Annotated in this window: 57 protein-coding genes (2 of these 57 only partly in view); 32 read left to right on the forward strand and 25 right to left on the reverse strand. The window is 69.7% G+C overall.

The genetic code is table 11. The features are described 5' to 3' along the window. From OIE47_RS33760 to OIE47_RS33775, 4 genes are all read left to right on the forward strand, one after another. On the forward strand, positions 1-302 hold the 3' end of the coding sequence (locus OIE47_RS33760; protein WP_326558589.1) for an ABC transporter ATP-binding protein. The gene continues 475 nt to the left of window position 1, outside the view; only the last 302 of its 777 coding nucleotides appear in the window; the start codon falls outside the window, past its left edge; the stop codon is at positions 300-302. Beyond that, entirely contained in the window at positions 302-2,860 is a 2,559-nt protein-coding gene (locus OIE47_RS33765) for an ABC transporter permease (RefSeq protein ID WP_326558590.1), read from the forward strand. Before OIE47_RS33760 ends, OIE47_RS33765 begins: the two co-directional genes overlap by 1 nt. 341 nt (positions 2,861-3,201) lie before the next feature. Continuing rightward, on the forward strand, positions 3,202-3,969 hold the full coding sequence (locus OIE47_RS33770) for an ABC transporter ATP-binding protein (RefSeq protein ID WP_326563316.1): 768 nt from the start codon (positions 3,202-3,204) through the stop codon (positions 3,967-3,969). Beyond that, complete coding sequence (locus OIE47_RS33775) at positions 3,969-6,521, forward strand: ABC transporter permease (RefSeq protein ID WP_326558591.1); 2,553 nt, start codon at positions 3,969-3,971, stop codon at positions 6,519-6,521. Before OIE47_RS33770 ends, OIE47_RS33775 begins: the two co-directional genes overlap by 1 nt. Positions 6,522-6,583: 62 nt before the next feature. Here the strand turns inward: OIE47_RS33775 and OIE47_RS33780 are convergent, their stop codons facing one another. From OIE47_RS33780 to OIE47_RS33790, 3 genes are all read right to left on the reverse strand, one after another. After that, the gene (locus OIE47_RS33780) at positions 6,584-7,243 is read right to left on the reverse strand and encodes an HAD family hydrolase (protein WP_326558592.1); all 660 of its coding nucleotides are present in this window, start codon (positions 7,241-7,243) and stop codon (positions 6,584-6,586) included. 132 nt (positions 7,244-7,375) lie between these two features. Beyond that, positions 7,376-8,107, reverse strand: coding sequence for a neutral zinc metallopeptidase (locus OIE47_RS33785; protein WP_326558593.1), 732 nt, complete (start codon positions 8,105-8,107; stop codon positions 7,376-7,378). A gap of 211 nt (positions 8,108-8,318) precedes the next feature. Continuing rightward, positions 8,319-9,773, reverse strand: a complete 1,455-nt coding sequence (locus OIE47_RS33790) for an MFS transporter (protein WP_326558594.1) — start codon at positions 9,771-9,773, stop codon at positions 8,319-8,321. Positions 9,774-10,000: 227 nt separating this feature from the next. Between OIE47_RS33790 and OIE47_RS33795 the strand changes: the two genes are divergently transcribed. Next, positions 10,001-10,582: a TetR/AcrR family transcriptional regulator gene (locus OIE47_RS33795; RefSeq protein WP_326558595.1), complete on the forward strand. Its 582-nt coding sequence runs from the start codon at positions 10,001-10,003 to the stop codon at positions 10,580-10,582. A gap of 1 nt (position 10,583) precedes the next feature. Here OIE47_RS33795 and OIE47_RS33800 read toward each other — a convergent pair whose 3' ends face one another. Further along, a complete protein-coding gene (locus OIE47_RS33800; protein ID WP_326558596.1) occupies positions 10,584-11,306 on the reverse strand; it encodes a histidine phosphatase family protein in 723 nt (240 codons plus the stop codon). A 208-nt stretch (positions 11,307-11,514) separates the two neighbouring features. Further along, positions 11,515-12,306, reverse strand: coding sequence for a hypothetical protein (locus OIE47_RS33805; protein WP_326558597.1), 792 nt, complete (start codon positions 12,304-12,306; stop codon positions 11,515-11,517). A 154-nt stretch (positions 12,307-12,460) separates the two neighbouring features. Between OIE47_RS33805 and OIE47_RS33810 the strand changes: the two genes are divergently transcribed. From OIE47_RS33810 to OIE47_RS33820, 3 genes are read left to right on the forward strand one after another with little or no spacing between them, the layout of a single operon-like run. Continuing rightward, positions 12,461-12,913, forward strand: a complete 453-nt coding sequence (locus OIE47_RS33810) for an SRPBCC family protein (protein WP_326563317.1) — start codon at positions 12,461-12,463, stop codon at positions 12,911-12,913. Further along, a complete protein-coding gene (locus tag OIE47_RS33815) occupies positions 12,910-13,263 on the forward strand; it encodes an ArsR/SmtB family transcription factor (protein WP_326558598.1) in 354 nt (117 codons plus the stop codon). Before OIE47_RS33810 ends, OIE47_RS33815 begins: the two co-directional genes overlap by 4 nt. 47 nt (positions 13,264-13,310) lie before the next feature. Continuing rightward, complete coding sequence (locus tag OIE47_RS33820) at positions 13,311-13,754, forward strand: SRPBCC family protein (RefSeq protein WP_326558599.1); 444 nt, start codon at positions 13,311-13,313, stop codon at positions 13,752-13,754. A 149-nt stretch (positions 13,755-13,903) separates the two neighbouring features. Here the strand turns inward: OIE47_RS33820 and OIE47_RS33825 are convergent, their stop codons facing one another. The 5 genes from OIE47_RS33825 to OIE47_RS33845 all read right to left on the reverse strand — a co-directional run bounded on the left by OIE47_RS33825 (position 13,904) and on the right by OIE47_RS33845 (position 18,286). Further along, positions 13,904-14,674, reverse strand: coding sequence for an ABC transporter permease subunit (locus tag OIE47_RS33825; protein WP_326558600.1), 771 nt, complete (start codon positions 14,672-14,674; stop codon positions 13,904-13,906). After that, positions 14,671-15,594 (reverse strand): ATP-binding cassette domain-containing protein, encoded by a 924-nt coding sequence (locus OIE47_RS33830; protein ID WP_326558601.1) that lies wholly within the window; start codon positions 15,592-15,594, stop codon positions 14,671-14,673. The genes OIE47_RS33825 and OIE47_RS33830 overlap by 4 nt, the downstream gene beginning before the upstream one ends. Positions 15,595-15,663: 69 nt before the next feature. Next, positions 15,664-16,374 carry a response regulator transcription factor gene (locus OIE47_RS33835; protein WP_326558602.1) on the reverse strand — a complete coding sequence of 237 codons (711 nt, stop codon included), beginning with the start codon at positions 16,372-16,374 and terminating at the stop codon, positions 15,664-15,666. Further along, entirely contained in the window at positions 16,371-17,744 is a 1,374-nt protein-coding gene (locus OIE47_RS33840) for a sensor histidine kinase (protein WP_326558603.1), read from the reverse strand. Before OIE47_RS33840 ends, OIE47_RS33835 begins: the two co-directional genes overlap by 4 nt. A gap of 98 nt (positions 17,745-17,842) precedes the next feature. Beyond that, complete coding sequence (locus OIE47_RS33845) at positions 17,843-18,286, reverse strand: winged helix-turn-helix transcriptional regulator (RefSeq protein ID WP_326558604.1); 444 nt, start codon at positions 18,284-18,286, stop codon at positions 17,843-17,845. Between the two features lie 140 nt (positions 18,287-18,426). Here OIE47_RS33845 and OIE47_RS33850 point away from each other — a divergent pair, with 140 nt between their 5' ends. Next, on the forward strand, positions 18,427-19,293 hold the full coding sequence (locus OIE47_RS33850) for an aldo/keto reductase family oxidoreductase (RefSeq protein WP_326558605.1): 867 nt from the start codon (positions 18,427-18,429) through the stop codon (positions 19,291-19,293). 122 nt (positions 19,294-19,415) lie between these two features. Here the strand turns inward: OIE47_RS33850 and OIE47_RS33855 are convergent, their stop codons facing one another. Further along, entirely contained in the window at positions 19,416-20,162 is a 747-nt protein-coding gene (locus tag OIE47_RS33855) for an IclR family transcriptional regulator (protein WP_326558606.1), read from the reverse strand. 112 nt (positions 20,163-20,274) lie between these two features. Here OIE47_RS33855 and OIE47_RS33860 point away from each other — a divergent pair, with 112 nt between their 5' ends. Together OIE47_RS33860 and OIE47_RS33865 are read left to right on the forward strand one after the other, a co-directional pair. Continuing rightward, positions 20,275-21,147, forward strand: a complete 873-nt coding sequence (locus tag OIE47_RS33860) for a shikimate dehydrogenase (RefSeq protein ID WP_326558607.1) — start codon at positions 20,275-20,277, stop codon at positions 21,145-21,147. A gap of 165 nt (positions 21,148-21,312) precedes the next feature. Next, positions 21,313-22,737 carry an Nramp family divalent metal transporter gene (locus OIE47_RS33865; protein ID WP_326558608.1) on the forward strand — a complete coding sequence of 475 codons (1,425 nt, stop codon included), beginning with the start codon at positions 21,313-21,315 and terminating at the stop codon, positions 22,735-22,737. Between the two features lie 62 nt (positions 22,738-22,799). On the opposite strand, the gene OIE47_RS33870 is transcribed toward OIE47_RS33865, so the two are convergent. Together OIE47_RS33870 and OIE47_RS33875 are read right to left on the reverse strand one after the other, a co-directional pair. Continuing rightward, positions 22,800-24,680, reverse strand: a complete 1,881-nt coding sequence (locus OIE47_RS33870; protein WP_326558609.1) for a bifunctional sugar phosphate isomerase/epimerase/4-hydroxyphenylpyruvate dioxygenase family protein — start codon at positions 24,678-24,680, stop codon at positions 22,800-22,802. A gap of 25 nt (positions 24,681-24,705) precedes the next feature. Further along, on the reverse strand, positions 24,706-25,359 hold the full coding sequence (locus OIE47_RS33875) for a TetR/AcrR family transcriptional regulator (RefSeq protein WP_326558610.1): 654 nt from the start codon (positions 25,357-25,359) through the stop codon (positions 24,706-24,708). Positions 25,360-25,591: 232 nt separating this feature from the next. Here OIE47_RS33875 and OIE47_RS33880 point away from each other — a divergent pair, with 232 nt between their 5' ends. Beyond that, entirely contained in the window at positions 25,592-25,909 is a 318-nt protein-coding gene (locus OIE47_RS33880; RefSeq protein ID WP_326558611.1) for a YciI family protein, read from the forward strand. A 76-nt stretch (positions 25,910-25,985) separates the two neighbouring features. On the opposite strand, the gene OIE47_RS33885 is transcribed toward OIE47_RS33880, so the two are convergent. Beyond that, the gene (locus OIE47_RS33885; RefSeq protein ID WP_326558612.1) at positions 25,986-26,348 is read right to left on the reverse strand and encodes a hypothetical protein; all 363 of its coding nucleotides are present in this window, start codon (positions 26,346-26,348) and stop codon (positions 25,986-25,988) included. An 849-nt stretch (positions 26,349-27,197) separates the two neighbouring features. Here OIE47_RS33885 and OIE47_RS33890 point away from each other — a divergent pair. The 6 genes from OIE47_RS33890 (at position 27,198) to OIE47_RS33915 (ending at position 31,981) form a co-directional block, all read left to right on the forward strand. Beyond that, positions 27,198-27,893: a DUF3592 domain-containing protein gene (locus OIE47_RS33890; RefSeq protein ID WP_326558613.1), complete on the forward strand. Its 696-nt coding sequence runs from the start codon at positions 27,198-27,200 to the stop codon at positions 27,891-27,893. 109 nt (positions 27,894-28,002) lie between these two features. Further along, complete coding sequence (locus tag OIE47_RS33895; protein ID WP_326558614.1) at positions 28,003-28,617, forward strand: dihydrofolate reductase family protein; 615 nt, start codon at positions 28,003-28,005, stop codon at positions 28,615-28,617. A gap of 98 nt (positions 28,618-28,715) precedes the next feature. Then, on the forward strand, positions 28,716-29,618 hold the full coding sequence (locus OIE47_RS33900) for a PHP domain-containing protein (protein ID WP_326558615.1): 903 nt from the start codon (positions 28,716-28,718) through the stop codon (positions 29,616-29,618). 79 nt (positions 29,619-29,697) lie between these two features. After that, complete coding sequence (locus tag OIE47_RS33905; RefSeq protein WP_326558616.1) at positions 29,698-30,081, forward strand: VOC family protein; 384 nt, start codon at positions 29,698-29,700, stop codon at positions 30,079-30,081. A 213-nt stretch (positions 30,082-30,294) separates the two neighbouring features. Next, positions 30,295-30,594, forward strand: coding sequence for a hypothetical protein (locus tag OIE47_RS33910; RefSeq protein ID WP_326558617.1), 300 nt, complete (start codon positions 30,295-30,297; stop codon positions 30,592-30,594). Positions 30,595-30,769: 175 nt separating this feature from the next. Further along, entirely contained in the window at positions 30,770-31,981 is a 1,212-nt protein-coding gene (locus tag OIE47_RS33915; protein ID WP_326558618.1) for a helix-turn-helix domain-containing protein, read from the forward strand. A gap of 195 nt (positions 31,982-32,176) precedes the next feature. Here OIE47_RS33915 and OIE47_RS33920 read toward each other — a convergent pair whose 3' ends face one another. Continuing rightward, positions 32,177-33,382 (reverse strand): helix-turn-helix domain-containing protein, encoded by a 1,206-nt coding sequence (locus OIE47_RS33920; protein ID WP_326558619.1) that lies wholly within the window; start codon positions 33,380-33,382, stop codon positions 32,177-32,179. An 888-nt stretch (positions 33,383-34,270) separates the two neighbouring features. Between OIE47_RS33920 and OIE47_RS33925 the strand changes: the two genes are divergently transcribed. The 3 genes from OIE47_RS33925 to OIE47_RS33935 all read left to right on the forward strand — a co-directional run bounded on the left by OIE47_RS33925 (position 34,271) and on the right by OIE47_RS33935 (position 35,490). Beyond that, the gene (locus tag OIE47_RS33925; RefSeq protein WP_326558620.1) at positions 34,271-34,471 is read left to right on the forward strand and encodes a hypothetical protein; all 201 of its coding nucleotides are present in this window, start codon (positions 34,271-34,273) and stop codon (positions 34,469-34,471) included. Further along, positions 34,468-34,710 carry a hypothetical protein gene (locus OIE47_RS33930; protein ID WP_326558621.1) on the forward strand — a complete coding sequence of 81 codons (243 nt, stop codon included), beginning with the start codon at positions 34,468-34,470 and terminating at the stop codon, positions 34,708-34,710. Before OIE47_RS33925 ends, OIE47_RS33930 begins: the two co-directional genes overlap by 4 nt. Positions 34,711-34,905: 195 nt before the next feature. After that, positions 34,906-35,490: a hypothetical protein gene (locus OIE47_RS33935; RefSeq protein ID WP_326558622.1), complete on the forward strand. Its 585-nt coding sequence runs from the start codon at positions 34,906-34,908 to the stop codon at positions 35,488-35,490. Positions 35,491-35,576: 86 nt separating this feature from the next. On the opposite strand, the gene OIE47_RS33940 is transcribed toward OIE47_RS33935, so the two are convergent. Further along, on the reverse strand, positions 35,577-36,356 hold the full coding sequence (locus OIE47_RS33940; protein ID WP_326563273.1) for a transposase family protein: 780 nt from the start codon (positions 36,354-36,356) through the stop codon (positions 35,577-35,579). A 177-nt stretch (positions 36,357-36,533) separates the two neighbouring features. On the opposite strand from OIE47_RS33940, the gene OIE47_RS33945 reads away from it, so the two are divergent. Beyond that, positions 36,534-37,028, forward strand: coding sequence for a hypothetical protein (locus tag OIE47_RS33945; RefSeq protein WP_326558623.1), 495 nt, complete (start codon positions 36,534-36,536; stop codon positions 37,026-37,028). A gap of 100 nt (positions 37,029-37,128) precedes the next feature. Here OIE47_RS33945 and metH read toward each other — a convergent pair whose 3' ends face one another. Continuing rightward, entirely contained in the window at positions 37,129-40,659 is a 3,531-nt protein-coding gene (metH, locus tag OIE47_RS33950) for a methionine synthase (protein WP_326558624.1), read from the reverse strand. A gap of 240 nt (positions 40,660-40,899) precedes the next feature. On the opposite strand from metH, the gene OIE47_RS33955 reads away from it, so the two are divergent. From OIE47_RS33955 to OIE47_RS33970, 4 genes are all read left to right on the forward strand, one after another. Then, positions 40,900-41,028, forward strand: coding sequence for a hypothetical protein (locus tag OIE47_RS33955; RefSeq protein ID WP_326558625.1), 129 nt, complete (start codon positions 40,900-40,902; stop codon positions 41,026-41,028). Continuing rightward, positions 41,025-41,894 (forward strand): PAC2 family protein, encoded by an 870-nt coding sequence (locus OIE47_RS33960; RefSeq protein WP_326558626.1) that lies wholly within the window; start codon positions 41,025-41,027, stop codon positions 41,892-41,894. Before OIE47_RS33955 ends, OIE47_RS33960 begins: the two co-directional genes overlap by 4 nt. An 87-nt stretch (positions 41,895-41,981) precedes the next feature. Continuing rightward, entirely contained in the window at positions 41,982-42,998 is a 1,017-nt protein-coding gene (locus OIE47_RS33965) for a methyltransferase (RefSeq protein WP_326558627.1), read from the forward strand. A gap of 150 nt (positions 42,999-43,148) precedes the next feature. Next, positions 43,149-43,940 carry a GntR family transcriptional regulator gene (locus OIE47_RS33970; RefSeq protein ID WP_326558628.1) on the forward strand — a complete coding sequence of 264 codons (792 nt, stop codon included), beginning with the start codon at positions 43,149-43,151 and terminating at the stop codon, positions 43,938-43,940. Between the two features lie 100 nt (positions 43,941-44,040). Here OIE47_RS33970 and mshC read toward each other — a convergent pair whose 3' ends face one another. From mshC to OIE47_RS34000, 6 genes are all read right to left on the reverse strand, one after another. After that, entirely contained in the window at positions 44,041-45,279 is a 1,239-nt protein-coding gene (mshC, locus tag OIE47_RS33975; protein WP_326558629.1) for a cysteine--1-D-myo-inosityl 2-amino-2-deoxy-alpha-D-glucopyranoside ligase, read from the reverse strand. Between the two features lie 123 nt (positions 45,280-45,402). Then, positions 45,403-46,221, reverse strand: a complete 819-nt coding sequence (locus OIE47_RS33980) for an SCO1664 family protein (protein ID WP_326558630.1) — start codon at positions 46,219-46,221, stop codon at positions 45,403-45,405. Between the two features lie 58 nt (positions 46,222-46,279). After that, on the reverse strand, positions 46,280-46,864 hold the full coding sequence (locus OIE47_RS33985; protein ID WP_326558631.1) for a DUF3090 family protein: 585 nt from the start codon (positions 46,862-46,864) through the stop codon (positions 46,280-46,282). 154 nt (positions 46,865-47,018) lie between these two features. Then, positions 47,019-47,744, reverse strand: coding sequence for a histidine phosphatase family protein (locus tag OIE47_RS33990; RefSeq protein WP_326558632.1), 726 nt, complete (start codon positions 47,742-47,744; stop codon positions 47,019-47,021). A gap of 94 nt (positions 47,745-47,838) precedes the next feature. Beyond that, on the reverse strand, positions 47,839-48,672 hold the full coding sequence (locus tag OIE47_RS33995) for an undecaprenyl-diphosphate phosphatase (RefSeq protein ID WP_326558633.1): 834 nt from the start codon (positions 48,670-48,672) through the stop codon (positions 47,839-47,841). A 16-nt stretch (positions 48,673-48,688) separates the two neighbouring features. Continuing rightward, positions 48,689-49,741 carry an LLM class F420-dependent oxidoreductase gene (locus OIE47_RS34000; protein WP_326558634.1) on the reverse strand — a complete coding sequence of 351 codons (1,053 nt, stop codon included), beginning with the start codon at positions 49,739-49,741 and terminating at the stop codon, positions 48,689-48,691. 210 nt (positions 49,742-49,951) lie between these two features. Here OIE47_RS34000 and OIE47_RS34005 point away from each other — a divergent pair, with 210 nt between their 5' ends. Then, positions 49,952-50,923, forward strand: coding sequence for an aldo/keto reductase (locus tag OIE47_RS34005; protein WP_326558635.1), 972 nt, complete (start codon positions 49,952-49,954; stop codon positions 50,921-50,923). Between the two features lie 63 nt (positions 50,924-50,986). Beyond that, positions 50,987-51,178, forward strand: a complete 192-nt coding sequence (locus OIE47_RS34010; RefSeq protein ID WP_326558636.1) for a DUF5703 family protein — start codon at positions 50,987-50,989, stop codon at positions 51,176-51,178. A gap of 18 nt (positions 51,179-51,196) precedes the next feature. On the opposite strand, the gene OIE47_RS34015 is transcribed toward OIE47_RS34010, so the two are convergent. Continuing rightward, a complete protein-coding gene (locus OIE47_RS34015) occupies positions 51,197-51,883 on the reverse strand; it encodes a hypothetical protein (protein WP_326558637.1) in 687 nt (228 codons plus the stop codon). Positions 51,884-51,976: 93 nt separating this feature from the next. Continuing rightward, positions 51,977-53,305 (reverse strand): M20/M25/M40 family metallo-hydrolase, encoded by a 1,329-nt coding sequence (locus tag OIE47_RS34020; protein ID WP_326558638.1) that lies wholly within the window; start codon positions 53,303-53,305, stop codon positions 51,977-51,979. 228 nt (positions 53,306-53,533) lie between these two features. On the opposite strand from OIE47_RS34020, the gene OIE47_RS34025 reads away from it, so the two are divergent. The 4 genes from OIE47_RS34025 to OIE47_RS34040 form a co-directional block, all read left to right on the forward strand. Beyond that, the gene (locus tag OIE47_RS34025; protein ID WP_326558639.1) at positions 53,534-54,181 is read left to right on the forward strand and encodes a hemerythrin domain-containing protein; all 648 of its coding nucleotides are present in this window, start codon (positions 53,534-53,536) and stop codon (positions 54,179-54,181) included. Positions 54,182-54,225: 44 nt separating this feature from the next. Beyond that, a complete protein-coding gene (locus OIE47_RS34030) occupies positions 54,226-54,903 on the forward strand; it encodes a ThuA domain-containing protein (RefSeq protein ID WP_326558640.1) in 678 nt (225 codons plus the stop codon). 100 nt (positions 54,904-55,003) lie between these two features. Continuing rightward, the gene (locus OIE47_RS34035) at positions 55,004-55,975 is read left to right on the forward strand and encodes a LysR family transcriptional regulator (protein ID WP_326558642.1); all 972 of its coding nucleotides are present in this window, start codon (positions 55,004-55,006) and stop codon (positions 55,973-55,975) included. Between the two features lie 357 nt (positions 55,976-56,332). Continuing rightward, positions 56,333-57,149, forward strand: partial view of a S1 family peptidase gene (locus OIE47_RS34040; RefSeq protein ID WP_326558643.1) — the 5' portion only. It continues 668 nt past the right edge of the window; only the first 817 of its 1,485 coding nucleotides appear in the window; the start codon lies at positions 56,333-56,335; the stop codon falls past the right edge of the window.

The raw sequence follows: 57,149 nt of genomic DNA on the forward strand, positions 1-57,149 counted from the left end.
GCGTCGCCTGCGCCCGCGCCCTCGTCGCCAAACCCGACGTCATCTTCGCCGACGAACCCACCGGAAACCTCGACAGCCGAGCCGGCGCAGAAGTCCTCACCTTCCTCCGCGACAGCGTCCGCAACCACCACCAAACCATCGTCATGGTCACCCACGACCCCGTCGCCGCCAGCTACGCCGACCGCGTCATCTTCCTCGCCGACGGCGCCATCGTGGACGAGTTGACCGACCCCACGGCGGAGGCGGTGCTCGACACCCTCAAGCACCTGGACGTGCTGGCCCACCAGGCCGAGGTGGCGTGATGCTGCGTGCCACGCTGAAGAGCCTGCTCTCACGCAAGCTCCGGCTGGTCCTGTCCGGTTTCGCGATCATCCTCGGCGTGATGTTCGTGGCCAGCGCCTTCGTGCTCACCGACAGCCTCGGCGGCCGGTTCGAGCAGCTGTTCCAGACCATCAACAAGGACGTCGCGGTCCAGGTGCAGGCCACCGACGAGGCGCGGGAGGAGGTGACTCCGCCGCTGCTGACCGAGGCCGACCTGGATCGGCTGGCCGCGGTCGACGGGGTCCGCGCGGTCGCCGGGGACGCCAGTTCGGAGGGGATAACCCCGTTCCGCAAGGACAACGGCAAGGCACTGCCTGCCGGCGCCCCGCACCTCGGGATCGGGCTGGCCGACGACGACTTCGTCGCCGACGGTCTGCTGCACGTGGCGGAGGGTCGGGCCGCACAGGCCGACAGCGAGGTCACCCTGACCCGCTACACGGCCGAGCAGACCGGTCACAAGATCGGTGACCGGATCAAGATCTACGTGCCGCGGAGCGCCACCAGCCCGGAGTGGACCGTGGTCGGTCTGCTGGAGTACTCGGGCGGGCGGACGTCGCTCGGCGGCGAGACGATGGTCGGGTTCACCGTGCCGGAGGCGCAGCGCCTCTTCTACGGCACCACCGGGGTGTTCGGCGCCGCCCAGCTCGAGGCCGAGCCGGGGGTGTCGCAGGAGACCCTGAAGCAGCGGGTCGCCACGGCCACCCCGGCCGGGTTCGAGGCGATCACCGGTCAGGAGGCGGCCGACGAGCAGGCGTCCCAGCTCAAGCAACTGCTCACCTTCGTGAACTGGTTCTTCCTCGGCTTCGCGTTGATCGCCCTGCTGGTCGGGATGTTCCTGATCTTCAACACCTTCAACATCATCATTGCCCAGCGGTCGCGGGAACTGGCACTGCTGCGGGCACTCGGGGCGAGCTGGCGGCAGGTCACCGGCAGCGTGCTGGTCGAGGCAGTGGTGGTGGGCGTGATCGCGTCCACTCTGGGCCTGGGCGCGGGCATCGCGGTCGCGGCGGGGCTGCAGGCGCTCACCGGTGCCCTCGGTTTCCCCCTGCCCGAGGGCGGGCTCACCGTCAGCGGCACCGCCATTCTGGCGTCGTACCTGGTCGGCGTCGTGATGACGGTGATCGCGGCGCTGGTCCCGGCGGTCCGGGCCGCAGGAGTGCCGCCGATCGCGGCCATGCGCGACGTGGTCCGGCCGGACAAGTCACTGCGCGGGCTGACCATCACCGGTGGGGTGATCACCGCGATCAGCGTCGCGCTGCTCAGCATCGGGCTGGTCGGCGTGGAAGGGCTGACCGCGGTGGCGCTCGGCGGTGGCGTACTGCTCGCCGTGGTCGGGGTGGCGCTGCTCTCCCCGGCGCTGACCCGCCCGGTCGCCGGGACGATCGGGCTCCTGGTGAGCTGGGGCACCGCGACCGGGATCGGCCGGCGCAACACGCTGCGCAATCCGCGCCGGACCGCGGTGACCGCCGCCGCGCTGATGGTCGGCGTGACCCTGGTCAGTGCGGTCAGCGTGATCGGCGCGTCGCTGAAGGCCAGCGTGACGGACCTGGTGGAGAACGACCTGAGCGCCGCGGTCATCGTGACCACGGGCGTGGTGGCGCCGCCGACCGGCAAGGAGGGATTCGATCCGGCCCGGCTGGACCAGGCGGCCCGGATTCCGGGCGTCACGGCGGTCCTCGCGACCCACCTCGCGGTGCTGCCGGTCGACGGCAACGCGAACTCGTACGTCCAGGCGGCGGATCTGCCGACCGCCCGGTCCCTGATGTCGATGGAGCAGGTGTCCGGCACGTTGACCCCGACCGGGCAGAACGAGGCGATCGTCGACGACGGCACCGCGGAGACCAACGGCTGGAAGCTCGGCAGCACCTTCGTGGTCACCATGCCGGTGGGCGGCGACCGGACGTACACGATCGCCGGGATCTACCAGCGGACGACGGTGGCCAACGGCGTGATCCTGCCCCCGTCGCAGGTGAAGTACTTCGCCGGGCCGCTGGCCTTCCAGGGCCTGGTCCAGGTTTCCGAGGGTACCGACGTGATCGCGGTGACCCGCCAGGTCGAGCAGCTCATGGCCGACTACCCGCTGGTCAGCGTGGTCGACCAGGCGAGCTTCATCAAGCAGCAGACCTCGGCGGTGGACCAACTGCTGGTGATCTTCTACGTGCTGCTGGCGCTGGCCGTACTGGTGGCGTTCCTCGGCATCATCAACACCCTGGTGCTCAGCATCTACGAACGCACCCGGGAGTTGGGTCTGCTGCGGGCGGTGGGCATGGGCCGCCGGCAGATCATGGCGATGGTGGGTGTGGAGTCACTGCTGATGGCCGTCTTCGGCTGCCTGCTCGGGGTCGGACTCGGGGTGGCGCTCGGGGTCACGGTCACCGAGGTGCTGCGCAACCTGGACGCGATCTCGATCGTCGCGCTGCCGTACCTTCAGCTCGTCGGTTTCCTGGTCGCGGCCGCGCTGGCCGGGGTACTGGCCGCCGCGTGGCCGGCCTGGCGGGCGTCGCGGCTCAACGTGCTGCAGGCGATCTCGTACGAGTAAGCAACCGCCGGTACGAGTGCGGGGTGGGCGTTCGCGCCCGCCCCGCACTGCCATTTCTGCCGGTGAAGGCGCTCGGTGACCGGGTCGGGCATGCTCGACGATCCGGTCAAATCACCACACGAAGCGCTCCGTTGCGGAAAGATCCGGTAGGGCGATCGGAATGGGTCGCCAGCAGTCAGGGGCAACCCTGAGTGGGCATCCGGGCCGACCCGCAGCGGAATATCCGCTGTGGCTCCACCCAGGGGTGGACGAGTCGGGCTTCGGCGGCACCGACGATGGAGACTGCCGGCCGGACCAGGGGTGCCCGGACGGATCAGACTTTTCATCGAAGGAGAATTCGAGTGACCGCGACGGTAGGCCAGAACACGCAGGCGGCTGCGCGTGCCAACGAGGTTTGGAAGGTGTACGGCAGCGGTGAAGCGCAGGTCATCGCCCTACGCGGAGTCACCGCCGAATTCGAACAAGCCCGCTACACCGCCATCATGGGACCCAGCGGCTCCGGCAAATCCACCCTCATGCACTGCCTCGCCGGACTCGACTCCGTCACCCGCGGCACCATCCACATCGGCGACACCACCGTCACCGGACTCAACGACAACGGACTCACCAAACTCCGCCGCGACAAAGTCGGCTTCATCTTCCAACAATTCAACCTCCTCCCCACCCTCACCGCCGAAGAAAACATCCTCCTCCCCCTCTCCATCGCCGGCCGCAAACCAAACCCCGACTGGTACAACACCGTCATCAAAACCGTCGGACTAGCCGACCGACTCCACCACCGACCCAACCAACTCTCCGGCGGCCAACAACAACGCGTCGCCTGCGCCCGCGCCCTCGTCGCCAAACCCGACGTCATCTTCGCCGACGAACCCACCGGAAACCTCGACAGCCGAGCCGGCGCAGAAGTCCTCACCTTCCTCCGCGACAGCGTCCGCAACCACCACCAAACCATCGTCATGGTCACCCACGACCCCGTCGCCGCCAGCTACGCCGACCGCGTCATCTTCCTCGCCGACGGCGCCATCGTCTCCGAACTGATCGAACCGACCCCGGAGACCGTGCTCGACACGATGAAGAAGCTCGACGGGCTCGCCGAGGCGGGGATCTGATGCTGCGCGCAACCCTGAAGAGCCTGCTCGCCCGCAAGGTCAGGTTGATCCTGTCCGGGCTGGCCGTGGTGCTGGGCGTCATGTTCGTCTCCGGCTCGTTCGTGCTCACCGACACCCTCGGGCGTTCCTTCGACTCGGTGTTCAGCGACGCGTACGCCAACACCGACGTGAACGTGGCGGCGAAACCGAAGATCGCGATGAACGAGTTCGAGGGCGAGCAGCTCGCGAACCCGCTGCCGGCGGCCACCCTGGACGCCGTACGGAAGGTGCCCGGTGTTGCCGAGGCGACCGGGGTGGTGGCGACCGACGGTGCCCGCCTGATCGGCAGCAACGGCAAGGTCGTCACCTCGTTCGGGCCGCCGCAACTCGGCGAGAACTGGACCGGCGAGGACGACCTGGTGAAGTTGCGCGAGGGCCGCGCCCCGACCGCCGACACCGAGATCGTGATCAACGCCGGGCTGGCCAAGGCGGCCAAGGTCAAGGTCGGCGACCGGGTCGGCGTACTGGTCGACCTGGCGCCGAAACAGGAGTTCACCCTGGTCGGGGTCTTCGGTTACAGCGGTGACCGGGACAGCCTCGGCGGGGTCAACGAGGTGGCGTTCACCGACCCGGTCGCCCAGCGGCTGATGCTCGGGGAGACCAACGTCTTCACCAACATCGCCGTACGCGCCCAGGACGGGGTCGACCAGGCCACGCTGCGCGACCGGGTCGCGGCGGCGGTCGGCGACGGGTACGAGGTGAAGACCGGCAAGCAACTCTCCGCCGACTCCTCGGCCGGGTTGAAGGAGGGACTGGCCTTCTTCAACCAGATCCTGCTCGGCTTCGCCGGGGTGGCGCTGCTGGTCGGCACCTTCCTGATCCTCAACACCTTCTCGATCATCGTGGCGCAGCGCACCCGTGAGCTGGCCCTGATGCGGGCGATCGGGGCCAGCGGCAGGCAGGTGATCCGCTCGGTCCTGGTCGAGGCGGTGGCGATCGGCCTGGTCGCCTCGATCCTGGGCCTGGGCGCCGGGATCGGGGTCGGTGCCCTGCTGGCGTACGCTTTCGGGCAGTTCGGCGGCGGCCTGGAACTGGCCGGCGTGGGTGTGCCACCGATCGCGGTGATCAGCTCGTTCGCGGTCGGGATCCTGATCACGGTGGTCGCCGCGCTGATCCCGGCGATGCGCGCCTCCCGGATCCCGCCGATCGCGGCGATGCAGGACGTGGCCACCCCGGATCGCCCCCTGACCAAGCTCACGGTAGCCGGAGCGGTGGTGTCGGTACTCGGTGCCGGGCTGCTGACCCTGGGTCTGACCGGTACGGCCGGCGACGCGATCCTCGGCACCATCCTGGGTGGTGTGCTGCTCGCGTTCATCGGGGTGGCCCTGCTGACCCCGGTGATCAGCCGGCCGGTGGTGTCCCTGCTCGGCCGGATCTTCTCCTGGTCGGTGCCGGGCAAGCTCGGCCGGCTCAACTCCGGTCGCAACCCGCGTCGGACCGCGATCACCGCCGCCGCCCTGATGATCGGCATCGCGCTGGTCACCGGAGTGACGATCATCCTGGACTCGGCCAAGTCGAGCATCTCGGGGCTGGCCGAGGACACCATCAGCGCCGACCTGGTGATCTCCGGTGCGCAGTCCGGGCCCCGGCCGCCGACCTTCGACCCGGTGGTCCTGGACCGGGCCGCCGCCCTGCCCGGCGTGAAGGCCGTCGCCGGTTTCTGGGGCGACATGGCGCTGGTCAACGGGAAGCGCGAATTTGTCAACGCGACCAACGACGTGCCGGCGATGCGGGACATCTACGGGCTGAAGGCGACCGCCGGCAGCATCGACTCGCTCACCCCGGACCAGGTGCTGGTCGACGCCGACACCGCGCGGGACCTCGGCCTCGCCGTCGGCTCCACCGTGCCGGTGCAACTGTCCCGGGGTGACCCGCACACCTACGCGATCAGCGGCATCTATGCCGATTCGGAGCTGTACAGCGGCTTCCTGCTGCCGCCGGCCGCGACGAAGGACTTCGCCATTCCCCGGCCGTCGCAGGGCTACGTGCAACTGGACCCGGGCACGTCGGTCGGGCAGGTGCTGCCGGCGGTCGAGTCGCTGCTCGCGGACAGTCCCGAGGTGTCGGTGGCCGACCGGGCTGCGTTCATCAAGCAGCAGACCGGGCAGTTCGACACCCTGCTCCGGATGATCCAGATCCTGCTGGCGCTGGCGATCCTGATCGCCGTACTCGGGATCGTGAACACGCTGGCGTTGTCGGTGCTGGAGCGGACCCGCGAGTTGGGGCTGCTCCGGGCGATCGGGCTGAACCGGGCCCGGACCATGTGGATGGTGACCGTGGAGGCCGTGGTGATCTCGGTCTTCGGCGCGCTGCTCGGGATGGCCGTCGGCACCGGTCTCGGTGCGGCTGTGGTCCGCGCGCTACGCGACGACGGCATCACCGATCTGGTCCTGCCGTGGGCGCAGCTCGGCGTACTGATCGGCCTGGCCGCGGTGGTCGGCGTGGTCGCGGCGGTGCTGCCGGCGATCCGTGCCGCCCGGATCAACGTGTTGGGGGCCATCGCGCACGAATAGCCGCTCCGGGGGACGGGGGGTGGTGGGGCGGCGTCCGGGGGGACGCCGCCCCACCGCACGTCTCAGGCCGGCGTGGTGGGCAGGTCCAGCGGGGCCACCAGGCGGGCCAGCAGGTCCAGGTCCGCACCGGTCAGGCTCTCCAACAGGTGTACGCCGTCCACCCGGCCCAGCGGCACCTCGCTGGGCACCGCGAGTACGGCGGCACCGGCGGCAACCGCACTGGCCACCCCGGCCGGCGAGTCCTCGATCGCCACACACCGCTCGATCGGCACCCCGAGCATCCGGGCGGCGGTCAGGTACGGCTCCGGATCCGGTTTCGTCGCCAGCACCTCGTCACCGCAGACCACCACGTCGAACCGGTCCCGTCCGAGGGTTTCGAGGGCGACCTCGACCAGTTGCCGAGCGGTGGAGGTGACCAGCGCGGTCGGGATCCCGGCGGCCCGGACCAGGTCCAGCAGCCCGACAGCGCCGGGACGCCAGGGCAGTCCGGCGACGAAGAGCTCGGCCATCCGCTTCTCCAGCCAGGCCGCGCCGTACGCGGGGTCCCGGTCCTGGGCGAGGTCGGTGTTCAGGATCGCCATCGAGCTGGCCATGCTGGAGCCGATCATCGCCAACCGGGCGGGCTCGGAGAGCCGACCGCCGTAGTGGGCGGCCAGTTCGTGCAGGGCGACGTCCCACAGCTTCTCGCTGTCGACGAGCGTGCCGTCCATGTCGAAGAGCACGGCGGCGGGATGCTGGCCAGTCAGGGGATCCTCCCGGGTACGAGCGCTGATCCCCCGATCATGCCAAGCACGGGTCGGGGCGGTGCGCGTACTCGGGGTGAACTGTGGCCGATCCCTCAGGTGCCGGCGGGGTCAGGTCAGGTCGCAGGCGGCGAAGGAGCGCTCGTAGCCACGGAAGAAGGAGTCGATCCGCTGCTCGGCGGTGCCGTGCGAGCCCTCGGCGAACCACGGCTGGTCCGGGTCGTCGCCGACCGCCACCAGCCCGGCCCGGAACTCGTCCAGGTCACCGTCCTGGAGGTCGAGCTGCCGCTCCTGGACCGAGTCACCGATGTACGCCCCGGCCATGCAGTCGGCCTGTAGCTCCGCCTGGATCGTGAACTGGTGCTGGATGCCGAGTCGCGCCTGGATCGCGTGGGCGTACTCGTGGCCGAGCAGGAAGAACAGGAACGCGTCCCCAATCTGCCGGAAGGCGGCGACCGCCCAGTTCACGTCGTACGCGATGAAGTCCCCGGCCGGGCAGTAGACCGCGTTGTTGCGCGGTACCGCCTGCTCACCGCAGGAGACCTCCCCGTCGCGGGAGTACGCGAACACCCGCCGGACCGGCTGGAACCGCTGCCGGGACTCGGTGAACCGCTCGTCCCAGTACTGCTCGGCGAGCCGGACCGCGCCGGGGATGTCCCGCTCGAACTCCTCGACCGTGCCCGACCCGTCGACCGGTTCGCCGGATGACGGCGCCGGAGCCGGAGCGGGCTCCTCCCCCGGCGTCGTGGGTCCGATCGCGCAGGCGAGCGTGACCACCAGCACCGTAACCAGGCCGAGCAGACCTGCGCCCCGACCGGATCGGTACCCGGTTGCTGTCTGCATGGCGGCCTCCTCGGCGATCGTGGCCGCCCGACGTCCGGCGGTGGTTCCATAATTCCCGCCCGACCGGTTCCTGACCACGATCCACATTGGCACGTGCCGACCGGAGTGCCGAGCCCGGGGCCCCACGGTCGACGAAGGGCCCGGCGGGCCGACCACAAAGCCGGCTGGCCGTACGACACGGCCAGCCGGCTTCTCGTCACCGCCCGGGTGTCTACCGGCTGCCGGCGCCGATCGGTGTCGGCGTTACCAGCGGGGTCGACGTCTGGTCGGCGACCGGACGGGGCGTACGCCGGATGGTGGGTACGAGCAGCGCCGCCGCGACGGCGAGCACGGAGAGCCCGGCCAGCAGGGCGAACCCGTGGGTGTAACCGGCCTCCCGGGGCAGCCCGCTCGTCTGGAGGTTGCTGGTGACGATGCTGCTCATCATGGCCGCGCCGATCGCGCCGCCGATCGTACGGATGTTGGCGTTCATTCCAACCGCGGCGCCGGTGTGGTGGGCGGGCACGCTCTTCACGATCAGGTTCGTCATCGCCGAGTAGGCCAGGCCGATACCGAGGCCGAAGACGGCCGCGGCGGCGCCGAGTTGCCAGCGCTCGTCATGTGCCACGACGAGCGCGGCACAGGCCACCACGCTGAACGCCGACCCGGTGATGAGCTGCGCCTTCGCGCTGAAGACTCCTTCGAGACGTCCGCTGAGCAGGCCGGCGACGAACATGGTGACCAGCATCGGCAGCATCAGCAGGCCGGCCTCGGAGACGCTGGCGCCGAAGCCGTACCCGGCCGACGCGGGGGTCTGGGTGAACTGCGGGAGGAAGCCGTAGAGGGCGAACATCGCGCCACCGAACAGGAGCGCGACCAGGTTGGTCGCCCGGACGGCCGGCAGCCGCATGATCCGCATGTCGATCAGGGGGTTGGTCGAACGGACCTCGGTGGCGGCCCAGGCGGCGAAGACCACGACCGCGACCACCAGCAGCCCGATCACCTTCGTCGACGTCCAGCCCCACTTCGGCGCCTCGCTCACCGCCAGCAGCAGCGCGACGAGCCAGCCGGACATCAGTGCCGCGGAGAGCAGGTTGATCCGGCCCCGGTTCCGTACCGGCGACTCCGGCACCAGCAGGTACGCCGCCAACGCCGTCAGCGCCACGATCATCAGCGGGATCCAGAACAGCCACCGGTACCCGAGCAGGCCGACGATCGGTCCGGCGAGCACGACGCCCAGGCCGCCGCCGACCGCGATGATGGCCGACATCGCTCCGATCGCGGAGGACATCCGGGACGCCGGGAACTCGTCCCGGATGATGCCGAACGACAGCGGGAAGACCGCACCGCCGACGCCCTGGATGAGCCGGGCGATGATCAGCACGGTGATGTTGGGCGCGATCGCGGCCAGCAGGCAGCCGACCGCGAGGCCGACCAGGGTGAGGACCAGGATGCGTTCCTTGCCGACCATGTCGCCGACCCGGCCGAGGATCGGGGTGAAGATCGCGGCGGAGAGCAGGTACGCGGTCAGCACCCAGGTGACCGTGCTCTGTGAGGTGTGCAGGTCGTGCTGGATCGTGGAGAGCACCGGGCTGATCAGCGACTGCATCATCGCGAAGAAGCCGGCCCCGGCCGCGAGTACGGCAAAGGTCAACTGCCGAGGGGTACGTCTGGTGGTCGATGCCACGAGAACTTCCTTATGGAGTAGCTGGAATAGATCCTGCCGATGGCCCGATCGGCGCGCCTGGTCGTCCGGCGGGCGGACATCGAGCGAACGTGCTGCGCCACCCCGTTCCGACGGGGAGGTAGAGTATCTGGAGGGCTCCCTCCGGACATTCCGATACCGGAGGGGTGCCTCCGAAAACATTACCGGAGGGATACCTCCGGTCGCAACAGAAGTAGGGAGACCCGGCTGTGACGAGCGCCGCACAGGTACCCGAGACCCTCTCCCGACGCCCGAAGCGGGCCGACGCGCTGCGCAACTACGAGAACCTGGTCTCCGCCGCGCGCGACGCCTTCGCCGAGCACGGGTCGTCGGCGTCGCTGGAGGACATCGCCCGACGGGCACAGGTCGGCATCGGAACGCTCTACCGGCACTTCCCGACCCGCCGGGACCTCTTCGAGGCCGTCTACGTCGAGGAGGTCGAGGCGCTGTCCCGCTCCGCCAACGACCTGGCCGACGCACCACCGTGGGACGCGCTGGTGGGCTGGTTGCACCGGCTGGTCGGATACATCGCCACGAAGCGGGCGCTGGCCGAGGAACTGCTGCACGACTCCGAGATCTTCCAGCGGTGCCGTACCGAGGTCTACGACGCGGGCCGGCCGCTGCTCGTACGCGCCCAGTCGGCCGGGGTGGTGCGCCCCGACACCAACATCGACGACGTGATGCGGCTGGTCAGCGGCATCACGATGATCAAGGTGAGCGAGCCGGGTCAGCTCGACCGGGTGCTCGACATGGCCCTCGACGGCCTGCGCCCCCAGACACCGAAGGGCTGACTCAGTCCCCAGGCAGGTGCGTCACCGAGTTGTACTCGGCCAGCACCAGCCGCCCGGTATCGCCGGTCCAACGGGTGATCGAGGCGTTCGCCACCATGCCGGCCCGGACGACCGATTCCAGGTCCGGCAGCGACAGCCCTTCGACCAGGTGGCGCAACATCAACACCACCGAGTCGTGCGCCACCAGGAGCACCCGTGCTCCGGCATGCTCCCGGCGTACGTCATCGAGCAGTGTCCGGAGGCGGGCGGCGACGTCCAGCAGCGACTCCCCGCCCGGCGGACGCCAGTGAAACCCGCCGACGGCGGCCCGGCGGGCCGCCTCGGCCGGGTACCGCGCCGCGATCGCCGCGCCGGTCAGCAGCTCCAGCTCACCCATGACCCGGTCCCGCAGCCGGTCGTCGATCCTCGGCGCCGGTAGGTCCGGGCCGCCCGCCGCCCGCGCCGCGTCCGCCGCCAACCGCCAGGTCTGCACGGCCCGGAGGTACGGCGAACAGAGCACCACCTGCGGCCGGTGCTCCATCGCGAGCGCCCCGAACCGGTGCCCGAGCCCCACCGCCTGTGCCTGCCCGAGCGGCGAGAGTGCGATGTCCGCGTCCCGGCCGGTGACCCCGCTCTCGACCCTGCCCGCCGCTTCGGCCAGGGCGAACGCCGCGTTGGCGGTGCTCTGCCCGTGCCGGACCACCGTCAGTTCCGCGATCTCGGCGGGTGGGGATCGACGGTCCACCACATCACCCCGTTTCCTCCGGCAGCTACCAGGGTCAACGGTTGCGGCGGCGACGGGACATCGCCCAGAGGACCCCACCGAGCGTCGCGACGAACAGCGGCAGCAGGCAGACGATCGACAGTACGACCACATGCCACGGCTTGATTGCACCCATTCGCCGTACCCTACGGTGATCTTCCCTCCGTCGGGTCCCCGGATCCGCCCGGCCTCACAGGACGCCGTCGAGCTGGGCGAACAACTCCGCCGGTACGGCGCGGTCGTGCCGCCGGGCCAACTCGATCCAGTACTGCCGCCCGTGTTCCCAGGCCGCGCGCAACCCCGCCCGTACGCCGTCCTCGTCCGCGCGGACCGTGGTGTCCAACAGTGCGGACACGGCCCGCGACGACAGTTCGTCCTCGGCCCGGCGCGACGGGGTCAACCAGTGCGCGGTGCTCTGCTCGGCCAGCCGCGCCATCCACGTCAGGTGCCGGTGCGCGTGGCCCAACGCGTCCCACGCTCGCAGCGTCTCACCCCGACTCGCGACGTGGTGGGCCAGGACCAGCCAGTTCGCGAACCGGCCACAGAGCGTCTCGATCTCCTCGGCGTCGATCGGCACGACCGGCTGCCGGGGCACCGCGTCCAGGACCGGACGCAGTGCCCCGCCCCGATCCAGCACGATCATCCGGTCCGTCGCCGCACCACGGGCCGGCCAACTCCGCACGCTCGGGATGTCGTCGGTGGTGGCGAAGTGGAACTCGCCGCGTACCAGGTCGGGGAAGAACACCACGTCGGTGCCGAACTCGTTGCGTACCACGTGGGTCACCGGGGCGATCCGCTCGCACCAGCCACGCCGGTCGACCGCGTCGCGCAGGTCCGGCCGGAAGAACAACCAGAACTCCACATCGCTGTACGCGTCCGCCTCACCGATCGCGAACGACCCGTACATCAGTGCCGCGTCGAGGCGCTCGTCGGCCAGACAAACCTCACGCGTACGCGCGATCAACCGTTCCTGGACCAGCACCGGACCAACGTACTCCGGCAGCGCGACGCCGATGCCCAAGCAGGGGGCTCGGCGCTCCGATCAGGTCGATAGGCAACCAATGGTTGCGCAAAGGTGGGCGGACGGCTAGCGTGAAGCGCAACCAAACGTTGCACATCGAGGAAGAGTGACGAGCATGGAGTACGGCAGCATCGAACGGGAGATCCACGTCGACGCCCCACCCGAGGTGGTCTTCGAGGTCGTCAGCAGCCCCGAGCACATCTCGCAGTGGTGGACCGACGACGCCGAGTTCGAAGCGACTCCCGGAGCGGTCGGTGAGCTCGTCTGGGGCGATCGGGCAACGGTCGTCCCGATGCGTGTGGTGACCGCCGAGCCGCCTCGACTGTTCTCGTTCCGCTGGTGCTACCCCGAGGGAACGGTCGAAGATTCCGCGAACTCGCTGCTGATCACCTTCGAACTCACCCCGTCGGGCACGGGGACCAGAATTCGGCTCACCGAGACCGGGTTCCGGGAGATGGGCTGGGAGGCCGCAAAGGTGGCGGAGCAGTACCTCGACCACGTCCGCGGCTGGGACACCTTTGTCCCCCAACTCGGGGAGTACCTCGCGCGCCTGGTGTCGACTCCGTGACCGCTGCCGTCGACGACGACCTGTGGTCCGCGGTCGGCGATCCGACCCGTCGGCGGATGCTCGACCTGCTCCTGGCGGACGGCGACGGCACCGCCACCAGCCTCAGCGAGCAACTTCCCGTGACCCGGCAGGCCATCGCGAAACATCTCGGCGTGCTCGACCGTGTCGGCCTGGTGCATGCCACGCCCGCGGGGCGCGAGCGGCGGTACCGGGTGGACGAGGCCCAGCTTGCCCGCGCGGTCGCGCAGTTGTCCTCGGTGGGGGCGGCGTGGGACGCCAGGCTCCGGCGCATCAAGCGGATCGCCGAGGCCATCCAGCGCGGGAGAGAGCAGCGCGGTTTGTCGCAGTGACTTCATGAAGATCGGACGAGAGCCAACACCGGAAAGAGGGATCAAAAATGGTGGACATCCTGCACCGGGTCGGAATCAGGTCGTCGGTGGCCGAGGTCTACGGGGCCTTGACGACCACCGAGGGACTCGCCGGCTGGTGGACGACCAACACCCGGAGCGAAGGCGACAACCTCGACCGCGTACTCCGGTTCCGGTTCAGCGCCGGTGGTTTCGACATGAAGGTCCTCGAGCTCGACCCGGGCAAGCGGGTGCTGTGGGAGGTGGTCGACGGACCCGAGGAGTGGATCGGCACCCAGGTGGACTGGGGCCTCGACCAGGCCGACGACTACGCCGTCGTTCTGTTCAAGCATCAGGGCTGGAAGGAGCCGGTGGAATTCATGCACCACTGCAGCACCAAGTGGGCGCTCTACCTGATGAGCCTCAAGTCCCTGGTCGAAACCGGGAAAGGCGCACCGGATCCCCATGATGTCAAGATCGATAATTGGAACTGACTTCCGCTGCTCCGGAAGGGGATCCAAGGGTGACCTGAGCCAACCGGTGCACTGATCCGGGAAATAGGTTCGGCGCCTCGTGGAGATCATTCGCCACGAGGCGCCGACCCTGCCGCTGCCGTCAGTCGAGCAGCCACCGTGGAGGATGGCTAGGCGTCCCGGCGGCGAATGCTCCAGTAGCCGGCGGTGACGGCGATTACCGTCCAGCCGAGCAGCACCAGCAGTCCCTGGTTCTGGGTGAGTTCGCCGGCCCCGACCGTCGCCTCCATCGCCCGCATACCGGCCTGGTCCGGCAGGAAACGCGCCGCCGACCTGGTCGCGGGAATGATCCAGAGCGCGGGCGAGACGACGAAGAAGAACGGGATGAGGATGCCCAGCGACAGGGCGGTGCTCCGCAGGACGGCGGCCACGGCAGCGGCGAAGACACCGAGCAGGGTCACGTACGCGAGCCCACCGAGCACCGCTCGGACGGCGCCGGGAGCGTTGAGGTCCACCCCGTACGGACCGAGCGCGACCTGAGTCACCAGGAACGACCCGAGCACGGTGGCGCCACCCACGATCAGGCAGACCAGCCCGGCCACCCCGAGTTTGCACAGGTAGAACAGGCCACGTCGGGGCACCGCCGCGAGCGAGGCCCGGATCGTGCCGCTGGTGTACTCGGAGCTGACCACGAGCACGGCGAACACGGTGAAGGCCAGGTTGCCGTAGAGCAGGGCACCGAAGCCGGCGTCGATCGGGTGGAAGTCGGGCCGGAGCGCGTCGCTGCTCCGGTCGATGGCGGCCCGGATCGAGAGGCCGCTGGCCAGCGCGAGCCCGAAGCTGACCACGACGCCGACCGACAGCGTGATCATGGTTGCCAGGGTGGACCTGGCCTTGATCCACTCCGATGCGAGGACCGGGCGTACCGCCGTGCCGTTCATCGGTTCACCTCCACTTCCTGATGGCCCCGGTACTCGACCGCCTGCGCGGTCAACTGCATGAACGCCTCTTCCAGCGAGGCCGAGCAGGGGGTCAGCTCGGTCACGGTGAGATGTTCGGTGTGGACGATCGCGCCGATCTCCTCCATTCGGGCGTCGATCACGTGCAGCGCGCCCTCCGAGCCGTCCTCGACGCTGAGCCCGCCGGCCACGAGGGCGTGCCGCAGGCGCTCCCGCTCCGGCGACCGCACCCGCACGTACGACCCGGCGTGCCGGGCGACGAAGTCGGCCGTGCTCAGGTCGGCGAGGAGCCGACCCTGCCCGATGATGACCAGATGCTCGGCGGTGACCGCCATCTCGTTCATCAGATGGCTGGAGAGGAAGACCGTCCGCCCCTCCCGAGCCAGCCGGGTGAGCAGGTCACGCATCCACTTGACTCCCTCCGGGTCCAGCCCGTTCACCGGCTCGTCCAGGATCAGGACGGGCGGGTCGCCGAGCAGGGCGGCGGCCAACCCGAGGCGCTGGCTCATGCCGAGCGAGAAGCCGCGTACCCGTTTGCGGGCCACGCTCTCCAGCCCGACCAGACCGATCACCTCCCGGACCCGCCGCCGGCCGATCCGGTTGCTGGCGGCCAGGCCGAGCAGGTGGTCGTACGCGGACCGGCCCGGATGGGCCGCCTTCGCGTCCAGCAGCGCACCCACCTGCCGCAACGGCTCCACCAACCGGCCGTACGACCTGCCGTCGATCATGGCGCTACCCGAGGTGGGCCGGTCCAGCTCCAGCAGCAACCGCATGGTGGTCGACTTGCCCGCGCCGTTGGGGCCGAGAAATCCGGTGATGCGGCCGGGATGCACGGTGAACGACAGTTCGTCCACCGCCACCCGCCGGCCGTAATGCTTGGTCAACTGCGCTATCTCGATCACCGGACCAACATCCCAGCCGAGGGCCGGGCGGCGCGTCAGACCGAGGTTTGATCCTGTTTGCTCGACGCGTCAGACCGGAGTCTGACCCGGCACGCCACCGGTCGGGAGCCGGCCGCCGCCCAACGGGACCAACCCGCTTTCGTACGCGACGATGACCAACTGGGCCCGGTCCCGGGCGCCGAGCTTGGCCAGGAGCCGGGTCAGGTGGGTCTTCACCGTGGCCATGCTGATCTGCTCGTGACCGGCGATCTCGGTGTTGGACAACCCGGCGGCCACCAGGGCGAGGATCTCCCGCTCCCGATTGGTCAGCCCGTCCAGCCGGGTTCCGTCGGTCCGGGCCGGCTCGGCCCGCCCGAACTCGGCGACCAGTCGCCGGGTCACCGTCGGAGCGAACAACGCATGCCCGCTCGCCACCACCCGCACCGCGTCGAGCAGGTCGGCCGGTGGGGTGTCCTTGAGCAGGAAGCCGCTTGCCCCGGCCCGCAGTGCGCCGAAGACGTACGGGTCCAGGTCGAACATGGTCAGGATCAGCACCCGTACGTCCGAGGTCGCCGGGTCGGCGCAGATCCGGCGGGTTGCCTCGATCCCGTCCAGGTCGGGCATCCGGATGTCCATCAGCATCACGTCGGGGCGTTCCCGGGCGGCGAGCCCCACCGCGGCGGCGCCGGTCGCCGCCTCCCCCACCACCACGCAGCGCGGGTCGGATTCGAGCAGGAGCCGGAAGCCGCCGCGCAGCAACGCCTGGTCGTCGGCGATCGCGACCCGGATCGGGTCCGTCACGAGGAGGTCCCGGCCGGTCGCCGGTCGCCCCGCTGGAGGCGATCGGGCATCGGGTACGGCAGGCGGGCGCGGAGGTGGAAGCCGCCCTGCTGACGCGGTCCCGCAGTCAGCTCACCGCCGTGCATGGCGACCCGCTCCCGCATCCCGAGCAGGCCGTGCCCGCTGCCGGCGACCGGGGTACGGCCCCCGCCCCGCCGGTGTTCCGGCCCCTCGTCCAGCACCTCGATGACCACGTCTGCCTCGGCGCACCGCACGGTGACCTGGCAGCGGGTCAGCCCGGCATGCTTGATCACGTTCGTCAGCGCCTCCTGGAGAATCCGGTACGCCGAAACCGCCGTCCCCTCCGGCAGCCGATCCGTACCGGTGATGTCGGCCCGCAGGTCGAGGCCGGCCGCCGCGGCCCGTGTCACCAGCAGGTTCAGATCCCCCACCGTCGGGGCCAACTCCGCCTCGACCCCGGTGTCCGCTGGGACCGCTCCCCTGCCATCGCCGCCGCTCGGGTCGACGCCCTGCGTCGGAGCGCTGCCGTCCGGGTCGGCGCCGTGCGTCAGAGCGTCGCCGTCCGGGCCGGCGCCGTGCGTCAGAGCGTCGCCGTTCGGGTCGGTGCCGTCGGCCGGGTCGGTCCGCAGCACGTACAGGACCTGGCGCATGTCGGTGAGGGCCGAGCGACCTACCCGCTCGATCAGTTCGAGGGCGTCGGTCGCCGCGCCCGGCTGGGTGTCTGCGACGTGCCGGGCCACCGCGGCCCGTACGGTGATGATCCCGAGGTTGTGCGTGACGATGTCGTGCACCTCCCGAGCGATGCGCAGCCGCTCGTCGGCGACCGCGCGGGCGGTCTGTTCCGCGTTGCTCCGAGCCTGGTACACCCGGCGTTCGCGGACCGCGACCCCGGCCGTCCACGCCGCCCCGACCAGCGCCAAGCCGGGAAGCAGCACACCGAAGGCCTCCGCACCGGTGGGGGTCGGGCCGGCGGAGACACTGAGCAGCAGCAGGACCAGGGTGAACACGCCCAGCATCCGCCACCGGATCCGGGTGAGTGGCCGGCCGGCGAGCGCGGCCGTGTAACCGGTCAGGGCGGCGGCCAGGAACGGCTCGTACAGCACCCCGGACGCCAGGGCCAGCACCGAGGCTGCCGCGACAACCAGGAACACCGGCACCGGCCAGAGCCGGCGTACCGCCACCGGGAGGGCCATGAGGAGCACGACCAGGCAGAGCGTGAGCGCGGTCGAGCCGATCACGGGGCTCCCCGAGGGGGCACGGGTCATCGGGACGAACGCGTACCACAGGCCGAGGACCAGCGCGAGCAGCCCGTCGAGCGCGATCAGCTCCCGACGGCGCAGCGGGCGGGTAGGAAGCGACGAGGCGGTCACCGCACACCCTTCTCCGACCACGACTTTCCCCGGAGCCTATCCGGCCCCGCTGTTCGCCCTCGTCGGCGCAGCAAGGTCGACGTGACGCCTGCGCCAGTTCAGGCGGCGCGGGTGTCGTACGTCGCGCGGTTGGCGAGCACGTCGTCCATGTGCGTCTCGGCCCAGGTCTTGAGGCCGCGCATCATCTGGTGCAGGGACAGGCCGAGGTCGGTCAACTCGTAGGCGACCGTGACCGGCACGGTCGGCGTCACGGTACGGGTGACCAGACCGTCACGCTCCAGGGAGCGCAGCGTCTGGGTGAGCATCTTCTGGCTGACGCCGGCCAGCAGGCGGGACAACTCGGAGTAGCGCATCGACCGGGGCTCACCGGCACAGTCGGCGCCGAACCGGTGCGAGCCGTCGCTGCCCAGCGCGGCCAGGACCAGCGTCACCCACTTGTCGGAGAGCCGGTCGAGCAGCTTGCGGCTGGGACATCCGGCCAGGAAGGCGTCATATTCCGCCTTGGTCTGTGCCCTCTGCTGGGCCACCGTCATCGTCGCCATCGACCGCTCCTCCCACGATGGGTGCGTTACGCACTCGGAAGTGCCTACTTCCTACCAGGAAGTTACCCCTCGATAGTGAAGCAGGCATCCGTCAGGTAACCAGGACGGCCCGATTCCACCCGAAAGTCAGGGGTATGAGCATGCTCCCCACTTCCCTTCCCGGCGGCACCTGGACACTGGGCGACCTGACCGTCACCCGGTTCGGCTACGGCGCCATGCAGCTCGCCGGACCCTGGGTCATGGGACCTCCCGCCGATCACGACGGCGCACTCGCCGTCCTCAGGGAGGTCGTCGACCTCGGCATCACCCACATCGACACCAGCGACGCATACGGGCCACACGTCACGAACCGGCTGATCCGTGAAGCGCTGCACCCGTACCCCGAATCGCTGCACGTGGTGACCAAGGTCGGCGCGAACCGCGACCAGCAGGGCGGCTGGCCGCCGGCTCGAGAGCCGGAGGACCTGCGTCGGGCAGTTCACGAGAACCTCGAGAACCTCGGCCTCGAGGTGCTCGATCTGGTCAACCTCCGACTCGGCAACGCCGAGGGACCCGTGCCCGGCTCGCTCGCCGAGCCGTTCGAGACTCTCGTCGAACTCCAGCAGCAGGGCCTGATCCGGCACCTCGGGGTGAGCACCGCGACGGCGGACCAGGTCGCCGAGGCACAGGCGATCGCGCCGATCGTGTGCGTGCAGAACCTGTACAACCTCGCGCACCGCCAGGACGACGGACTGATCGACGCGCTCACCGAACAGGGCATCGCCTACGTGCCGTACTTCCCGCTCGGCGGCTTCAGTCCACTGCAGTCCTCGGTGCTCTCGACCGTGGCCGCCCGGTTGGGCGCGACGCCGATGTCCGTCGCCCTGGCCTGGCTGCTGCAGCGGTCACCGAACATCCTGCTCATCCCCGGCACCTCGTCCACCACGCACCTGCGCGAGAACATCGCCGGCGCGGCACTTCCGCTCTCCGCCGAGGACCTGGCCGACCTGGACAAGATCGGCCGTTGACGAGGCAGTCTGCCGCGTGGAGGCGGCTACTTCGCGCTCGGCCTGATCAGATACCGGCGCCGTCCGGGAGTCGGCGGCGCCGGTCGTGAACGAGCACAATGGATGGGCGGCACGGGGCGTGGTCAGAGTTGCCGGCTGATGCCCAGTGCCACGGTCCGGACGGCCGGGCCGACCGCGCGCAGGTCCAGCCGGTCGGCCCAGCCCGATACGGAGACAGCCCCGGCCGGGCGCCCGTCGGCGTACAGGACGGCGCTGGCGACGCACCCGACCCCGGCACCGGATTCCTCGCTCTCGTACGCCACCCCGCACTCCCGGATCCGCGCCAACTGCCGTCGTAGCAGGCCGGGAGCGGTGATCGTACGCGGGCCGACCATCCTCAGTGGCTGGTCGCAGACGAGGGAGATCGCGGGCTCACCACTGAACGCCAGCAGTGCCTTGCCGACCGCCGAGGCGTGCGCGGGCAACCGACCGCCCACCTCGGACGGCATCGACGGCGCGTCCCGCCCCCGCAGAACCTCGACGTAGACAACGTCGGTGGCCTCGAGGACCGCCAGGTGCACACTCAGCCCCGTCGCCTCGCGCAGGTCAGCAAGGTACGGCGGGGCGATCGTCCGCAGGTCACGCCGACGAGCGGCGAACTCCCCGATCTCGAACACCCGGACGCCTATCCGCAGCGACGGTCCGGTGCGTTCCAGGAACCCGTACGTCACCAGGTCGGCCACCAGCCGCGAGGTTGTCGACATCGGCAGTCCGGCACGACGACTGACCTCGGACACCCGCAGTTCGCGGTGTCGTGCGTCGAACGCGCCGAGGACCGCCGACACCCGGGCGACGGCCATGTCGGGGATGTTCCGCTCAGCGGCACGCACCAATGCAGCTCCTTGACAGGTCCGCCGAATCGTAGCTTACTAACGGACCAGTTCGTACATTCACTGTCGCGGATCGTCCACGGCGGTGGGCGATGACGGGAGTCTCACCCCCATGCAACCTTGCCGGTACGGCCTGATCGGTGCGGGGATCGGGGCATCGCTGTCGCCGGTGCTGCACGAGACCGAAGGTCGTCATCACGGTCTGGACCTGTCGTACCGGCTGATCGATGTGGACGAGCCGGGGACCCCGTCCGACCTCGGCCGCCTGTTGGACGACGCCGAGGCGGATCGGCTCGCCGGCCTCAACATCACCCACCCGTTCAAGCAGCAGGTCATCGACCTGCTCGACGACCTCTCCCCGCAGGCTCGCGACATCGGGGCGGTCAACACCGTCGTGTTCCGCGACGGTCGACGGCTTGGTTTCAACACCGACGCGTACGGGTTCGCCGAGTCGTTCCGGCGGGGACTGCCGGACGCGCCGGTCGACCGGGTGGTGCAGCTCGGCGCCGGTGGCGCGGGCGCGGCCTGCGCGTACGCCCAACTGAGCGCGGGCGTCGGGCACCTCACCGTGGTCGATCCGGACACCGAGCGGCGCGGTGCCCTGGGTGAGGCGTTGGAGGGACGGTTCGACATCCACCGGATCGCGGTGGCCGCACCCGACGAGTTACCCGCCGCTCTGGAGCACGCCGACGGCCTGGTCAACACCAGCCCGGTCGGCATGCGGACGCACCCGGGGATCCCGCTGCCCGTCGGGTTGCTGCACCCGGGGCTGTGGGTGGTCGACGTCATCTACATGCCGGTCGAGACCCAACTGCTGCGCTCCGCCCGGGCGAACGGGCTGCGTGCCATCGGTGGCGCGGCGATGTGCGTGTTCCAGGCCGCGGCGGCGTTCGAGCTGCTCACCGGCCGTACGCCGGACACCGAACGGATGCTCGGCCACCTCGACCGGCTGCTGAACGGCAGTGGACACCATGTCCGGGCCTGAACGGGTGCGACCCGCTCCCCCACCGAACCACGCCCGCGCCACCCACACCTCGGTGCTCCCCCGCGGCGTGGTCGTCGCGGCGAGGCGGCCCACCGCCGACGTGCACCGGCAGCGCCCGAGGGCGCTGGAACCCCCTCTCCACCACCACACCCCTGGAGTTTCCCGATGAGTCAACCAGCAACACGACCGGAAACAGCCGCCCCACCCGACGGCGGCACCGTCACCCAGCAACTACCGGAACCCATGTCGCTACGCCGGATGGTCGGCCCCGGCGTCGTGGCGGTCGGGATCGGCATGGCGGCCGGAGAGATCATTCTCTGGCCGTACCTCACCGCGATCGGTGGACTGGGCCTGCTGTGGTTGGCGTTCGCCACGCTCGCCGTCCAGTTCGTCATCAACATGGAGATCGAGCGCTACACCCTCGCCACCGGACAGACCGCCGTCGCCGGGTTCTCCCGCTGGTGGAAAGGTTGGGGCATCGTCATCTGCCTGGCCGGGGCGTTCCAGTACGTCTGGCCGGGCTGGGCCACCGGCGGGTCCACCGTCTTCACGTACCTGGTCGGGGGCGGTGACGCCGTCTGGATCACGGTCGCCGTGCTGGTCGTCATCGGCGGACTGCTGTCCGCCTCGAAGGTCATCTACAAGACCGTCGAGCGGGTCGAGGTCGTGAAGGTCGCACTCACGCTGTTCTTCCTCGCCGTCATCGTGGTTTTTGTCATCTCGCTGTCCACCTGGGGAGAGGGCGCGAAGGAGACGGTTCTCGGGTTCGGCCAGATCCCCGCCGGCATCACCTTCACCCTGCTGCTCAGCGCGATCGGTGCCGCAGGCGCGGGCGGTGTGCACAACCTGGTGCTCAGCAACTGGATCCGGGACAAGCGGTACGGGATGGGCGCACACGTACCGCGACTCATCTCCCCGATCACGGGCCGGGAGGAGGCATCGGGCGCCGACCGCTACACGTTCCCCCAGGACGAGCAGAACCTCGCCCGTTGGAAGACGTGGTGGAAGCGCGCCAACACCGAGCACTTCTTCGCCTTCCTCCTGGTCTGCTTCGTGACCATCACGATCATGAGCCTGCTCGCGTACGAGACCCTCTTCGGGCGGGACGACCTCAAGAACGACACGACGTTCCTGCGGATCGAGGGCGATATCCTCGCCTCCCAGGTCGGCGAATGGCTCAAGCTGCTGTTCTTCGCGATCGCCGCCGTCTCGCTGTGGGCCGCCGCGATGGGGCTGCTCGACGTCATCGGCCGGGTGGCGAGCGACTTCCTCCGCCGCAACTACCTCGCCGACTCGGCCCGGTGGACCGAGGCCCGCCTGTACCTGGCGATCGTCTGGGCCGAGATCGTCCTCGGCTCGATCATCCTGCTCTCCGGTTTCACCCAACCGATCGGCCTGCTGCTCGTCTCGACCTGCGCCGCGTCGGTGGTCACCCTGCTGTACTCGATCCTGCTCGTACGCCTCAACACCAGGGACCTCCCCACCGCGATCCGGCTGCGCGGATGGCGGCTCGGCGGCATGGTGACGGCGATCGGCTTCTACGGGTTCTTCGCCATCGCCATGGTGGTCACCCAGATCCAGAAGCTCTGACCCGACACGCTCTGAGCAACGCGCTACCCGGTCGGGACCGACGCCATCGGCTCCCGGCCGGGTCAGCTCCCGGACAGGCGCAGGTGACGGTGGGCGGCCATCCGGACGGGTGCGTTCGACTCGCCGAAGCCGTCGTACCCGCCCCGGCGCTGCACGATCTCGAAGAAGACCCTTCCCCCGTACACCGGGGTGTAGAGGTGGAGCAGTTCACCGCCGCGCTGGTCGCGATCGTAGAGGATGCCGTGCCGGCGCAGGCGCGCGACCAGGTCGTCGGCGAGGGCGAACCGGGCGACCAGGTCGGCGTAGTAGTTCTCGGGTACGTGCAGCGTGGTGCCGCCGAGCCGGTCGATCGCCGCCGCGGTGGCGAAGATGTCGGCGGTGGCGAAGGCGACGTGCTGCGGGTCGACAACGGCGGGAGCCCACTCGCCACGACGCAGCAGCGCCACGGTCAACGCGAGCCGTACCGCCCGGTCCGGGGTGGCGTAGGCGCGCGAGCGCATGAGCCCGAACGGTGCCGCGTACTCCTCGGTGCTCAGCCGGTCGAGCCCGAGCACGGAGTGGTAGAACAGCCCGGCCTCGTCGAAGTGGTCGAAGGGCTGCGCCAGCCCGAGATGGTCCGTGGCGGTGAGGCCGGCGTCGCCCGCGACCTCGTCCCCCGTGGGCAGGAAGTCGGCCCGCCAGTCGTTGTCGTCCCGGCTGAGGAACACCGACGTACCGTCGGGGGCCGCGACGGCGGGCAGGTCCGCCTCGCGCGGACCCCGGACACGCGGAAGTGCCGGCGCGAGCAACGCCTCCGCCCGCGCCCGCGACCGTTCTGGATCCTCGGTCGTCAACGCGAAGGCGCTCATCGCGGCGGTCCCCGGGGTCTGCGGGCGGGTCACCGCACTGTTGAGGATCACCCGGCAGGTGCCCTGCTCCCACAGCTCCACCGGCTTGGACCGGTGCTGCCCGGTGTGGGCGAAACCCAGACCCCGCAGCGCGGCCTGCAACACCGGCCCCGACCGGCCGTCCACCGCAAACTCACTGAAACCGTGTACGGACAACGCCGGCGCCTCCGGTAGCCGACGAACCTCGACGCCCGACCCGCCCGCCGGTCGAAGGCTGTCCTCCAGGGCGATCAGCGACCGCATCCCGTCGACGGCGGTACGCACCGGATCGGCCTGCCGGAAGACGTCGTTGAACACCTCGAGCGACAGCGGTCCGGTGTAACCCGCGGCGAGCACCCGGTGGACGAACGAGGTCAGGTCGAACGATCCCTGTCCGGGGAAGAGCCGGTGGTGCCGGCTCCACTGCAGGACGTCCATGCTCAGATGGGGTGCGTCGGCAAGCTGAAGGAAGAAGATCTTGCCCGGGGTGATGTCGGCGATGCCGGCCGGGCTGACGTCGCGCGACAGCACGTGGAAGGAATCCAGGCACAGCCCGAGCGCGGGATGGTCGGCCCCACGCACGATCCGCCACGAGTGGTCCCATGTGGACACGTGCCGTCCCCACGCCAATGCCTCGTACGCGATCCTCATCCCCCTGGTCTGGGCGCGGTCGGCCAGCAGCGCGAGCTGCTCGGCCGCCAGATCGTCGTCGTCGACGGCCGCCGGTGCGACCGACGAGCAGACCAGCATGGTGTCGACACCCAGCTCGGCCATCACGTCGAACTTGTGTTCCGCCCGCGCCAGATTGGCCTTCAGCAGCGCCGGTGGCACCGCCTCGAAGTCACGAAACGGCTGGTAGAGGTCGATGCTGAGACCGAGGTCGGCGCACCGGGCGCGGACCTCACCCGGCGACCAGGGCGCCACCACGAGATCGTTCTCGAACAGCTCGATCCCGTCGAACCCGGCGGCGGCAGCAGCCGCGATCTTGTTGTCGAGGGTGCCGGAGATGCACACCGTCGCCACCGACCGGCGCAGCGCGCCACGTCCGGCCGAGGTAAATGCGCGGTCGCTACTCATGGCTCACCTTCCGGGGGTACGGGGGTCAGCGCTGGCCGAGGTAGCCGACCACCATGTCGGCGAGCATCGTGCGGTAGTGCTCGCGTGACGCCGGATCGAGCAGGTCCCGACCGAACAGCGCGCCGAAGGTGTGGCGGTTCGCGACCCGGAAGAAGCAGAAGGCGCTGATCATCATGTGTACGTCCAGCGCGTCGACGTCGGTGCGGAACGTACCGGCCTGCTGTCCACGGGCGAGCACCCCGCGCAGTACGTCGACCGCCGAGCTGTTGAGGTCCACCAGCCGGGCGACGTGACTCATGTTCTCGGCCCGCTGGCCGTTCTCGACGCCGACGAGCTTGATGAACGCTGGGTGCGCCTCATGATGGTCGAAGGTGACGTCGGCGATCCGGCGGATGGCGGCGACCGGATCGAGCTGGTCGACGTCGATGGCCCGCTCGGCCGCCCGGATCTCGGCGTACGCACGCTCCAGCACGGCGAGGTAGAGCTGCTCCTTGCCACCGAAGTAGTAGTAGATCATCCGCTTGGTGGTACGCGTACGCGCCGCGATCTCGTCCACCCGCGCCCCGCTGTAACCCTGGTTGGCGAACTCCTCCGTAGCGACGTCGAGGATGTCGACCCTGGTCCGCTCGGCGTCACGCCGACGATCGACCTCGGGCTCTGGTGCCGCCTGCCGGCTCACGAAACTCCTTCTCCCGTCGGGCTTCGGGTCGGTACGGACACTCTGTCGACACCGAACCCGGCTGCCACCCGCCAGCATAACGAACGTACTAGTGCGTACATCCGTGCCACGGACCCGCCGCGATGTATCGCGAGCGGCCACGTTGACGGCACGATGGTGAACGCCGTGTTTTCAGGGGTCGGTCAGCAGGTGCCATGGTGTGTCGTTCGCCCGGGAGAGCTGAGGGATTCGGATGTTGCACCTGCTGTACCTGCGGTACACGGGGTCGGAGCAGGAAGCGGAGCCGTTCGTCCCCGGTCATGTCCTCTTCTTGGAGCGCTACCACCATGAGGGGACGTTCTTGGTGTCCGGGCAGGCGCTGCCCTCGATGGAGGGCGGCGCCATCGTGGCCTGCGCCGCCGATCGCGCAGCAATCGAGCGGGTCGTTGCGGAAGACCCGTTCGTCAAGGCGGGGGTCGCGACGTACGCGGTTACGACGATCGATCCGGGGCGGGTTCACCCGGCGCTGGCGGGCATGCTCGGAGTCGACGCTTCCCGAGTACGCGGCTGATACACGGGTACGGATCCAGCACGCCACCGAAGCCAGCACTGTTGTGAAAATTAGGGGTGCCGCGACTGCTATACCACTAGTCGAAGAAGGCCGCCTGCATCAGGGTTCCTGCCACCATGGAAGCATTATCGTCAGGCGCGAGGAAACGGTAGATCTCGAATTCAGCAGCCGGGCCATCGACGTAGAATGACAGCTTGTCCTCCAAGCCATGCATGTGCCCCGCTAACACCTCTCCTATGTGGTCGCAGTCAGACTTCGACGCTACACCGATAATCACTCCCCTATCCGACAAGACGGACTGGATCCCGTATGCCGACAGGCGCCCCCGCAGCTCGGAATCCGTCTCCTCCTTCGATCGTACGTTTATCCTAATCGTCAGGTGAACCATCATGACCTCTTTCCTTGAGCGGTGAACCTCTCCGTTACTCACTTCGCTCACCGGGGGCATGGCGACAGTTCCCCGGCCACGGTCAGCGTTACCGTACCGGTCCTGGACACCCCACAAACCCTGCAATCCCCCGTTGCGCCGTCAATCCGCACTACGTGGCCGCAGCCCCGGGACGTCCTTCGTCGTCCACTGAAGGTCTACCAGGCCGCCCACCGGCGCAAGAAGGAGCCGGAGGGAGCGCCAATGCCTCCTTCTCGACTGAGCCAGGACCGGCAAGACGAACCTCGACGGTTACGTCGAGCGCATCGCCACCATTCTCCCACTCGTGCTCCCACTGAACTTGAGCACAACGGCCACTGTGGCCACGAGCAGCACCAGGGCGCCCACCACACGCAACCACTTCGCTCTGTGCTCCACCCGATCATGATCGCAACTGCCCGCCACCTGCGGACAGCCCCGATCTTGGTGACTGACCCATCGGCGACACGGTGCGCAGCACCGGCACGACGCCACCCAACAGGATGTAGTACCCGTCACCCCCCGCCTGCGCGCCGTGCGCGCCTCGTCCGGCTGTCAGGCCACACGATCGCCAATGAGAATGTTGCCCATTGGACCTACGCTCGCGTAATGACGCGTGCACGCCGCCACCACCTACTGACCCTCGTAGGCTGCATGCTCTTCCTCGCGGCGGGCGTCGGGTTGTGGCTCGATTGGGGCGTGGGAGTTTGGCTACTTCAGGGTGCCGCCCTCCTCGCCATCCACCTGTCACTTCGTTTCAATCGTCCTGCAGTGGAGGCGCCGCAGGACGGCCCGCAGTCAGCGGAGAGGGTCCTGAGATGGTATCCAAAGTGGTGGTAATTCCGATTCGTACCCTTCGACACCGCCCCCGGTTGGAGGGGCGTGATCAGCAACTCACCCTGCTGCTTGCCTCGACCACTCGCGCTGACCTCGGCAGCCACCTGTGAGGTCGACCGGCTGGCTGTCGACCGACAGGATTTGATCCTCCATGGCAGAATCTTTCGCGTGATCAAGGGTTGGCTGAAGCGGTGTCGAGATGCCCGATACCCCTTCTACTGCCTGGGGATCTTGGCTGGCCTCGCACTTATCTGGTGGCCGTACTCCACTCAACGCAACCTGGACGAGTGGGCTGTGCAACTGCGCCAGCAGGGCACTCCCGCTGAGGCGGTGATCTACGACCAGGTGACCAAATCAGGCGGCAACAGGTCGCCCAACAGTGAGACGATGCACGTCCGCTACGACTTCGCCGACCAAACCCGTGTCGGCGAGGTGGGATGTTGGGACGTCTGCTGGCCGGCGGGAACACCGGTACGGATCTGGGTCAATCCCGCCGACCCAGGCGACTTCGTTGCCGAATTCGGCACGTTGAGCGGTAACCGCGGCAGGATCCAAGGGGGCTTCGGGGCGGCGGGGTTCGTACTCACCGTCGTTTCCATCGGGGCGACCATCCTCCGGCTGAACCAGGGACGCGACAACCGCCTCGACCGTCGGCGCAAAACGGTGCTGGCGACACATCAGCCCGCTCGCACCGAGTCAACCCGGCGTCGAACCAGCGCGCGGCGCAAACACAAGTCGTGACGCCATGACCGGCGTCGGTTGGACCTGCCTCCGGGACGGAGATGGGGGCGGCCGATAGGTTGGGCGTGCTGCGCCCTACCGACATCCCCTGACTCGAAGGACAACTCCGATGGCGAAGATCATTTCCACGTTGTTCATCTCGGCCGACGGTGTGGCCGAGATCGACCCCGATTGGCATTTCCCGTACTTCGACGCGAACATGGGGCGCGCCGTCGGCGAGGACTACGACACCGCCGACGTGCTGCTCATCGGCCGGGAGACCTACGACAGCTTCGCCGGGGCCTGGCCAGACCGCGAGGCCGCGGGCGGGGACGACGCACCGTTCGCCAAGCAACTCGGGGACGTACGCAAGGTGGTCGTCTCGCGCCAGCCGCTGGAGTTCTCCTGGCGCAATTCCGAGCTGATCAACGGCGATCTCCTCGACGCCGCGAGTGCGCTTAAGGCCGATGCCGGCGTCAAGGGCATCCTCATCCCCGGATCGATCTCCGTGGTGCAGCAACTGCTCGCCGCAGGGCTGGTGGATGAGCTGCGCCTGTTGGTGCATCCGGTGGCGGCACGCAAGGGCCGCAGGCTGTTCGACGACGGCGATGCGCCGTACCACCTGAAGATGACGGCGACCGAGGCGTTCCCGACGGGCGTGATCCGCGTGATCTACTCGCCGACCGCAGAACCCGCCAAGGTCGGCTACGACGAGGTCAAGGACCAGGTTCCCGCTGGTGGCTGAACAACCCGACGCCCGAGACTCACCGAGGGGCGCCTCAATGACCACGGTCGGCAGGTTGCGGCGATCTGCCCGACAGCGCCAGAGGAGGTCCTGACGATATGCACAATCTGCCGTTCGACCGACCCGGCCGGTTCTGGCGGGGCAACCTGCACACCCACTCCGACCGGTCGGACGGAGGATTGCCACCCGACCAGATCAGCCGTCTCTACCATGAGGCCGGCTACGACTTCGTGGCCATCACCGATCACTTCCGACCCGAGTACGGATTCCCGGTCACCGACACCCGGCCGCTTCGAACGTCCACGTTCACCACTCTGATCGGCGCCGAACTGCACGCGCCTCGTACCGAGTTCTCCGAGGAATGGCACATCGTCGCGGTCGGCCTGCCACTCGGTTTCTCACCGCCCACCTCCGCAGAGTCCGGACCGGAGCTGGCCCGCCGAGCCCGCGCAGCCGGGGCGTTCATCGGTATGGCGCACCCGGCGGCATCCCTGCTCACCCTCGCCGACGCGGAGAGCCTGGAGGCCGCACACGCCGTCGAGGTGTACAACGCCCTGTCGGCATGGGAGGACCGAGGCGACAGCTGGCACCTCTGCGATCTGCTCCTGGGCCGAGGTCACCGGCTCAGCGTCTACGCAGCCGACGACGCCCATTTCCAACCCCAGGACCCGCCAGCCCACGCAGCCTGGGTGCAGGTGCGCGCCGAGTCGCTCGACCCCGCCGCGTTGCTTGCCGCCCTGAAGGCCGGCCACTACTACGCCAGCACCGGACCCGAGATCCATGCGATTCAGCTCGATGACGACAGCATCACGGTCCGCTGCTCACCGGCCGGCCGGGTGCTGGTCACCGGCTGCGTACCCGGTAAGCGGGTACGGGCAGGCCACGGACGCACCGAGTGCTCACTTCCACTCGACATGTTCCGGGAAAGCGCCTACGTCCGAGTGACCGTCATCGACGCGAACGGCGGACGGGCCTGGAGCAACCCGATCTGGCTGAGCTGAGCCAAACTTCCCGCATCGGGTCCCAACAGATGTCCCGCTCCCCACACTGCCAGAGCTCCGGCTCGCGTACGTTAGCGCCATGGCGACCCATTGGACCCTGGGATGCGACGCCGACAATCCGCAGCGGCTCGCCGCCTTCTGGGCGCTTGCCCTGGCGTACGTCAAGGAGCCCGGTTTCGAGGAGCCCGACAACGCGTCCATCATCGACCCGGATGGCCACGGTCCCGCGATCAGTTTCCTGAAGGTGCCCGAGGGAAAGACGGCCAAGAACCGGATGCACGTCGACGTCCGGGTGGCGGGTCCGGGTCCCTGGGACATGACCGAGCGGGCACGACTGATCCGGCGAAGGGTGCCCGAGTTGGTGTCCGCCGGTGCGACGGTGGTCCGCGAGGAGTGGTACGGCGACGTCCTGGGGCACGTCGTCATGCAGGACCCCGAGGGCAACGAGTTCTGCGTCGCCTGACGCCGTGGTGGGTTGTGGGTTCGGGGGCGGTGGAGATGACGAGACACGTCGCCGTACCCCTGGTGACACTCCCACCGACCTGTCGCCCGGTGTCTCTGGCAGCCTGAGGAGATGCGTTTCCTTGGTTGGCCGTACGACTTCCGCGGAGAGCCGTGGGCGGACATCGCGACACGGCTGCACGCCGTCCTCGACAGCAGCACGACCTACCAACCGGTGCTCGACATCGTCGACAGCGTCATCGCGTTCGAGGCCGAGAACCTTCTGGCGGGCACCACCTCGATGACCGACCTCATCGTCACAGCCGTACCCGTCACACCAGCACCGGTCGACGTCATCGTGGTCCGGTCGGCCCACGACTGGGTGACCATCGAACACCTCGCACACACCGGCCGCAACGACCGGATAGCCAGGCCGGCTCGGGACGGGGTCGCCTTGTTCTGGCGATTCGTGATTGAAAAATTCGGAATTCACCCCACGCCGACCGGTGCACCACCTGAACAGCCAGCACGCTGACGGACCCGATCGAGTCATCCCGAGCTCACCATGTCCTGTAGCGATGAGGCGAGATCCTGCCATCGCGCTGCACCGCCTGCGGCTGCGTCCGGGTGAGCTGCGTCCCCTCGATCGTGCGTCGGGCGTACCGTCGGGGTACACCGTGTACCAAATCTCAACCCCGGTGAGGTGTCAGATGGCCGAGCAGGCGCAGCCCACGCCAGGACAGCGAGTCGAGCGTCTACGCCGGGCTGCCGGCCTCTCACGGGAGAGGCTCGCCGGACTGGCCAGCCTCTCGGCCACCACCATCAAGTTCATCGAGAACGGCAAGCGGAGCCTGACCCTACGGGCGGCCCAGCAGCTTGCTCCACACCTCGGCGTTCGGGACCTTGGTGACCTGTTCGGGCCGGCGGTCACCCTGTCGCTTGACGGCCACCCCAGCCACCCTGCGGTCGAGGACGTCCGCCGGGCGTTGACCTCATGGCACGTGACGGTCACCGGGGAGCCCGCCACCACCGAGTACCTACGCGGCACAACCGACTCCGCATGGCAGACGTGGCACACCTCGCGCCAGCAGCGAACCGAGATCGGAGCCCTGCTACCCGGCCTGCTCAACGCCACCCAGCGGGCGGCACGACTCCACGAGGGACCCGACCGACGTACCGCCCTGGCCCTGCTCGCCCAGTCGTACCACTTGGCCCAGGCATACCTGGCATGGCACGGCGACCGCGAACTGTGCTGGCTGACCGTCGACCGGGGCATGGCCGCGGCCATGGACGCGGACGACCCGCTCGCCCTGGCACAGGCCATCTGGTACGCGGCGCACCTGCTCCGGTCCACCGGTCGGAGTGACGAAGCGGTGGAGCGGCTACGAGAGGCGCGCAACCTGATCGAGCCAAGGGTTGCGGACGGCCCGGCCGAGTACGCCGAAATGCTGGCCGATCTGCATCTCTGCGCGGCGTTGACGCGTGCACGCAACGGCGACCAGGGCGCCTGGGCGGATTGGGAGTCCGCCCGGAACATCGTGCACCGGGCGCTACCGGCGGACTTCGTCGGCCTCCGGACCCGGGTGTCCCGGCCGCTGGTCGAGGTGTACGCGGTGATGTGCGCCGTCGACCTCGGTGACCCGGACGAAGCGCAGCGGCGGGCACATGCCCTCGACTCGCTGACCATTCCCTCCACTGAGCGCCGAGGTCGGCACTACGTCGAGCTGGCCCGCAGCGCCGATCTTGAGGGCGCTCGCGAGGCGACCCTGCACCTGCTGACGAAGGCGGATGCCACTTCACCCGAGACGGTGCGGTTTTCACCGGCAGCCAGGGACATGCTGACCCGGCTGGCAACGGAGGCGCCCGCGTCGGTTCGCGGCGACGCGGTCGAGCTGGCCGAACGAGCGGGCGTCAACCTGTAGGGGTACATGCCGTAACCGGGTACATCGCGTACCCCTCAGCACCTTCGCTTATACCTACCGTGACTCCATGGTCGCGGCAAGGTGTCGCACCGACTGCGCCCGTGGTACCTCGTAGCCGTTCACCTCGCCCCACCTACCGATCGCGCCGGTACGGGTTGAGCTTCGCGGGACGCCGCTCGGACCCGGTGCGGCGGTCTACGACCCGATACCGAGCCTTTCGCAGAGCCCACGCAGCTCCGTCCAGCCAGTGCCCCGGCGGGACCGCTCCAGCAGGCTCCGTACGGTCTCAACCATGATCGGATTTCGCATCCGCTGGGGCGCCAGGCGGTCCGCCGCCAGGAGCATCCGCAACGCTTCGGCGTCCCGACCGGTTCTTGCCAACGCCCGACCGGTGTCCGAGTAGAACGCGAACTGTCGGGAGATCGAATCCACCGCGTGCGGCGTGGTGCCCCGTGCAATCTCCACAGCCCGCCCCGGCGAATCGCCATCCGCTTCCATCGCTATTCGCCAGAAGTTGATGTTCGTCGGGCCGAACATGAGCCGGAGGGCGTCGGAGTCGCCCGTGTCGGCGGCGATCCGCTCCGCCAGTGCGACGGGCTCCATGGCGTCTTCGGCCCGTCCGAGCGCGTACAGCGCGTACGCCTGGGTCATGTAGAGCTGCCCCAGCATCTCGCGGCCATCAGGCAGGTTGGTGTGCGCCTCCAGATCGCGGGCCGCGTGGTCGGCGATTGTCAGCGCCCGCTCGTACAGGCCGCAGCCCGTCGCGGCGTGGGATCGGGCGAACGCGGCAAGGCCGAGCATGACCGGCTGGTCGAGCGCCTCGGCAGCCTGCTGCGCCCGGTCGGCGACAAGGCATGCGGCGGCAGGGTTGCCGGCGTACCTGACCACGAACGAAGCGGTGTCCTCGGCGATGACAAGTGCCCGTAGCGCCTCGGCACGCTCACTGCCGTAGGCCGCGAGATGGAGGCCGCGAAGCAGACTCGGGATGCGGGTTGTCGCGCCGGCGTAGTCGCACCGGGCACGAAGATCGCGGATCAGGTCCAGTTCATGAGTGAGCGCGGTTATGGGAAGGGCATCCGCCTGTGCCGGCCGGTATTGGAGGTCTGCCTCAATGACGGCACGCAGTGTCTCGTACACGGAACCGCTGACCTGTGCATCGCCGTGGTCGACAGGCGCGGCCGGCTGGCCGGTGAGGTCGGTGACCGGGCAGCGGAGCCCCTGGGCGATGGACGCGAGGGTGAACCGGTTGTCGGCGCTGATCTCACCGCGTTCGATTCGCGACAGCGTGGAATGGTGGATCCCGGCCAGGTCGGCAACGACCCGAACCGTGAGTTTGAGCAGCTTACGGCGATCGCGAATCCGCTGACCGATGGCGGCGTCCGGAGTGGATCTGCGCGGCATGACGTCCTCCCTGAGGGGATGCTGCCACCCACGGTACGACCCATGGTGCACGTACGCACCAACCTAGGTATTCATCGCCCTACTGTCCGCTTAACAGCACGGTGTGTGAGCACACCATTGCTTTCCGAGCTTGGAGGTACGCGATGGCGATCAACAGCACCAGACGAAAGTGGTTCGCGTCGGGTGTCGATCCGGCTCCAGCCCCAGTGGTTCCCCTCCCCGTCTCGGAGCCAGACATTGCCGGGCGCGAGCGACCACTCGTGGCGTTGGTCGCGGCGGCAGAATGCGACCCTGGGCCGGTCGAGCAGGTGACCCCCGGCCCCGCACCGGAACCGGTCGAGCCGACCCGCACGGTAGGCCAGCGTCCGGCTCTGGCGGTCGGGGCGGCGATGGTTGGACGGTCCTACCGGTCGGACCCCGCGACACGGAGGCGGCTCAACTCTCGGCAAGCCGCCTGGTGGGGGGCCGTCATGAGCGACGCTGCTCAAATGATCCGGGACGCGCTGCGGGTGGTTGCCGAGCACCGGGACAGCACGTGCGAACAGTGCAAGGAAGACGGATCGTGCCGAGCACTCGACCGGGCACGGAGCCTCGTCGCGACGCCGAGCGAGTGGTGACCGCCACCCTGCCGCCCGTCCCGCGCGGCCTGCTCCTCCGGCTCCAACCGGGCGAGTGGTACGACGACGGCAGGCCGGCCACGACGGCAACGACCGTGCGGGTGTTCGCGATAGACCGGATGGCGCCCCGGCTACGCGGACTCGACTACGAGTTCTGGGTATCCGCTCACACGCTGAGATGCACCCCAGCGGAGGCGTTGAAGCACCCGCCCTGCGCGAGTTCCTACGTCCCGCGCGCGGCAATCGAGCGGCATCTCAGGGAGCCGACGCGGTGAGCCGGCAGGACGAGCGACTCACTCCGGCCGCGATCTGGTGGGCGGCGACCCGGACCCTCGACGCCCACCTCAACGGCCGCCAGTGCCCACAGTGCAAGGGCGCCGAGTGCGAGCAACTGGCGTGGGCCATTCGGCAGCGGCCCGCCGGGCGGTCGGCGTCGGTGGTGCCGGTCCTCCTCGCTGGCGTGACCCCGTGACCAATCCGGAGGCGGGTACGGGGACGACGCGGGCGCTGGTCAAGGTCACCGTCAACCTCACGCCTCGGGCGGTCAACGCCCTCGACACGGCGTGCGCGCGGACCAGGGACACGAAAACGGACACGATCAACCGGGCACTCGTCGTTTACAACCTGGTGCACGACCTGATGGAGCACGGCGGCGGCAACCTCACCGTGCAGCGCCCGGACGGCAGCACCGAGCGAGTCCACCTGTTGTGACCAGTCCGGGTCGGCGGCAACCGGCTCCGGACAGCAAGACGTCGCCCCGGACCATCGCGGTCCGGGGCGACGTCTATCTGCACGGTGGGCACGGTCTCGGGATATGGGTGGCAGATCGGTGCAGGCGTGACACTCCGCCGAATGCGGGTGAGCGATATCCGAAGCTTGCCGGAGGCAGCGGATAGTGTGTCGAGCATGGTGGACCTTGAGGACGTGATCAGGTCTCTATTCCGGCAACCCACAGGGCCGACGCACGAGAATCGCTCTGTCGAACGGCTCGACAATGGAGCCTTCCATCTCGACTACTACGACCCTGACCACGTATACCTGGTGACGGTGCGCCAAGTCCCACGGATCCGGCTAACGCTTGAACGCCCGTTGCTGGTAGGCAGCGTCGCCGGGGTGCGTGCCGAGCTTGTGCAGGTCAGCCTGGCCAACCACATCGAGGTGGTACTCGACGCGGAACAAGGTCCGCCTCGGGAGGCTGCATCCAGCAGCTTCATGGCCTCGTACCGACAATGGGAGGGGCAAGCCGAGCGCGGTTCACGGCCGCCACCGTGGCCCGCGGAACACTTTAGGAGAATCGCTCTCACCGTCTCCGACGACATCGGCACGCCTTACCACCTCGCCTCAGGGCTGATTGGAGGTACCAGGACGGAGTGGGAAGTACGTTGGTTGTTCCGCCCGACGCCACCTGTGACAGCGCGTCGGCTGACACTGGAATTCACACCTCCGACCGGAGCCCCCGTAAAGATCGATCTCTCACTGCCTTCTCCCTGAGAGCCGACGCTAAACTGATGTGACGAAAGCGGCCTAAAGGACGTCTCGTAACTCGGTGAAGGCGTGGCCGGGTAAGGCTGCTGGTGTCACCCCGTCAGGATGATGTTGTGGATGTGGGCGATACCGGATGCGGTGTCGGCCAATGTGCGGGCGGCGCGGCGGTAGTCACGCAGGATCTTGAAACACTTCATGCGGGCCAGGGCGTGTTCGACCTGCGCCCGGACGGTGCGGTGCTGCTTGTTCAGGTTGGCCTTCCACTCGGGTAGCTCGCTGCCGTCGGTGGGCTTGCGGTACGGGATGATCACCTCGGGGTTGCCGCGGTAGGCGCCGTCGGCCATGACCGGGCGTCCGGCCAGCTTCTGGTCGATACCGGAGGTGCGGTAGACGATCGTGTCGTTGCGGTTGCCGGGTTGCGGGTCGCCGAGGGCGACGACGAGGCGGGTGTGGGCGTCGATGGCGACCTGCAGGTTCGTGCTGTAGCGGTAGTTCTTGCTCGGGGCGGCCAGGCGGTGGTCTCGGGTCGGGATGAGAGTGCCGTCGACGATCGCGATCTGGTCGATCCGACGCCGCCGCACCGGGGCCAGGGCGAGGAGGGGGCCGAGGGTGTCGATGACCCGGTGTGCGGCGGAGTGCGATACCCCGAACAGTGGGCCGATCTGGCGCATCGTCAGGTTCGTGCGCCAGTACGCGGCCACCAGCAGTACCCGGTCCGGCAGGTCGAGAGACCACTGCCGGCCCGGCCGGCCGTCAGCGATCGCGTCCCCGCCACGCTCGGCGACCAGCGTGACGAGTCTGCGGAACTGGACGGGCTGCAGCCCGGTGAACGGGAAGATCCACTCCGGGCGAGCTGCCGAGATCACCTGCACCCCGACATGATCCACCATGGACCACCTATCGAGTTACGAGACGTCCTTTAGGCAAGACCTGACGCCTTGGAGCGCAATCGCGCCATCGATGCTCGTCGTGTCTCACCGGTTACTGAGGATCGCTTCGCTGCTCCCCGCTGCCTTTCCAGTGTTGCCACCTGTTGAGACGATGGCGCCATGACGCCAGACCCAACTGCTATCCCGGTCGACGGTCGGGCATCCGAAGGGGCGATTGTGGCGGCCTACGCCATCGTCGGCGCCCGCAGAACATCGTTCGACACGATGATGTGGCAAGTACCTGCCCTAGCGACCGCAGCCCAGGCGTTCCTTCTCACGATCGCCCTCGGTCCGGACAGCCAACGCGCGGCTCAAACCGTGGCAGCTACACTCGGTGCCATCCTGGCCGGGCTGTCCGCGCAATTGATGGCCAAGTACCGGCATCTGGAAACGAGCGACAGCCGCCTCGCAGAACGGATCGAGCGTCAGCTAGGCCTTGATGGAAGCCTTGGAGCACCTCCCCATGCCCCCGCCCGCATCCGTCTAGGCGACAAACTGCCCTGGTGGGTCCGCATGTCGTCGTACCGACTCTGGATCCTCGGTATAGCAGCATTCGGCGTTGCAGACTTGGCCGTAGCCCTCGACGCAGTGGCGGGCATCGGCCTTTTCGACTGATCCGGAAGGCAGGAACATCGCCGGCCAGCAGTAGCACCCAACAGCCTCGTTAGGCTATAGCTCTGGTGTTCAACGCCTCACCTTGACGCTCGAATGTCGACTACTTGGCGTTGAAGTAGTTGGCGTCGGGGTGGTGGACGATGATGGCGTCGGTGGCCTGCTCCGGTTCGAGTTGGAACTCCTCGGAGAGGCGTACGCCGATGCGGTCGGCGCCGAGCAGGTCGACGATCTTCGCCCGGTCCTCGAGGTCGGGGCAGGCCGTGTAGCCGAGCGCGTACCGGCAGCCTCGGTAGTCGTTGTGCAGCAGGCCGGCGAGGTCCGTCGGGTCGTCGGTGCCGAGCGTACGGCCGCCGGGCAGGACCAGCTCGTTGCGGACCCGGCGGTGCCAGTATTCGGCGAGGGCCTCGGTGAGCTGTACGGACAGGCCGTGCACCTCGAGGTAGTCGCGGTACTCGTTTCGGGCGAACATCTTCGCGGTGTACTCGCTGACCGGTTGGCCGACGGTGACCAGTTGCAGGGCCACCACGTCCAACTGCTCACCGCGCGGCTTGAAGAAGTCGGCCAGGCAGAGGCGGCGTTCCTGGCGCTGACGGGGGAAGGTGAAGCGGGCCCGTTCGGTGTTCCCGTTCTCGTCCAGCACCACCAGGTCGTTGCCTTCGGAGTACGCCGGGAAGTAGCCGTAGACCACTGCGGCTTCGAGCACCTTGTCGGCGATCAGCCGGTCCAGCCAGTAGCGCAGCCGGGGCCGTCCTTCGGTTTCGACCAGTTCCTCGTACGTCGGGCCGTTGCCGCCCCGGGCACCGCGCAGCCCCCACTGGCCGACGAACGTCGCCCGCTCGTCCAGGACGGCCGAGTAGTCCGCCAACGGCACACCCTTGATGACGCGGGTGCCGAAGAACGGTGGTGCGGGCACCTCGACGTCGGTGGCGACATCGGAGCGGACCGAGGAGTCGTTGATGTCCGGCAGGGCGTCGCCGACCATGGTCCGTTGGCGCTCCCGTCGTGCCCGCCGCGCCGCCAGGGCCGCCTCCCGTTCCGGGTCGACCACTGCGGCGCCACCGCGTTTGGCAATCATCACCCGGTCCATCAGGGACAGTCCCTCGAACGCGTCGCGGGCGTAGTGCACCTGGCCGGCGTACATCGAACGGAGATCGTCCTCGACGTAGGCCCGGGTGAGCGCGGCCCCGCCGAGCAGCACCGGCCAGCGTTCGGCGACCCCGCGGGAGACCATCTCCTGGAGGTTCTCCTTCATGATGACGGTGCTCTTGACCAGCAACCCGGACATGCCGATGGCGTCTGCCCGGTGTTCCTCGGCGGCGTCGAGGATCGCGGTGATGGGCTGCTTGATGCCGATGTTGACAACCTCGTAGCCGTTGTTGGACAGGATGATGTCGACCAGGTTCTTGCCGATGTCGTGCACGTCGCCCTTGACCGTGGCCAGCACGATCTTGCCCTTGCCGCCGTCGTCGGCCTTCTCCATGTGCGGTTCCAGGTACGCGACCGCGGTCTTCATCACCTCGGCCGACTGGAGCACGAACGGGAGCTGCATCTGGCCGGAGCCGAACAGCTCGCCGACGACCTTCATCCCGTCGAGCAGGGTGTCGTTGATGATCGCCAGCGCGGGGCGCTCGGTCAGGGCGTCGTCCAGGTCGGCTTCCAGGCCCTTGCGTTCGCCGTCGACGATCCGGCGCTTGAGTCGCTCGTCCAGCGGCAGCCCGGCCAGTTCCTCGGCCCGGGTGGCACGGGCCGAAGCGGCGTCGACGCCCTCGAAGACCTGGATGAAGCGCTGCACCGGGTCGTACGCGGGCTGGTCGTCGGTGGCCGGGCGGCGCCGGTCGTAGACCAGGTCGAGGGCCGCCTCGCGCTGCTCCTGCGGGATCTTCGACATCGGCAGGATCTTGCTGGCGTGCACGATCGCGCTGGTCAGCCCGGCCTGCACGCATTCGTGCAGGAAGACCGAGTTGAGCACCTGGCGGGCGGCGGGGTTGAGTCCGAAGGAGACGTTGGACAGCCCGAGGGTGAAGTTGACGCCGGGGTAGCGCTGGGCGATCTCTCGGATCGCGTTGATGGTCTCGATGCCGTCGCGGCGGGTTTCCTCCTGGCCCGTGGCGATCGGGAAGGTCAGCGTGTCGACCATGATGTCGCCCAGCGAGAGTCCCCACCGGCCGGTGAGGTCGTCGATCAGCCGGGACGCGACCCGGACCTTCCACTCGGCCGTACGGGCCTGGCCCTCCTCGTCGATGGTCAGTGCCACCACGGCGGCGCCGTGCTCCTTGATGATCGGCATCACCCGGGCGTACCGGGATTCGGGGCCGTCGCCGTCCTCGAAGTTGACCGAGTTGACCACGCACCGGCCGCCGAGCATCTCCAACCCCGCCTCGATCACCTGGGGCTCGGTCGAGTCGAGCATGATCGGCAGGGTGGACGCGGTGGCGAACCGGCTGGCGAGTTGGCGCATGTCCTCGGCGCCGTCGCGGCCGACGTAGTCGACGCAGAGGTCGAGCAGGTGCGAGCCGTCGCGGGCCTGGCTGCGGGCGATCTCCACGCACGCCTGCCAGTCGCCGGCGAGCATCGCCTCCCGGAACGCCTTGGAGCCGTTGGCGTTGGTCCGCTCCCCCACCATCAGGACGCTGGCGTCCTGGGCGAACGGGACGTGGTGGTAGATCGACGCGACCCCGGCCTCCGGCTGGGGCTGGCGCACGACCGGGGTGGCTCCGGTCAGCCGCTCGGAGACGGCCCGGATGTGCTCGGGGGTGGTGCCGCAGCAGCCACCGACGAGCGAGACGCCGTACTCGTTGACGAACCGGTCGAGCGCGTCGGCAAGTTCCTGCGGGGTCAGCGGGTAGTAGGCGCCGTCGGCGGTGAGCTGTGGCAGGCCGGCGTTCGGCATCACCGACAGCGGGACCCGGGCGTGCTGGGAGAGGTACCGCAGGTGCTCGCTCATCTCGGCCGGGCCGGTGGCACAGTTGAGCCCGATCAGGTCGATGCCGAGCGGTTCGAGGGCGGTCAGCGCGGCACCGATCTCGCTGCCGAGCAGCATGGTCCCGGTGGTCTCGACGGTGACGTGGCAGATCAACGGCACCGTACGGCCGGCCTGCATCATCGCCCGCCGGGCACCGACCACAGCGGACTTGACCTGGAGCAGGTCCTGGCAGGTCTCGATGATCAACGCGTCGACACCGCCGGTGAGCAGCCCGGTCGCGTTCTCCAGGTACGCCTGGCGCAGGGTGTCGTACCGGCTGTGTCCGAGGGTGGGGAGCTTGGTGCCGGGCCCGATCGACCCGAGTACGAACCGGGGCCGCTCCGGCGTCGACCAGTGGTCGGCGGACTGCCGGGCGATCCGGGCGCCGGCCTCGGCCAGCTCGACGATCCGGTGCTGGATGTCGTACTCGCCGAGGTTGCCGAGGTTGGTGCCGAAGGTGTTCGTCTCGACGCAGTCCGCACCGGCCTCGAAGTACGCGTCGTGCACCGACCGGACGACCTCGGGCCGGGTGACGTTCAGGACCTCGTTGCAGCCCTCGTAGCCCTCGAAGTCGTCCAGGCTCAGATCGGCTGCCTGCAACATGGTCCCCATCGCACCGTCGGCGATCAGGATCCGGGTCGCGAGAGCGTCCAGCAGCGAAATAGGCACCCATCCAGGCTAATGCGGATCGAGCCCACTGACGGTTGCACAACACACACTCCCACATTATGTGATTCGCGTCGCCTGGTGTGGTCCGTACCGGGTTGTCCGACCTGCGGTGATCCAAACGGCCGTACCGGTCGGTTCGACCTGGCCGGACGGCGCCGTAACGGGCGAGGTCGCGTGCGAGCGTGGGGTGTCGGCGCGGCCGGCGGGCCCCATCCCGCGCAGAGACGTAGGCTGACGGACGTGAGGGACATCAGGGACAGCGCCACCGGGCCCGGCGCGGGGACGGCCGGGCTCAGCATCAACCGGTCAAGCGTTATCCGGCTCGACATCGCCCAGCGCGGTGACGGTGACGGCGAGGTGCTCGCGTGACCGAGTTCGACGGCCTGCCCACGTTGCGCTCGCCGGTGGCCATCGCCGCCTTCGAGGGCTGGAACGACGCCGCCGACGCCTCGACCGCGGCGGTCGAGCATCTGGAGCAGGTCTGGCAGGCCCGGCAGATCGCCGAACTCGACCCGGAGGACTTCTACGACTTCCAGGTGAGCCGGCCGACGATCACGATGGCCGAGGGCGAGACCCGCCGGGTCGAGTGGCCGACCACCCGGTTCATGTTGGCCAGTCCGGAGGGGACCGACCGCGATGTGGTGCTGATCCGCGGGATCGAGCCGAGCATGCGGTGGCGGACCTTCTGCGAGCAGATCCTGGAGCTGTGCCACAGCCTGGAGATCAACCGGATCGTGCTGCTCGGGGCGTTGCTCGCCGATGTGCCGTACACCCGGCCGTTGCCGATCAGCGGGAGCGCGTCGGACAAGGACGCGGCCGAGCGCTACCAGCTCACCCCGACCCGGTACGACGGACCGACCGGGATCGTCGGTGTGCTGCAGGATGCCTGCACCCGCGCCGAGGTCGACGCGGTGTCGTTCTGGGTGCACGTGCCGCACTACGCCAACAACCCGCCCTGCCCGAAGGCGACCCTGGCCCTGCTGCACCGGGTCGAGGAGGTGCTCGACCTGCCGGTGCCCATGGCCGACCTGGCCGAGGAGGCCGCCGAGTGGGAGCAGCGGGTGCGCTCCGCCGCCGAGCAGGACGCCGAACTCGGCGAGTACGTCCGGGAGTTGGAGGAGCGGGTCGGCGACGCCGGTATCCAGCCGTTGACCGGGGACGAGATCGCCCAGGAGTTCGAGAAGTACCTGCGTCGTCGGGGTGGTTCCGCCGGCCCGACCGCCGGCTCCTGGTAAGGGTTCACACATCGGTAACAAAGGGGCATCTGTCGGATAGCTGACAGATAAGGCGCGACACATCGATCTGAATGATCATATGTCGGGATGATCACCCCTACCCCGCTTATGGGGCTCGTGACCGGTTTCTGGAGCTTCAAGACCTTCGCGGCGGCGGTCGAACTCGGCCTGTTCACCCGGATCGCCGGTGGGCAGGTGCTGACGGTGCAGACCGCCAGCACCGAGTTCGGCCTCGCCGCACGCCCGGCCGACCTGCTGCTCTCGGCCTGCGCCTCGCTGGGCCTGCTGGAGAAGACCGACGGCGGCTACCGCAACTCCGCGCTGGCCGAGGAGTTCCTGGTCGCCGGGAAGCCGTACTACTTCGGCGGCCAGGTGCGCTACTGCGACGAGCGTACGTACCTGCCCTGGCACCGCATCGGAGAGGCGCTGCGCACCGACAAGCCGCTCACCTGGGACCCCCAGGCGAAGGGGTCGGTGTTCGACGCCGACGACCCGGAGATGCTCGCCCTGTTCTGGGAGGCGATGTACTCCACCTCGATCTTCACCGCCCGGGCGCTGGCCGGCGCATACGACTTCAGCGGGCACCGGCGGCTGCTCGACGTCGGCGGTGGGGCGGGCGCCTTCTCGATCGAACTCTGCCGGCAGTACCCCGATCTGCGGGCCACCGTCCTCGACCTGCCGCACGTCTGCGCCCAGGCCGACGGGAAGATCGCCGCAGCCGGGCTGACCGGCACGGTGGACGCCGTCAGCGGGGACTTCCTCGCCGACCCGGCACTACCCGAGGGCTACGACGCGGTCCTGCTGAGCATGATCCTGCACGACTGGGACGAGCCGACCAACGAGCTGATCCTGGCCAAGTGCTTCGCCGCGCTCTCCCCCGGCGGCACGATCATCATCTCCGAGTTGCTGCTCAACGACGACCGGACCGGGCCGCCGGAAGCCGCCCTGATGGGGATGAACATGCTGGTGGAGACCGAGGGCGGGAAGAACTACTCCGGCGCGGAGTACCGCGAGTGGCTGGGCCGGGCCGGGTTCACCGACATCCGTACGCTCGCCTTCGAGGCACCGGGCGCGAACGGCGTGGTGCTCGGCCGCAAGCCGTGATCCGTCACCTGCCGAACGCGTAGGAGTTTCGCGGAAGGTCCGGCCCTCGGCGTGTCGCTGTGGGCCGGACCACCACGCGTAGGGCATCCTAGGAACCTAGTCGTGCTGGTAGGGGTAGGAACCTCGTTGGGCTGGCAGAGGGAGGACCAGGTGCAGATCAACCCGGGGGCCGCCGAGTTCCCGCACCGGCAGATCGCGAGCCAACTGCGTACCCGGGTCCGTCAGGGCGACTGGGCGGCCGGTGAGCGGCTGCCGAGCATCCCGGCCATCGCGGAGATGTTCGGGGTGGCCAAGCAGACCGTGCAGCGCGCCATCGACCAGCTCCGGGTCGAGGGCGTACTGATCACCAAGCCCGGCTCCGGCACCTACGTACGCGGCACCCGACGCCGGCTCAACCGGCTCTCCCGGGGCCGCTACGGCGGTCACCGGGGCTACCACGCCGACCTCGCAGCCCGTTACCGCCAGCACCTGATCCAGGTCGGCCGGGCACCGGCACCGCCGGAGGTGGCCGACGCGTTCGGGGTGCCGGACGGCACCGAACTGGTCATCCGGCGGCACCTGGTCCGGACCGAGGAGGTGCCGGTCGAGGTGGGTGCCTCCTGGTTCCGGGTCGCCGACGCCGCCGGCACCAGCCTGGAACGGATGGAGTCCTTCGGCCGGCCGCTCTACCAGGAGGCCGAGGAGGCCATCGGGCGCGGGTACGCCTCCGCCACCGACACCATCAGCGCCCGGCAGCCGAGCCGGGAGGAGGCGGAGATCCTCCAGATCCGGCCGGACACCCCGGTCCTGCACCTGCTGCACGTCGCGTACGACGACCGGCACAAGCCGATCGAGGTGGCCCAGGCGACCTGGCCCGGACCGATGACCACGCTGACCGAGGAGTACCGGATCCCCGGACCCGCGGCCGACCCCGAACCCGATCCCGGCCTGGTGCTCGGCTGACCCTGAACGACCTGCTGCCCGCGTTCATGGTCGCGAAGAGTTCGGCCGGTCCTGGCGAGCCGAACTCTTCGCGATCGTGGAAGTGCCCCGGGACGGGAGGCTAGAGCTTCACGCCGAGCAGGGCGTCGACGGTGTCGGCGAACAGCGCCGGGGCGGCCGGGTCGTCGCCGTCACCGGCGAGGGTGCTGTCCACCCAGTCGTCCACCAGCGCCAGCGCACCCGGAGTGTCCAGGTCGTCGGCGAGCCGGGCCCGTACGCCGGCAAGCAGCTCGGCCCCGGACGGCCCGGCGGGCGCGGCGGCGGCCTCCCGCCACCGGGCCAGCCGCTGTTGTGCGGTCTTGAGCACCTCGTCGGTCCAGGTCCGGTCCGACCGGTAGTGGTCGACGACCAGACCCAGGCGCAGCGCCATCGGGTCGACCCGGTCGGCCCGCAGCCGGGACACGAAGACCAGGTTCCCCTTGGACTTCGACATCTTCTCGCCGTCCAGGCCGATCATGCCGGCGTGTACGTAGTGCCGGGCGAACGGCGACTCGCCGGTCAACCGCTCCGCGTGCGCGGCCGAACACTCGTGATGGGGGAAGAGCAGGTCGTTGCCGCCGCCCTGCACGTCGATGGTGTTGCCGAGCAGGTCCAGGGCGATCGAGGCGCACTCGATGTGCCAGCCCGGTCGGCCCGGCCCGAGGGGTCCCCCGTCCCAGGCCGGCTCGCCCTCGCGGGCCCCACGCCAGAGCAGCGGGTCGAGCGGGTCGCGCTTGCCCGGCCGGTCGGGGTCGCCGCCCCGCTCGGCGGACAGGACGAGCATCTCCTCACGGGAGAGGTTCGACTCGTAACCGAACCGGGGCGCGGCGGTGAGGTCGAAGTACACGTCCCCGGTCCCGTCCTCCAGCCGGTACGCGGCACCGTCGTCGTAGAGGGCGCAGACCTTGCCGACGATCGCCGGGATCGACTCGACCGCGCCGACGTAGTGCGCCGGGGGGATGATCCGCAGCGCCTCCATGTCCTCGCGGAACAGGGCCGTCTCCCGCATCGCCAGGACGATCCAGTCCTCGCCGTCGCGCTGGGCCCGCTCCAGTAGTGGATCGTCGATGTCGGTGACGTTCTGGACGTAACGCACCTCGTGCCCGTTGTCCCGCCACATCCGCTGCACCAGATCAAAAGTGATCATGGTGGCGGCGTGACCGAGGTGGGTCGCGTCGTACGGCGTGATGCCACAGACGTACATCGTCGCCGGCCCGGTGGGGCGGCTCGGGTGGGCGGCGCCGCGCGCCGAGTCGAACAACGCCAGTGGCTCACCGGTTCCCGGCAGCCGTGGCACCTGATGCCCCGTCCATGCGTCCATGACGGCCAGCCTAGCCAGCCCGGCCCGGTCGATCGGGACAGCCCGAGGTGATCAATGCGACAGGGCGTGCACCCGGACCGGCGGAAACGGCTCGGATGCCTGGTCAGGCGCGGTGGGTCGGGCTCAGATCGGTGGCCACGGGATCGCCGGCCAGTCCTCGGGCGGGACCGGGAACCGGGCCGTCTCCAGCAACCGGTTCACCCGCGCCGAGACCTCCGCGACCTCGCTGATGGTCAGGTGTTCGGCCAGTTCCTCGCCGAGCGCCCCGACGAGGCCGGCGGCGAGCTCGCTCAGGACCTCGATCGCGTCCGGCGGCAGGGCCCGCCGGGACCAGCCCCAGAGCACCGTACGGAGCTTGTCCTCGACGTGGAAGCTGACCCCGTGGTCGACGCCGTAGATCCGGTCGTCGGGGCCGATCAGCACGTGGCCGCCCTTGCGGTCGGCGTTGTTAATCACGGCGTCGAAGACCGCCATCCGGGCCAACCGGGGGTCGTCGGCGTGTGCGAGCGCGTACGGCACGCCGTCGTCGTCCTGGGCGGCGGCGACCCGGAACCACCGGGGCGGGAGGCTGCCCGCCGGGACGAACCCGACGAGCGGTTCGGCGTCGGCGGGCTCGTCGATCCAGAGCTGACAGGCGCCGGGGCCGAACGGGCCGTCGCGCAGCACCGTCGGCGGGACCACGTCCCAGCCCGTGGCCCGGGAGACCAGGTAGGCGCTCACCTCGCGGCCGGCGAGGGTGCCGTCGGGGAAGTCCCACAGCGGTCGCTCCCCGCGTACCGGCTTGTAGACGCACCGGGCGGTCACCCCGTCGAGGGTCAGGAAGCCCCGCAGGGTGGTGTTGGAGGCGTCGGTGAGCCGCCCCTCCAGCTCGAACTCACCGCCCCGAAGCAGGCGTAGCGCGTCGCTCTCGTCGAGCACCGGCTGCACGTCGGACGAGGTCACCGCAGCGGCACCCGGCCGCTCGGGGCCCGGCCGATCCGGGTCGTCGGGGTGCCGACCATCAGCGGTGGTAGCCGTTGTGACGTGGGCAAAGGTGACCGGCGGGGTCGAGGGGCTGGCCGCAGAGCGGGCACGGCGGCCGGCCGGCGTTCACCACCCGGCGGGCCCGCTCGATGAACTCCCGCGCCGCCTGTGGGGTCAACCGCACCCGCAGTCGGTCGAGGTCGTCATCGGGCTCCTCGTCCTCCTCGTCGGTCTCGTCCACCTCGTCCGGCTCACCCAGCTCGACCTCCGCCTCGGCCTCACCGGCCGCGATCGCCTCGATGACCACCGTGGCGGTGTCGACGTCGAAGGCGAGGCCCAGGGTGCCGACGCGGAACTCCTCGTCGACCGGGTTGTCCAGCGGGTCGTTGTCGGAGGTGACCACCACCGGCTCGGGCAGCTCGACGCCGAAGCGGCGCTGCGCCTCGGTCAGCAGCTCTTCCAGCTTCTCGGCCAGCAGCGACACCTGGACCTTCTCCAGGGCGACACTGACCACCCGGCCGCCGCCCTTGGCCTGGAGAAAGAACGTCCGCTCTCCGGGCGGGCCCACGGTCCCAGCGACGAACCGCTCTGGCGGCTCGAAGGCGTGCACCTGGTGGGTCATACCCACGACCCTATCCGGCCCGATCCGCCGCCGCGCAGCGCACCGACCCGAATCGCCGGGCACCCCCGGCGCGCCCGCCCGTGCGGCCCTGTCGTGCCTGGTGGAACGGCTACCGGGGCCCGATCGGCGGGGCCGGTGGTGAGGTCGGCCGGGGTCATCGTTGCAGTCCCGGTTCGCCGCTGCCGGCACCGCCGCCGACCGCGGCGTCGGAGTCGGCCGCGCGGGGCCGCCGCCGCCGGGTCCGGCGAGGGGGTACGAGGTTGCCCAGGTCGCCGGCCGAGTCGTTGAGCCGGAGCACGAACGGGCGGGTCGGGGTGTAGCGGATCGCGGTCACCGAGGCCGGGTCGGCCACGATCCGCTGGAAAAGATCAAGATGTACGCCGAGCGCGTCCGCCACGATGGCCTTGATCACATCGCCGTGGCTGCAGGCCAGCCAGATCGCCTCCGGCCCGTGCTCGGCGGTGACCCTGGCGTCCCAGCGGCGTACCGCCGACACGGCGCGGGTCGCCATCGCGGCCATCGCCTCGCCACCGGGGAAGACCACCGAACTCGGGTGCTGCTGCACCACGGGCCACAGTGGATCCTTGGCCAGCTTCTTCAGCGGCTGCCCCTCCCAGTCGCCGTACCCGCACTCGATCAGGTCGTCCTCGAGGGTGGGCGGGACCTGCGGCAGCGCCAGTTCCAGGGTCTGCAGGCAGCGGATGAGCGGGCTGCTGACCACGGCCGCCAGCGGGAGCGGGCGCAGCCGGGCACCGGCCGCCACGGCCTGCGCCCGACCGGTCTCGTCCAGCTCGACCGGCTGGCGCCCGGCCAGGCCACCGCTGGCGTTCGCGGTGGTCCGACCGTGTCGCAGAAGTAGGAGGGTTGCCACGAGACCCACCCTACGGTGCCGTCCCTTACCGGCGGATCAGGTGGCGCCTGAACGGTGGCTCAGAGGACGCTCACCGGCGGCTCAGGTGGCGCTCACCGGCGGCTCAGGTGGCGGTGATGGTGCCGGTGATGAGCAGGGCCAGGACCAGGCTGCCCAGGGCGACCCGGTAGAGCACGAAGGCGTACAGGGTGTGGTGGGCGACATAACGCAGCAGCCAGGCGATGGAGACGTACCCGACCGCGAACGCGAGCACGGTGGCCACGATCATCTGGGCGACGGTCGGGATGGAGCCGTCGCCGCTGTTGTCGAAGACGTCCGGGATGCTGAACAGGCCGGACATCACCACCGCCGGGATGGCCAGCAGGAACGAGTACCGGGCGGCGGCCTCGCGGGTCAGGTTCAGGAAGAGGCCGGCGGTGAGGGTGCCGCCGGAGCGGGACACGCCGGGGACCAGCGCCGCCGCCTGGGCCAGCCCCATCACGACGCCGTCCCGCATGGTGAAGTCCTTGATCGTCCGGGTCTGCCGGCCCCAGTACTCGGCGAAGGCGAGCACAAAGGCGAAGACGATCAAGACGGTGGCGACCAACCACAGGTTCCGGGCGGCGGTCCGGATCTGGTCCTTCAACACCAGTCCGAAGACCCCGATCGGGATCGAGCCGACGATGACGTACCAGCCCATCCGGTAGTCCAGGCTGCCGCGTACGGAACGGTCCCAGATCCCGACCACCCAGATCCGGGTGATCCGCCAGATGTCCCTGGCGAAGTAGACCAGCACGGCCGCCTCGGTGCCGAGCTGGGTGACCGCGGTGAACGAGGCCCCGGCGTCCCGGTCGAAGAAGATCGCCGAGGTGATCCGCAGGTGCGCCGACGAACTCACCGGCAGGAACTCGGTCAGCCCCTGTACGAGGCCGAGCACGATCGCCTCGATCCAGCTCATCCGCTCACCGCCCCGCTCACTCGCCCACCCCGGACAGGTCCAGCGCCTCGGCGGCGGTCCGCAACGCCTGCACCCCGCTCTCGACGTCGGCGACGAAGAGGGTGACCGACAGGGTGGTCACCCCGGACGCGGCGTACTCGCGCATCCGGTCGGCGATCCGCTCCTTGGGGCCGAGCAGCGAGGTCCGGTCGATGAACTCCAGCGGCACCGCCGCCGCCGCGTCCCGCTGCCGCTTGGCCAGGTACAGCTCCTGCACCTCGCGGGCGGCGTCGCCGTACCCCATCCGGGTGGCGAGCTGGTTGTAGAAGTTCTGCTCCCGACTGCCCATGCCACCGACGTAGAGCGCGGCGTACCAGCGGACGAGTTCGGCGGAGGCGGCGATGTCGTCGCCGAGCACCAGCGGGACGCTCGGTACGACGTCGAAGCCGGCCAGTTCCCTGCCTGCCTTGGCCCTGCCGGCGGCGACCGCGGCCAACTGCTCGGCGGCGAACTCGGGCGCGAAGAAGACCGCCAACCACCCGTCGGCGATCTCACCGGCGAGTTCCAGGTTCTTCGGCCCGACCGCGGCGAGATAGATCGGCACGTGCTCGCGGTACGGGTGGAAGCCGAGCCGGAGCGCCTTGCCCGGTCCGTCGGGCAGCGGGAGCTGGTAGTGGACCCCGTCGTACTCGACCTGCTTGCGGCCGAGCGCGAGCTTGACGATGTCGACGTACTCCCGGGTGCGGGCCAGCGGCTTGGCGAAACGTACGCCGTGCCAGCCCTCGGAGACCTGTGGCCCGGAGACGCCGAGCCCGAGCCGGAACCGGCCACCGGAGAGGGTGTCGATGGTCGCCGCGGTCATCGCGGTCGCCGCCGGGGTACGCGCCGGGATCTGCATCACCGCCGCACCGAGGTCGATCCGCTCGGTCTGCCCCGCCATCCAGGCGAGCATGCTGGGTGAGTCCGACCCGTACGCCTCGGCGGCCCAGACCACCGAATAGCCGAGCCGGTCCGCCTCCTGCGCCAGGAGGAGGTGGTCGGCGGGTGTGCTCCACGCCGTCTGGTAGCCGAGGCTGAGCCCGAGTCGCACTGGTCCTCCCCATCCGCGTGCCAAGTCGCATCAGGGTACGCAATGACCGGGAACAGCCCGGTCACCCGGTGGGCAACGCGCCGTCGGAATGGTGCAGTGGTGTCGGAAGGCCGTCATTCGGGCGTTCATGCAGGTCCGAAACACGCGGCGCGGCACACATCAGCGGGAGCGAGGATATCGGTTCGGCGATGTTCTGAATAAGGTTCACCCATGCAACAGCGACCGCTCGGCCGAAGCGGGCTGGCGGTTTCGCGGCTCGCGCTCGGCACCATGACCTGGGGTCGGGACACCGACGCCGACGATGCGGCCGCCCAACTGAAGAGCTTTCTCGATGCCGGCGGGAACCTGGTCGACACCGCCGACGTGTATTCCGACGGCGACGCGGAGTCGGTGATCGGGTCTCTGCTCGGCACCCTGGTCCCCCGCGAGGACCTGCTGATCGCGACCAAGGCGGGGCTGCGGCCGGGGTCGTCGCGCCGACGCGACGGCTCACGGGGTCATCTGCTGCGGACCCTGGACGCCTCGCTGCGCCGGCTGGGCACCGACCACGTGGACCTGTGGCAGGTGCACGGTTACGACCCGGACACCCCGATCGAGGAGACCCTCGCCGCCATGGACCACGCGGTGAACAGCGGCCGGGTCCGGTACGTCGGGGTGTCGAACTTCTCCGGCTGGCAGACCGCGCGGGCCGCCACCTGGCAGGCGGCGTTCCCCGGGCGGGCGCCGGTGATCGCCGCCCAGGTGGAGTACTCGCTGCTGGAGCGCGGGATCGAACGCGAGGTGCTGCCCGCCTGTGAGGGCCTGGGGCTGGGTGTCCTGCCCTGGTCGCCGCTGGGTCGGGGGGTGCTGACCGGCAAGTACCGGCACGGGCGGCCGGCCGACTCGCGGGCCGCCTCGCCGCACTTCGAGCGCTTCGTCGCCAGTTACCTGGAGCCCCGCTGCTCCAGCATCGTGGAGGCGGTCGCCACGGCGGCCGGCGGACTGGGCGTGTCACCCCTGGAGGTGGCCCTGGCCTGGGTGCGCGACCGGCCCGGTGTGGTCGCCCCGATCCTGGGCGCCCGTACGGTCGGCCAACTGCTCGGCGCGCTGGCGGTCGAACGGATGACCCTGCCGGGGGAGATCGCCCGTGCCCTGGACGACGTGTCGGCCGTACCGGTCGGCTATCCGGAGCGGGACGGCTGACCGGGTAGTCGTCCCGATCTCAAGGACTGGTGTCTCCGGACGGGCGTGGGCAGGATAGGGGGCATGGACTACGAATACGCCCCGCTACGGTTGCCGTCGAACGTCGATCGGATGACCGCCGCGGCTCAACTGGCGATCCAGGCCGAATTCTCCGGTTGGGAGCTGGCCCGGGTGCGACTGTTCCGGGACGGTACGCGGCAGGTGGTGCTGCGTCGCCGCCTGGCACAAACGTCGCAACCGGGCCTCTCCTACTGATTCGCGACTGCCGGCCGACTATCGGGCCGAGTGCTCGTGGTCGTGATCGTGGTCGTGCTCGGCGTCGGTCGGCAGGAACGGGTGTTCGTCGAGCCGGCCGACGAGTTGGTCCTCGGCACCCGGCTGGAACGGCCCGGCGCTGTCGTCGTCGTCGAACGACTCGAGGTTGAGCGGCTCCGCCACCTCGCTGACGATCACCAGACCGTCGAGCGGCTCCAGCTCCGGGATGTCGAGGGCGCCGAGCGAGCCGTCGCCGGTCTGGAGCAGCTCCAGGACCGCTTCGCCGACCCCCTCGACCGGCTCGGACTCCTCGTCCTCGCCGGCGGCGGCGCGACGGGCGGCCTCGGCCACCCTGATCAGTGCCGCGACGCTGGGCACCCGGTAGTCGCGCCGCTGGCGGACCGAGAGCACCCGGGGGTGCGGGTCGGTCGGCTCGTTGCCGTCGACGCCGCCCAGGCCGACACCGAACCGCTCGTCGGCCTCGTTCGGGTCGATCGATTCCACGTCCCAGGGAGTGACCTCGCCGAACGCGTCGAGCAGCCGCTCGTCGTACTCGAACGAGGCGTTGTTGAGCGCGACGTACGCCTGCCAGACGTCGTCGTCGTCGATCCGGCCCTCGGCGGCCTTGACCGCGGCGAGGTGGGCCCGAGCGGTCGAGATGACCCGCTCCAGGGCGGCGTCCAGCTCGGCGTGCTGGTCGGTCATGGTGTGGCTTTCCCTTCGAGGTGGCATAACGCGGGACATGATGGACCCGCGGCGTGTCGGTAACGCCCCGGTTTGCGAACTGCTCCGGCGCGGCTAGCTGCCGCGCAGGAACCGGTCGAGTACCCGCACGCCGAACTGTAGTCCGTCGACCGGTACGCGCTCGTCAATGCCATGGAACAACGCGGAGAAGTTCAGGTCCGCGGGCAGGCGCAGCGGGGCGAAGCCGAAGCAGCGGATACCCAGCCGTTCGAACGCCTTGGCGTCGGTGCCACCGGAGAGCATGTACGGCACCGGCCGGGCACCCGGATCCTCGGCCCGCAGCGCGGCCGACATCGCGTCGACCAGGTCCCCGTCGAAGGTGGTCTCGACGGCCGGCTGCCGGTGGGTGTACTCCACCTCGATCTCCGGGCCGATGACCTGGCGCAACTGCTCCAGCAGCAGCTCGGACTGGCCCGGCAGGCTGCGGCAGTCGATGGTCGCGCTGGCCCGGCTGGGGATCACGTTGTCCTTGTACCCGGCCTCGAGCCGGGTCGGGTTGGCGGTGTTGCGGATGGTCGCACCGACGATGTTCGCGATCGGGCCGAGCTTGGCGATCGCCAGCTCCGGATCGTTCGGGTCGAACTCGATTCCGAGCAGCTCGGAGACCTGCTCCAGGAAGGTCCGTACGGTCGGGGTCAGCACGACCGGGAAGGTGTGCCGGCCGACCCGCGCGACCGCCTCGGCCAGCGTGGTGACCGCGTTGTCGTCGTGGACCATCGAACCGTGACCCGGTCGCCCCTTCGCGTGCAGGCGCAGCCAGTCCAGGCCCTTCTCGGCCGTCTGGATCAGGTAGAGCCGCAGGTCGTCGTTGACCGAGTAGGAGAACCCGCCGACCTCGCCGATCGCCTCGGTGCACCCGTCGAACAGCTCCCGGTGCCGGTCGACCAGGAAGTGGGCGCCGTAGTCGCCGCCGGCCTCCTCGTCGGCGGTGTACGCGAGCACGATGTCGCGCGGTGGGCGCACGCCGGTGCGCTGCCACTGGCGGACCACCGCCAGGACCATCGCGTCGAAGTCCTTCATGTCGATGGCACCCCGGCCCCAGAGGTAGCCGTCCCGGATCTCGCCGGAGAACGGGTGCACGGACCACTCGCTGGCGTCGGCGGGCACCACGTCGAGGTGCCCGTGCACGAGTAGCGCACCGCGACCGGGATCGGTGCCCGGGATCCGGGCCACCAGGCTGGTCCGGCCGGGCGCCGACTCGCGCAACTCGGACGCGATGCCGACCTCGGCGAGCTGGCCGGCCACGTACTCCGCGGCCACCCGCTCGCCGGCGCTGGTGGCGTTGTCCCCGGTATTGCTGGTGTCGATGCGCAGCAGGTCACGGCAGATGTCGACGACCTCGTCGGTGGCGCTGGGATGGTTGGGAGCGGCATGGCTGGTCATGCGTTTCTTCATACCAGCCCACCCCGGTGGTGGGTCGGGTCGGCCCGCCCTGTGGTCGTACCGACCCGGCCGCCGCATCCCGCACGACCGACTACCGAGGGTGACGGGATCGGGGGACGCCGGCCCGAGACATCGACCGCCGGGTTTGGCCCGTCACGGGTACGGGTACCGCCGTCGGCGTCCCCACATCCACTACCTCACCGCAGTGCCGCTCCCAGGAGGATCGCCGTGACCGTGCCCCTACCCCCGCTGCCGCCCACCGCAGGCGTCGACGACGATCACTACCGTCCCGGCGGGCTCAGCATGGTCGAGCTGCTCGCCCAGGAGCACGAGCAGATCGGCGCCCTGTGCCGGGAACTGGCCGACCCGGCGCTGCCGGCCGACCAGCGGCACCGGGTCGCCGAGGTGCTCACCGCGACCCTCACCCGGCACCTGTCGGCCGAGGAGCAGTACCTGTACCCGAGCGTGCGCAGCGCCCTGCCGGACGGCGAGCCGGTCGCGGACCGGGAGATCGCCGCCGACGCGGCGCTGCTGCGCTCGCTCGTGGACCTGTCCGCCGCGACGACCGGGGACCCGGAGTTCGAGCGGACCCTCAGCGAGATCACCGAGCAGGTGGGCCGACACAACGAGGTCGCGGCGACGGAGATCTTCCCGGCCCTGCACTCGATCGCCACCGAGGCGGACCTGATCCGGCTCGGCAACCGGGTGCAGATCGCCGAGGAGGCGGCGCCCACCCGCCCGCACCCGACCACCCCGGCCACGCCGCCGTGGAACCGGATCGTCGAACCCGCGGTGGGCGTGGTCGACAAGGTCCGCGACGCGGTCAGCGGACGGCAGACGTACGTTGAGGATCTGCCCGAGGCGCAGCGGCCCTGACCGGACCCGCCGCCGCGGGGTGTCCACCGGGGACGGGAGCAGCGGTGCGGGACGCGATCGTGGTGCGTGGTGGCTGGGACGGGCACGTCCCGGTCCAGGCGACGGAGTTGTTCGCCCCGTTCCTTCGGGAGCGGGGCTTCGCCGTGCAGGTCCACGAGGACCTCGACGTCTACACCGACGCCGACCGGCTGGCCGCCGCCGACCTGATCGTGCAGTGCTGGTCGATCGGCACCATCACCGACGCGCAGGCGACCGGTCTGGCCGACGCGGTGCGGGCAGGTACGGGGTTCGCCGGTTGGCACGGCGGGATCGTCGGCGCCTTCCACCACACCACCTACCACCAACTCACCGGCGGCGTCTTCGTACACCACCCACCCGGCTTCGTCCACCACGAGCTGACGGTGGTGCCGGAACGGGCCGGGCACCCGGTTGTCGCCGGCATCGGCTCGGTGGCCCTGCGCACGGAGAAGTACTGGGTGCTGTCCGACCCGCTCAACGACGTACTCGCCACGGTGACCTTCGATCCCGAGCCGGCCGACCCGGCGGCGGCCGGTCCATCGGGGACAGCGTGGCACCGACCGGTCACCCTGCCCGCAATATGGACTCGAAACTGGGGTTCGGGCCGGATATTCGTATCGACCGTCGGCCATAAGCTGGACGATTTTGAGGTACCCGAGGTTCGGGCCATCACCGAGCGTGGGCTGCTCTGGGCGGCGCGTTAGCCCTGGTGGACCGTTCGGTTGCTCTTTACTTTTCGTTTGGGGGATCTTTCACTGGCCGAAGGTCTTCCCGTAGATCCCGTCATAGTCCTACCGTCACGCTATGAACCTGGAGCTGCGGCACCTGAAGGTGGTCTGCGCGATCGCGGAGACCGGCAGCGTGACCAAAGCTGCGTCCACGCTGGGACTGGCGCAACCCGCCCTCACCGCACAGCTCCAGCGCATCGAGCGCACGCTCGGCGGGCCACTGTTCGAGCGGGACCGCCGGGGCGCCCGGCCGACCGCTCTCGGGGAGCTGGTGCTCGCCCGCGCCCGGGTGCTGCTGCCGGCGATGAAGGGGCTCCAGGACGAGGCGGCCCGACTCGCCGGCACCGGTACGACCCTGAGCCGGTACCGGTTCGGCGGGGTGAACAGCCCGCTGGTGGGCCGGCTGGTACACCGGCTCGCGGCCGACCAGCCGCACGCCCAGATCAGCACCTACGCCTCCTGGTACGTCGACGAGCTGGCCCAGATGGTGCTCAGTGGCCGGCTCGACTACGCCCTGGCCGGAGTCTGCGGCGACGCCACCCCGTCGGCGGAGTTCGGGCTGACCTGGCGGGCGATCGCGGTCGACGCGGTGTTCGTCGTCCTGCCCGAGGCGCATCCGCTCGCCGCCGTCGACGAGGTCAAGCTGGAGATGCTGCGCGACGAACAGTGGGCGGTGGCACCCGGTGACGGCTGCTTCGGCGACTGCTTCGCGGCTGCCTGCGCGCGGGCCGGCTTCACCCCGCGCAAGATGTACGAGACCGACATCCGGGGCTGTCTGGACCTGGTCGACGCCGGTGAGGCGGTGGCGCTGGCGCAGGCCACCTTCCGTCCGGTCTCCGGTCTGGTGACCCGACCGTTGGCCGGTGCGCCGCTGCGGTGGCGGTTGCTGCTCGGCTGGCACCCGGAGGCACCGGCGGCCGGGATCGCCGACCGGGTGCTCGGGCACGCGGTGGCCGCGTACACCGATTCCCTGCACCGCAACCCCGACTATCTCGCCTGGCTCGCCCGCAACCCGGCCTTCGGACCGCAGCAGATGGCCGCCGCCTGACCGATCCACCCGCCGGTGCGGGCCGGCTCCACCCCAGGCCCGTACCGTGGCGGGAGCGTGCCCGGTGACCGTCCGGTCGGGCGGTCACCGGTCCGCGCGGTATGAGCTAGGTGATATATACCTGCGTCGATTATGTGGCCGATAGGTTAAGCCTGCCCCGCCCGATCCGGTCCCGGCGGGCGGCCGACGGCCGTCCGGTACCGGAACCGACCCCCGATCGGCAGGGCACCGGACCATCCACATCGCCGGGTCACCGGGCTGGACGCGCCCGCGTCGCCACGGCGTGGTGAAGCAACCCCCATGTTCCCGCTTCGCCCGCCGTGCCGGGAGCCGGCATACCCCCAAGGAGACGAACGGATGAAGCGAAGACTCGCCGCGGTGGCAGCGGTGATCCTGCTGCCCACGGGTGTCCTCACGACCGTGGCCCTACCCGCGACCGCGGCCCCCGGCACCGCATCGACGAGCGCGGCGGACACCGCCGCGGCGCCGGAGATGCTCGCCGCCATGCAACGTGACCTCGGACTGACCGCCACCGAGGCGAAGGACCGGATCACCCGCGACGACAAGGCCAGCCGGACCGACGCCAACCTGCGCAAGTCCCTCGGCCGGGCGTACGCGGGTGGTTGGGTGAGCGCCGACGGCGGTGCCCTGGTCGTCGCGATCACCGACGCCGCGCTCGCCGACCGGGTCACCGGCGCGGGCGCCCAGGCGAAGGTGGTGGCGCGCAGCGCGGCCCAACTCGACGGCGTCAAGAACGGGCTGGACCGGGCCGCCACCAAGGCGACCCACGAGTCGGTCGCCGGCTGGTACGTCGACGTGGCCACCAACACCGTGGTCGTACTGGCCAAGGACAGCACCGCGGCGGGCACGTTCGTGAAGGCGAGCGGGGTCGACGCGAAGGCGGTCCGGCTGGTCCCCACCACCGAGTCCCCGGTCCCGTTCTACGACGTACGCGGCGGCGACGCCTACTACATGGGCGGCGGACGCTGCTCGGTCGGCTTCCCGGTGACCGGCGGCTATGTGACGGCCGGCCACTGTGGCACCACCGGCACCGCGACCCAGGGCTTCAACCAGGTCGCCTCGGGCACCTTCCGGGGCTCCTCGTTCCCGGGCAACGACTACGCCTGGGTGCAGACCAACTCGAACTGGACCCCGCAGCCGTGGGTGAACAACT

This window comes from Micromonospora sp. NBC_01796, from assembly GCF_035917455.1.
In the GTDB taxonomy this organism is placed as follows: domain Bacteria; phylum Actinomycetota; class Actinomycetes; order Mycobacteriales; family Micromonosporaceae; genus Micromonospora_G.

Coding starts and splice junctions, on each gene's coding strand:
- OIE47_RS33765 (WP_326558590.1), top strand. CDS start 302: ATGCTGCGTGCCACGCTGAAGAGCCTGCTCTCACGCAAGCTCCGGCTG.
- OIE47_RS33775 (WP_326558591.1), top strand. CDS start 3,969: ATGCTGCGCGCAACCCTGAAGAGCCTGCTCGCCCGCAAGGTCAGGTTG.
- OIE47_RS33785 (WP_326558593.1), bottom strand. CDS start 8,107: ATGCAGACAGCAACCGGGTACCGATCCGGTCGGGGCGCAGGTCTGCTC.
- OIE47_RS33810 (WP_326563317.1), top strand. CDS start 12,461: ATGGAGTACGGCAGCATCGAACGGGAGATCCACGTCGACGCCCCACCC.
- OIE47_RS33820 (WP_326558599.1), top strand. CDS start 13,311: ATGGTGGACATCCTGCACCGGGTCGGAATCAGGTCGTCGGTGGCCGAG.
- OIE47_RS33825 (WP_326558600.1), bottom strand. CDS start 14,674: ATGAACGGCACGGCGGTACGCCCGGTCCTCGCATCGGAGTGGATCAAG.
- OIE47_RS33845 (WP_326558604.1), bottom strand. CDS start 18,286: ATGGCGACGATGACGGTGGCCCAGCAGAGGGCACAGACCAAGGCGGAA.
- OIE47_RS33850 (WP_326558605.1), top strand. CDS start 18,427: ATGCTCCCCACTTCCCTTCCCGGCGGCACCTGGACACTGGGCGACCTG.
- OIE47_RS33860 (WP_326558607.1), top strand. CDS start 20,275: ATGCAACCTTGCCGGTACGGCCTGATCGGTGCGGGGATCGGGGCATCG.
- OIE47_RS33865 (WP_326558608.1), top strand. CDS start 21,313: ATGAGTCAACCAGCAACACGACCGGAAACAGCCGCCCCACCCGACGGC.
- OIE47_RS33870 (WP_326558609.1), bottom strand. CDS start 24,680: ATGAGTAGCGACCGCGCATTTACCTCGGCCGGACGTGGCGCGCTGCGC.
- OIE47_RS33880 (WP_326558611.1), top strand. CDS start 25,592: ATGTTGCACCTGCTGTACCTGCGGTACACGGGGTCGGAGCAGGAAGCG.
- OIE47_RS33895 (WP_326558614.1), top strand. CDS start 28,003: ATGGCGAAGATCATTTCCACGTTGTTCATCTCGGCCGACGGTGTGGCC.
- OIE47_RS33900 (WP_326558615.1), top strand. CDS start 28,716: ATGCACAATCTGCCGTTCGACCGACCCGGCCGGTTCTGGCGGGGCAAC.
- OIE47_RS33905 (WP_326558616.1), top strand. CDS start 29,698: ATGGCGACCCATTGGACCCTGGGATGCGACGCCGACAATCCGCAGCGG.
- OIE47_RS33915 (WP_326558618.1), top strand. CDS start 30,770: ATGGCCGAGCAGGCGCAGCCCACGCCAGGACAGCGAGTCGAGCGTCTA.
- OIE47_RS33920 (WP_326558619.1), bottom strand. CDS start 33,382: ATGCCGCGCAGATCCACTCCGGACGCCGCCATCGGTCAGCGGATTCGC.
- OIE47_RS33935 (WP_326558622.1), top strand. CDS start 34,906: ATGGTGGACCTTGAGGACGTGATCAGGTCTCTATTCCGGCAACCCACA.
- OIE47_RS33945 (WP_326558623.1), top strand. CDS start 36,534: ATGACGCCAGACCCAACTGCTATCCCGGTCGACGGTCGGGCATCCGAA.
- OIE47_RS33965 (WP_326558627.1), top strand. CDS start 41,982: ATGATCACCCCTACCCCGCTTATGGGGCTCGTGACCGGTTTCTGGAGC.
- mshC (WP_326558629.1), bottom strand. CDS start 45,279: ATGGACGCATGGACGGGGCATCAGGTGCCACGGCTGCCGGGAACCGGT.
- OIE47_RS33985 (WP_326558631.1), bottom strand. CDS start 46,864: ATGACCCACCAGGTGCACGCCTTCGAGCCGCCAGAGCGGTTCGTCGCT.
- OIE47_RS33995 (WP_326558633.1), bottom strand. CDS start 48,672: ATGAGCTGGATCGAGGCGATCGTGCTCGGCCTCGTACAGGGGCTGACC.
- OIE47_RS34005 (WP_326558635.1), top strand. CDS start 49,952: ATGCAACAGCGACCGCTCGGCCGAAGCGGGCTGGCGGTTTCGCGGCTC.
- OIE47_RS34010 (WP_326558636.1), top strand. CDS start 50,987: ATGGACTACGAATACGCCCCGCTACGGTTGCCGTCGAACGTCGATCGG.
- OIE47_RS34015 (WP_326558637.1), bottom strand. CDS start 51,883: ATGACCGACCAGCACGCCGAGCTGGACGCCGCCCTGGAGCGGGTCATC.
- OIE47_RS34020 (WP_326558638.1), bottom strand. CDS start 53,305: ATGACCAGCCATGCCGCTCCCAACCATCCCAGCGCCACCGACGAGGTC.
- OIE47_RS34035 (WP_326558642.1), top strand. CDS start 55,004: ATGAACCTGGAGCTGCGGCACCTGAAGGTGGTCTGCGCGATCGCGGAG.